The following is a 56,859-nucleotide window of genomic DNA, read 5'->3' as shown; positions in this document are numbered from 1 at the left end:
CGCCCTCGATGAGCTGCATGACCGCCGTCGTGTCGGCGTTGATGTAGTGCGCGCCCGTGGTGTGGAAGCAGGCGTTGCAGCTCGTGGAGACGTGGATCATCGCGGGGATGTCGAATTCCACCATCTTCTCGTAGATCGGGTACCAGTAGCGCGCGGTCAGCGGCGGGCTGCGCCAGTGGCCGCCGGACGGGTCGGGGTTCAGGTTGATGCCGACGAACCCGTATTCCCTGACGCACTTCTCGATCTCGGCGACGCAGGTCCGGGTGTCGACGCCCGGACTCTGCGGCAGCATGGCGGCGCCGGCGAAGTGGTCCGGGAAGAGCTGCGAGACGCGGTGGCACAGCTCGTTGCAGATCCCGGCCCACTCGGCGGAGACGGCGAAGTCGCCGATGTGGTGCGCCATGAAGCTGGCGCGCGGGCTGAAGATGGTGAGGTCGCTCCCGCGCTCGCGCATCTGCCGGAGCTGGTTCTGCTCGATCGACTCCCGCAGCTCGTCGTCGCCGATGCGCAGCTCCGAGGCGCGCGGCCTGGCCGACGGATCCGTGATGCCCGCGATCTGGCGCGCCCGCCAGTCCTCCAGGGCCTTGGGGGCCGTCGTGTAGTGGCCGTGGCAATCGATGATCATGGGCCGTGCTCTCCTCGGCTTCTTCCGGTCATGCCGGCGGCGATGCGTCCCGGTGCGCCGCCGCGATCCCCGGTCCGGCCGCTGCGGCGCGGCGGATCGGGCGGGCGGGGGATGGAGAGGTTCGTGGCGAACCTCAGGAGGCGATGCCGCTGCCGGCGAGGTCGTCCACGCCCGCGACCAGCTCGTCGCCGTGCCGGTCCGGCAGGGGCGGCGTGCCGTGGGTGTGGAAGCTCTCGATGGTCTTGAGGCCCCAGGCCTGGCCCTTCCGGCGCTCCGCCTCGGTCCAGACGATCGGCTGCCAGTCCGGCGCCAGCACCAGCCGCGCGCCGGCGTTGGCCACCTCGACGCGGTTGCCGCCGGGCTCGTAGACGTAGAGGAAGAAGGTCTGCTGCACCGCGTGCTTGTGCGGGCCGGTCTCGATGAAGACGCCGTTCTCCAGGAAGACGTCGGCCGCCTGCAGGATGGCCTCGCGGCTGTCGAGGGCGAAGGTGATGTGGTGGAAGCGGCCGCGCACGCCGTGCGCCTCGCGCGTGTAGGCGAAGTCGTAGCTCTTGTTGGTGCAGGTGAGCCACATGCCGGCCTCGGTGCCGTCGTCCAGCACGATCCGCTCGGTGTTGCGGAAGCCGAGGTAGCGCTCGAAGAACTCGCGGTTCTCGCGCACGTCGACGGCGAGGCAGTTGAAGTGGTCGAGCCGGCGGACGTTCACGCCGCGCCCCGGGAAGCGCTGCGCCTGGTTCTTCAGCGCCGGGCGCAGCGCCTCGGGCGCCCTGTACCACTCCGTCTCGTAGTAGAGCTCGATCAGGTGCCCGTCCGGGTCGCGGAAGCGGAAGCCGGGGCCGTGGCCGAATTCGCCCTCGTGCCAGCCTTCCGCCAGCCCGGACCGCTTCAGCGCCGCGACCCGGCGCTCCAGCGCCTGCGGGCTGCGTGCGCGGAAGGCGGCGTGGCCGAGGCCGGAGGTCTTCGCGGCGGTGAGCTGGAGCGAGTAGCACTCGTAGTCGTCCCAGCCGCGCAGGTAGACGCTGTCGCCCTTCCGGCCGCTCTCCGTCATGCCCATGACGTCGACGAAGAAGCGGAGCGATTCCTCCGGCCGCGGCGTCAGCACCTCGAGATGGCCGAGATGGGCCACGTCCATGATCGGTTCGTCGTGCATCTGTTTCCTCTCCTCGCCCGGAGGATGTCCTCCCGCCTGAAGGACGGCCGTCGCGCGGGGCGGCCCCGGGGCGCCGGGGAGCGGCGCCCGGGGCCGGCCGCCTGCCGCATGCCGGACCGGTCCATCGGCAGGAGGCGGGCGAAGATGCTCCCTCCCGGACGCCGAATTCTGTCGGGCGCGAGACTAGGCCGCTTCGTTCCGGGCATCCCCATTCAATTTTCCGCCCTGCTCATAACCGGGAGTTATATGCCCGCGGTCGGCGCCGGCCGCTCCGGCCTCTGCCCCCATGCCGCCTCCGCGCCGCCGGGCGAGTACGTTCCTGCCCGGAAATGCTCTAGCATCGCCCGATGCAGGCCCGGCTTCCCGCCGACGACGCGGCCGGGCCGGCCATCGCATCGTCGCATCCCGCGGGCCAGGACATGGAATCGGCGCGAACCCTCCTCCTTCCGGACGACTCCGGGGCCGGCCGCAACGCGGGAATCGCGCGCCGCGTGCATGCCGGGAGGAGCGCGGCGGCCCGGGTGGCCCCGGCGGCCATGATCGCCCGCCCCGGGCCCGCTCCCCGCGCCGGCGGCTGAACCCCGCCCCATGCGCAACCGTCGCTACCTGGATCAACGGTTGAAGCTGCACCATCTCCGGGTGGCCGAGGCGATCACGAACCAGCGCAGCCTGCTGAAGGCCGCCTCGGTGCTGGCCGTCAGCCAGCCCGCCCTGACCAAGACGCTGCAGGAGGTGGAGGAGATCCTCGGGCAGCGCCTGTTCGACCGGCTGCCGCGCGGCATGCGCCCCACCGAGGCGGGCGGCGTCTTCGTGCAGACCGCCCGCCGCATCCTCGCCGAGCTGCGCCGGCTCGACGACGAGCTGGAGCGGATCGCCGACCCGGCCGGCGGCGCGGTGGCGCTCGGTGCCCTCCCGGTCGCCGCGTCGGGCGTGCTGCCGGGTGCCCTGAGCCGGCTCAAGCGATCCCATGCCGGCATCCGGATCCAGCTTCAGCAGGGCCGCACCGAGGAGCTGCTGCCGCTGCTGGCCGCCGGGGACCTCGACCTGATCGTGGGCCGGCTCTACGAGCCGGCCCTGGCGGACGGCTTCCAGCGCGAGCCGCTATGGGAGGAGCCCATCTCCATCCTGGCCCACAGCGCGCATCCCATCTTCGGCCTCGACGCCGTGACCTTGGACGCGCTGCGCCGGTACGACCTCGTGCTGCCGACGGTCAGCCAGCGCGTCGGGCAGGAGATCGACTTCCTGCTCGACCTGCTCGGCCTGGAGCAGGCTTCCTCGCTGCGGGCCAGCTCCTACGGCTTCATCCGGGAGATGCTGCACGCGACCGACCTCATCTCGGTCATGCCGCGCCTGATGATGGCCGGCGACCTTCTGCGCGGCACGCTGCGCGTGGTGCCGCTGCCGGTGCCCGCGCCGCCCCGGCCGGCCGGGCTGATCCTGCCGCGGAAGCGGGCGCTGCCGCCGGCGGCCCAGGCCTTCGTCGAGGCGCTGCGCGCGCATGTGCGCGAGATCGGCGAGCGCGGCATCACCGCTATAACCGGCGATGATGGCAGGGCCGGAAAAAGCGATAGGACGCGGGAGGACGGCACGCCGTAGCTTCGCCACGGCCGGCGGCGGGAAGCCCCGGCGCGTGCCGCGCGGCGGCCGGTGCCGTCCGGGCGGGAATCGCCGTCGCGGATCGCCGGCAGCCGGCACCAAGGGAGGAATCGTCCATGCTCACCCGGCGCCATCTCGTCGCCACCCCGCTTGCCTGCGCCGCGTCCGCGCTGCTCCAGCCCCGCGCGCGGGCGCAGGAGGCGGAATGGCCGGGCCGGCCGGTCACCGTGATCGTCCCCTGGCCGCCGGGCGGGCCGACCGACGCCTTCGCGCGACTGATCTCGCAGCGGCTCTCGACCGATCTCGGCCGTTCCTTCGTGGTGGACAACCGCGGCGGCGCCAACGGCACGATCGGCATGACCGCCGCCGCGCGGATGCGGCCGGACGGCTACACGGTGGTGATCACCCCGAACAGCACCTACGCGATCGCGCCGCACCTCTACCAGCTCGGCTACGACAACGAGCGCGCCTTCGTCGGCGTCAGCCTGCTGGTCTCCAGCCCGCTCTTCATGCTGGTGCCGAAGGATTCGCCGGTGCGGTCGGTGGCCGAGTACGTCGCGCTGGCCAGGCGGCCGGGCGCGCGGCAGGACTACGCCAATGCCGGCGTCGGCGCCACCTCGCACCTCGCCACCGAGATGTTCCTGCAGATGGCGGGCATCCAGGTGAACGAGGTCGGCTACCGCGGCGGCGGGCCGGCGATCCAGGCGGTGCTGGCCGGCGAGGCGGGGATGTTCTTCATGCCGGCGGCGGCGGTGATGTCCTACATCCAGTCGGGCGACCTGCGCGCCCTGGCCGCGACGACGCGCGAGCGCAGCCCGCTGGCGCCGGCCGTGCCGACCTTCCAGGAACTCGGCTTCGACGGGTTCGAGGTGGTGGAGCATGTCGGCCTGCTCGCCCCGGCCGGCACGCCCGAGCCGATCCTGCGCCGGCTCAACGAGGCCGCCGCCGCCGCGCTGCGCGCCCCCGACATGCAGCCGCGGCTGCAGGCCATGGCGGTGACGCCGGAGGCGCGGCCGATGGCGGAATGGCCCGCCTACTTCCGCGCCGAGAACGACAAGTGGCGCGACTTCGTGAAGGCGCGCAACATCCGCGTGCAGTGAGGGGCGCCGCCGGCCCGGCCGGCTCCGACGCGGGCGGGATCAGTCGGCGCGGATGCCGGCGGCGCGGATCACCGCGCCCCAGCGCTCGCGGTCGGCGGCGATGGTGGCGCGGAAGGCGGCCTGGTCGCCGGCCAGCGATTCCATGCCGTTCTCGGCGAGGCGGCGCCGGAATTCCGGCTGCGCCGCCACCTGCTCCAGCGCCGCGACCCAGCGCTCGACCACCGGCGCAGGCAGCCCCGCCGGGCCGGAGAGGCCGAGCCAGCTCGTGACGGTGAAGTCGGGCAGCGTGTCGCGGATCAGCGGCGTCTCCGGGAAGAGCGGCGAGGCGCGGGCGCCGCCGAAGGCCAGCAGTCGCAGGCTGCCGTCGCGGATCTGGCCGATGAATTCGGGGAAGTTCCCGAACATCATGTCGATCCGCCCGGCGGCGATGTCGACGATGGCGTTCGCGCCGCCGCGATAGGGCACGTGCGTCATGCGCACACCGGCCAGCCGGGAGAACAGCTCGCCGGCCAGGTGCTGGCTCGTGCCGTTGCCGGTGGAGGCGTAGGTGAGCCGGTCCGGGTTGGCCTTCGCGTGCGCGATCAGCCCCGGCACGTCGCGGAACGGCGCGCGCGGCGTCACCACCAGCGCGTTGATGACGCCGGCGACGTTGGCGACGGGCGTCAGGTCCCGGTCCATGTCGATCGGCATGCGGTAGCCGGGAAGCTGCGGCAGCACCGCGTAGGCGCTCATCGCCGCGATGTAGAGCGCGTGGCCGTCGGGCGGCGACTGCGCCACCGCCTGGGCCGCGATCAGGCCGGAGGCGCCGGTGCGGTTCTCCACCACCACGGTCTGGCCGAGCGCCGCGCGCAGCGGCTCCGCCAGCAGCCGGGCGAGCAGGTCCACCGTGCCGCCGGGCGAGAAGCCGACGAGCAGGCGCACGTCGTGGTCCGGGAAGGCGGCGCGGGCGCGGCCGGGCCGCAGCGCCAGGGCGAGCAGGCCCGCGCAGGCGGCGCGTCGTCCGATGGTCGGCATGGGCTTCGACTCTCTCCGTTCGTGTTGCTGCCCGCATGGGCCTTCGGGGTGCTGCCTCGGACCTCGAATCGAGCGGGGCGGCCGAGGGGGCTTCGCTTCCTGGCGGTGGCGCAGGGGGCGCAGCCTACCCGCACTCGCGTTTCAGTCCGGCCGCACGTTCGCGCTGCGGATCAGCGCGCCCCAGCGTTCGCGCTCGGTGCGGATGAAGGCGCCGAAGGCTTCCGGCGTGCCCGGCGCCGCCTCCGCGCCCTCCGCCGCCAGCCGCGCCTTCAGCGCCTGGCCGTGCAGGATGCGGGTGCACTCGGCGTTCAGCCGGTCGACGATCGCGCGCGGCGTGCCGGCGGGGGCGACCACGCCGTACCACTGCACCGCCTCGAAGCCCGGCACGCCCTGCTCGGCGATGGTCGGGATGGCGGGCTCGGCGGCGAGGCGGCTCAGGCCGGAGACGCCGAGCGCCCTGACCTGCCCCGCGCGCACCGCCGGCAGGGCGGGCGGGCCGCCGGTCATGGTGAGGTCGATCTGCCCCGCGATCAGGTCCGTCATCATCGGCCCGGTGCCGCGATAGGGGATGTGCGTCAGGCTGATGCCGGTGGCGGCGGCGAAGGCGACCATGGCGATGTGCGCCGCGCTGCCGTTGCCGCCCGAGCCGTAGGTGAAGGCGCCCGGGTTGCGCTTCGCCAGCGCCACGAGGCCGGGGACGTCGTTCGCCTCCACCTTGCGCGGGTTCACCACCAGCACGTTCGGCACCACCGCCATCAGGATCACGGGCTGGAAGGAGGTGACCGTGTCGAAGGAGAGGCCGGGGTAGAGCGCCGGGTTCACGGCGAGCGTGCCGATATGGCCCATCAGCAGCGTGTTGCCGTCCGGCGCCGCGCGCGCCACCACCTCGGTGCCGACCGTGCCGCCGGCGCCCGAGCGGTTCTCGACGATGAACTGCTGGCCGAGCGATTCCGAGAGCTGCTGCGCCAGGGCGCGGGCCAGGATGTCGGTGGAGCCGCCGGGGGTGAAGGGGACGATCAGGCGCACCGGCCGGTCCGGCCAGTCGGCGGCGCGGGCCGCCCGGAGGCCGGGCGCGGCGAGCCCGGCGGCGGCGCCGAGCAGGAGGGTGCGGCGGCCCGGATGGGTGGACGGCCTGGCGTCGGCCGCTGCCGTCATCGGCATGGTTCTTCTCCTTGGACGCAACCTGGGGGACGCAACCTGGGGGACGCAACCTGGGGGACGCAGCCTGGGGGACGCAGCCTGGGGGACGCAGCCTGGGGGGCACGGCTTCGAGAAGGCGGCTTCGGGAAGGCGGACTGGGGCCGGGATTCCAGGAGCGCGGCGCCGGGGGCGTGACGTCCGGTGTGGCGCCGGCCCGCGCGCCTGCGGGCGCCCCCCGGAGGTCGGCCTCCGGGGAGGCTCAGCCTGCCCGGTTCGGCCCACCCAAATCAGCCTGCCCAGTAGAGCCGGTCGGGATTCCCGACCAGGATGCGCTGCCGCACCGCCGCGTCCGGCGCGGCCAGGGCGAGCAGGTCCACGAGGTCGCCGTCGTTGGGCATGTCGCCGCTGATGTTGGGGTGCGGGAAGTCGGTGCCCCAGAGGCAGCGGTCGGGCGCCGCCTCGATCAGCTGCGCGGCGAAGGGCACGGCGTCGTGGAAGGGCGCGCCGGCCGAGGAGACGCGCTCCGGGCCGCACACCTTCACCCAGGCCAGCTCGTTGCGCATCAGCTCCAGCAGGCGGCGGAAGGGCTCCTGCTCCAGCCCGTTCTTCGCCTGCACGCGGCCCATGTGGTCGATCACGAAGGGCACTCTGATGCGGCGGATGCGCTCGGCGTGCTCCAGGATGTCGCCGGCGTCGAGATGCAGCACCACGTGCCAGCCGAGCGGCTGGATGCGGTCGAGCACGCGGTCGAACACGTCGAGGTCGGGCGTGCCGCCGAGGTGCTTCACGAAGTTGAAGCGCACGCCGCGCACGCCGCCGCGGTCGAGTTCCTCCAGATCGGCGTCGGTGACGGTGCCGTCCACGATGGCGACGCCGCGATAGGCGCCCTCACTCGAAGCGATGGCGTCGAGCATCGCCGCGTTGTCGGTGCCGTGGCAGCTCGCCTGCACGATCACCGCGCGCTCGATGCCAAGGATGCGGTGGAGGCGGCGCAGATCCTCGACCGGCGCGTCGGGCGGGGTGTAGGAGCGGTCCGGCGCGTAGGGGAATCTGTCGGCCGGGCCGAAGACGTGGCAGTGCGCGTCGCAGGCGCCGGGGGGAAGCTTCGTGGCGGGTACCTTCGGGTTCGGGTCCGGCGCCTTGCAGCTCTTGATGCTCATTGCCTCTCGATCCTCGCCTGTTCGATCACGCGGGCCCATTTCGCCGCCTCGCGCTCCATGAGCTGGCCCAGCGCGGCCGGGGTGCCGCCATGCGCCTCGACGCCGGCATCGAGGAGCTGGCGGCGGATGCCGGCATCGGCCAGCACCTCGTTCAGCGCGCCGTTCAGCCGCGCGACGGCCGGCTCCGGCGTGCGGGCGGGCGCCACCAGGGCGTTCCAGGAGGTGACGTCGAAGTCGCGCAGGCCGGGGATGTCCGCCGCCTCGCGCAGCGTCGGCACCTCCGGCAGGTTGGCGGCGCGCGCGGCGGAGGTGACGGCGATGGCGCGCAGCGAGCCGTCCTTGAGCTGGCCCATCAGCGGCGCCACGATCTCGAACGCCACCGTCACGTCGCCGCGCAGCAGCCCGGTGAGCAGCGCCGGCGTGCCGGAGAAGGGCACGATGGTGGCATCCAGCCCGGTGGAGATGCGGAACAGCTCGGCGGCGAGGTTCTGCGTGCTGCCGACGCTGATCGTGCCGATGTTGGTGCCGGCCGGGTCGGCCTTCAGCTTGCGCAGCAGCGCGTCCACGTCGCGGATCGGGGAATTCGGTGCCACCAGCAGGGCGATGCTGAAGCTGCCCATCAGCCCGACCGGGGCGAAGTCCCGGATCGGGTCGAAGGGCAGGTGGCGGAAGAGCGACCGGCTGATCGCGTTGGCGTTGGTGGCGACCATCAGCGTGCTGCCGTCCGGCGCCGCGCCGAGCAGTGCCTGCCCCGCGACGATGCCGCCCGCGCCGGGGCGGTTGTCGATCACCACGGGCTGGCGCAGCTTCTCGGCCATCGCCTGCCCCACCGTGCGGGCGGTGAGGTCGGCGACGCCGCCGGCGGCGTTGGGGACGATGACGCGGATCGGCGCCGCGCCGCCGGTCTGCGCGGCGGCCGGGGCGATCCGGCCCGCCCACAGGCCCAGGGTCGTCGTGCCGAGGGTCGTGCCAAGGGTCGGGGCGACGAGGAGGCCGCCGAGCAATCGGCGGCGTGAGGCCGGCATGGATGCCCTCCGTTCCCGCGGCCTTGCCTGGCCGCTTCATGGGTTCACTTCGTGGGAGGCTGCGCCGGCTGGGCCGGTGCGCCTCGTCGTCGGGAAAGCGCCCGATACACACGGCGACGTCCGCCGTCCCGTCCGGCACTCTCCCCCGGCTTCCGCGCAACGGATCGTCGGGGCGTTGCGGCTTCCTTCGGGATCCCCTTTCCGCAGGACCGGCCGGGCGGTCCCGCCGCCGGCATGGGCCGAAAAGGGGAGGGCGGCTACGCCGCCCCGCCCTGGCGCATCGCGGCCGCGACCGAATCCAGCAGCGTGTCGAGATCCTCGGTGGCGAGGCCCGCCTTGCCGATGGCGCGGCCCTGCTTCCAGGCCCAGTCCTGGCGCTCAGCGATGGCGCTGGCGAGCAGCGGCGCGACGCCGGCCTCGTCCACCGTGCGCGCCACCTCGCGCATCTCCTCGGCGCGGCGCTTGCCGTGGATCAGCGCGCGGCTGATGACGTAGCGGGCGAGGCCGCGCCAGTCCTCGTGCGGCAGCGTGTCGGCGAGGGAGCGCAGCACCTCGTCCTCGACGCCGTAGTGGCGCGCGGCGAGCATGCACTCGGTGGTCAGCGCCTCCAGCCCCTTGACCATCACCGAGCGGCACATCTTCACCGAGGAGGCCTTGCCGATCGGGCCGGGAAAGGCGGTCAGCCGCATGTCGAAGGGCGCCATCAGCGCGATGAAGCCCGCCGCGTCCGGGCCGCCGAGCAGCATGGGCGAGCGCAGCCCCTTCGGCGGCACGCTGCTCATCACCGCCGCCTCGACGTAGCGGCCGCCGGCGGCGCCGACCGCCGCCGCCGCCTCCTGCTTGGTGCCGGGGGAGACGGAGTTCACGTCCACCACGAAGGGCGCGTGGCCGAGGCCGCCCGCCAGCGAGCGCGCCGCCGCCAGGGCCGAGCCGGCGGTGACGGCGACGAACACCACCTGCGCCGACGCGGCCGCCTCGGCGGCGCTGCCGGCGACCTGGGCGAGGCCCGAGGCGCCGGCACGCTCCCGCGCGGCCGGGTCGGTGTCGTAGGCGACGATGCGGCCGGCGCCGCCCTGCCGCAGGTCGCGGGCGAAGATGCCGCCCACCTCGCCGAAGCCGATCATCGCGAAGTCCGTCACCGGGCGTTCCTCCTGTCCTGTCCTGGCGCGATGCCGCCGGCCCTCTTCTCCCGCCGGCGTCTCCCGCTGGGCGGGCGCGCCGCGATCTCCGTGCCGCGTCGTCCCGTCCACGCGGCGCCCGACATCCATGCCGGATGCCTCCGGCGACCGGGCGCCCCGGATCGTGTGGTCCGATCGCGTGGTCCGGTCGCGACGGTCCGGGATCGGGGCTCCGGCGGTCGGGGCCGCGCGCTGCCGGCGACGATGCGGGGTCGGCAGGGCGCGGCGCCGGTACCCCCACTGCTACCCCGCCGGCCGCACGCCTGTCCCATAGCGATTTCCGAACCACCTATCATGCCGGGTTATAGCGGGCGTCGCCGCCGGGACGTCCCCTTGCCGCGTCCGCCCGGTGCCGGCCAGCCGGCGCGGCCCATCGGCGCCCGCCCGCCGCCGCGCGCCGTCGCCCGGCGGCACACGGGGGCTGCGGACGCATGCCCGGGCGCGATCCCAGGGATGCGTTCCCGGGGCATGTGCCGCCTCGCGCGGCCGCCCCGCGGAGTCGCAAGCGGGGCGACAATGGCGTAGACCGGGCCGCGATGCGCCGCCGATCCGTCCCCCGCTCCGCCACGCCCGACACGGCCGGGGATGCCGCCGCCCGCGCCCTGCTCGCGCGCGAAGGCCGCGCCGGACGCCGGCGGCAGGCCGCCCCGGTCCTGCTCGGCCTGGCCGCCGCGCTCTGCGGCATCGCCCAGGCCTGGCTGATCGCCCGGCTGCTGGCCGCCCTGCTCGCGCCGCTGCTCGGCAACCCGGCCGGCGCGGCGGGCTGGCCGGAGCTGCTCGGGGCGGCGCTGCTCGCGCTGCTGCAGGCCGGGCTCGGCGTCGCGCAGGACCGGGCGCAGCTCGCCGCCGGCATCGCCGCCCGCGCCCGCCTGCGCGGCGCGGTCTTCGCCCGGCTGCTCGCCGACGGGCCGGCCGACGAGCGCCCGGTGGGCGAGCGTGCCACCCTCGCCGTGGACCGGGTGGAGGCATTGGACGGCTACTTCGCCCGCTACCGCCCCGCCGCCGCCCTGGCGCTGCTGGTGCCCGCCCTGGTGGCCGCCGCCGCCGCGCTCGCCGACCCGGTGAGCGGCGCGGCCCTGGCCGTCGCCGGGCTGCTGGTGCCGGTGGCGCTGGCGCTGACCGGGATCGGCGCCGCCCAGGCCAGCGCGCGGCAGTTCGAGGCGCTGCAACGCCTCTCCGGCCGCTTCCTCGACCGCATGCGCGGCCTGCCGACCCTGGTGCTGTTCAACCGCCAGGAGGCGGAGGCCGGGTCGCTCGGCCGCGCCGCCACGGAGCTGCGGCTGCGCACCATGCGGGTGCTGCGCGTCGCCTTCCTCTCCGGCGTGGCGCAGGAGCTGCTGGCGGCGCTGGCGCTGGTCTGCCTCGCCATCCACCACGGCGCCGAGTTCCGTGCCGGCGGCGGCGACCTCGCGGCGGCGCTGTTCACCCTGCTGCTGGTGCCCGCCTTCTTCGCGCCGCTACGCGCCTTCTCGGCCGCCTACCAGGAGCGCCTCGCCGCGCGCGGCGCCGCCGCCGCCCTGGCGCCGCTGCTGGACGCCCCGGTCGAGGCGGGCGGGCTGGTGCTGGAGGAGGTGCCGCCGCGCGTCGTGCTCAGCGTGCAGGACGTGCATCTGCGCTACGACCCGGCCCGCCCGCCGGCGCTGGACGGCGTCTCCTTCCGGGTGATGCCGGGCGAGACGCTGGTGCTGGCCGGCCCCTCCGGCTCCGGCAAGACCAGCCTGCTGCGCGTGCTGCTCGGCTTCCGCCGCCCCGATTCGGGGCGGATCGCGATCAACGGCAAGGACGCCACGCTGCTCGCCCCGGCCGAGCTGCGCCGGCTGTCGAGCTATGTCGGCCAGCGCGCCCACCTGTTCCGCGACACGCTGCGCGCCAACATCCGCCTCGCCCGGCCGGAGGCGACCGACGCCGAGGTGGAGGCCGCCGCCGAGGCGGCGCGCGTGATGGAGTTCGCGGCGGCGCTGCCCGCCGGGCTGGACACGCTGGTGGGCGAGGGGGGCTACGGCCTTTCCGGCGGCCAGGCGCAGCGCGTGGCGATCGCCCGCGCCTTCCTGCGCGACGCGCCGCTGCTGCTGCTGGACGAGCCGACCGCGCATCTCGACCCGGGGACCGAGGCCGAGGTGCTGGAGAGCCTGCGCCGGCTCTGCCTCGGGCGCACCGCGATCGTGGCGACGCATTCGCGCGCGGCGCGGGCGACGCTGGGGCGGGTGCTGGAGCTGTCGGCCGGCCGGGTGGTGCCGGTGGCGCGGGCGGCGGGGTAGGGCGGGGTGCGGCCGGCGCGGGGCAGGGGCTTGCGCCCCTGCGTCAAGGAGGGCGCTGCCCTCCTTGGCATCCTCCCGCCAAGGGGCGAAGCCCCCTTGGATCCCCCTTTTCGGCAAGGATGGCCCGGCTGTCGAAACACCCGAGGCCCCAACGGAAAGAGGTCCAGGAGGGCTTCGCCCTCCTGGCGGATGGGTTCCAGGGAAGGCGGAGCCTTCCCTGTACGGAAGGGGTCCGGGGAAGGCGCAGCCTTCCCCGCCGGTCCTTTCCCCGGGAGCGATGACGGACATGGCTGACCCTTCCGGCCCCGCCGGCCTGCGGCCCCTGCTCGGCCGCGTCCTCGCCCTCTGGCGCCCGCGCGCTGGCTGGCTGTGGGCGGGCGGGCTGGTCGCCGTGGTGGCGGCGCTCTCCGGCGTGGCGCTGCTGGCGCTGGCCGGGCAGGGCGTGGCGGCGGTGGCGACGGATGACCGCGCCGCGCTGCTGGCCGGCACGGCGGCGCTGCTGCTGCTGCGCCCCCTGGCGCTGCTGCGCCCGCTGGCGCGCTACGCCGAGCGCCTGGTGACGCACGCCGCCACCTTCCGCGCCCTGGCCGATACGCGGCTCTGGTTCTTCCGCCGCCTCGCCGAGCGCCTGCCCGCCGGCATCGGCCTGCGCCGCTCCGGCGACCTGCTGGGGCGGCTGGTGACCGATGTCGAGTCGCTGGACGGGCTCTACCTGCGCGCCCTGGTGCCGGCGGCGGCGGCGCTGGCCGTGCTGCTGGCCGTGGCGCTGGCGCTCGGCGCGCTGTCGCCGCTGCTGGCGCTGCTGGTGGCGCTGCCGCTCGCCGTCGCCCTGCTGCTGCCGGTGCTGATCGCCCCGGGCGCGGTGCGCGCCGGCGACCGCGTGGCCGGGACGCAGGGCGAGTTGCGCGCGGCGGTGGTCGACCCGCTGCTCGGGCTGGAGGACACGCTGGCGGCCAATGCCGAGGGCCGCGCCGTGGCGCGCGTGGCGGCGGCCGGCGAGCGGCTGGCGCGGGCGCAGCGCCGACTCTCCCGCCGCGCCGCCTGGGGCGGGGCGGCCGGGCTGCTGCTGACGCAACTCGCCCTGCTCGGCGCGCTGGGTTGGGGGCTGCTGTGGGCGCCTGGGCACGGCGCGGCCGCCGAGGCGGGGGGCACCCATGCCGGGCTCGCCGCCGCCGTGCTGGCGCTGTTCCTGGCCGTCGCCGCCGCCGAGACCTTCGGCGGCCTGCCGCGTGCCGGCGCCGCGCTGGCCGCCGCCGCCGCCGGCGCCCGCCGCCTGTTCGAGGCGGCCGACTCCACGCCGCCGGTGGCCGAGCCCACCGAGCCGGCCGCCCTGCCGCCCGGCAACGCGCTGCGCCTGCGCGGCGTCCGCTTCGCCTGGCCTTCGGAACGGGGGCCGTCAGGATGGGGGCCATCGGAGGGGGAGGCGGCCGGGCGGGGCGCACCCGACCGGGCGCCGGTGCTGGACGGGCTCGACCTCGACCTGCCGGAGGGCGGGCGGGTCGCGCTGCTCGGTCCCTCGGGGGCCGGCAAGTCGAGCCTCGCCGCGCTGCTGCTGAAGCTGGCCGCGCCGCAGGGCGGCAGCATCACGCTGGGTGGGGTGGATCTGGCCGCGCTGCCGGCCGCGGCGGTGCGCCAGCGCATCGCCTGCCTGACCCAGGATGCCCGCCTGTTCGACGACACGATCGCCGCCAACCTGCGCCTCGCCGATCCCGACGCGGACGAGGCGGCGCTGTGGCGCGCGCTGGACCGGGCACGCATCGGCGACCTGGTGCGCGCCCTGCCTGAAGGGCTGGGGACGCGCTGCGGCGAGGCCGGCGCCCGCTTCTCGGGCGGGCAGGCCAGGCGGCTCGCCCTGGCCCGCACCCTGCTGTCGCCGGCACCGGTGCTGATCCTGGACGAGCCGGCCGCCGGCCTCGACGCGGACACGGAGCGCGCCTTCCTGGAGACGCTGGACGAGGCGACCTCCGGGCGCTCCGTGCTGCTGATCGTCCACCGGCTGGTCGGCGTGGAGCGGCCGACGCGCATCCTGCGGCTGATCGGCGGCCGGGCGATTCCGGCCGCGGGCTAGAGCATTTTCAAGCTGAGCGTCCTCGCTCAGCGGCTCGGAAAATGCGAAAAATCAAAAGGCTAGAGCCGTTCCGGCCTGATACGGTCAGGCTGGATCGGCTCTGGAGCGGATCGCCGGCGGGCGGACACGCCCGGCGGCGTGAATCCGCGCCGGGAACAACGAGCGACGGCGAACCGCGGTCCCGACCGGACTGCGGTTCGCTGCAGGACCGTTCCGGCCTGACGTTGTCAGCCTGGAACGGCGCCAGCCTTCTGGTTTTCCGCGGTTTCCGAGCCGCCGGGCGCGTGCGCCCGGCATGAAGATGGTCTGGTGGCGCATCTCCAAACCGGGTGGCGTGTATCCAACCCGGAACGAGGCCCGCGGCGGGCCGGTCGGCCGGCGCGGGGTCCCGCGGCGCCGCCGCCGTTGCGTGGCCGGATCGCCCGGGGCGACGCACCCGGATCGAATTCGTGTCGCCCGCGGCAGGGAAGCGCCCCCCGGCGGGTTGCCGCCATGCAATGGCCTATGGTAATCGGCGCCGCCGCCGGGAGTCCTGTGCTGACGGGAAAATCCGGCCGATACGCCGTGGCCGCGCCATGCCGGACGCCGGCCGCCCTGACCCTCTCAGACGGGATCGCCCGTGGCCGCCATCGAGCCGACCCTCGCCGCCGACCTTTCCGCAACCCGTCCCTCGGGCGCCGCCGAGCGATACGCCGCGGCGCTGCTCGCCCTGGCCGACGACCGCCGGCGCGCCAACCCCGACGCGCTCGACCTGATCGCCGCCGATGTCGAGGCGCTGGGCAGGCTGGCCTCGGGGGACGAGGCCTTCCGCGCCTTCATCGCCGATCCGCGCCTCGATGCCGCGGCGCAGCGCCGCGCCGCCTTCGCGGTGCTGGAGAAGGCCGGCATCCCGGCCGGCACGGCGGTGCACAACCTGGTCGGCGTGCTGGTGAACAACCGCCGCCTCGCCCTGCTGCCCGGCGTGGTGCGCGCCTTCGCCGCGCTGCTCGCCGCGCGGCGCGGCCAGCAGACGGCGGAGGTGACCACCGCCCACGGCCTCTCCGACACCCAGCGCGCGCAGATCACGGCGCGGCTGACCGAGGCCGGCTATTCCGGCGTGAAGCTGATCGAGCGCACCGATCCGTCCATCCTGGGCGGCCTCGTGGTGCGCATCGGCTCGCGCCTGTTCGACAGCTCGATAAAGTCAAAGCTGCAGCGACTGCAGTACGCCATGAAGGGGGCCGCCTGATATGGACATCCGTCCCGCCGAGATCTCGGAGATCCTCAAGCAGCAGATCGCCGGGTTCGACGCCGAAGCGAATGTCGCCGAGGTGGGCACCGTGCTGACCGTGGGCGACGGCATCGCCCGCGTCTACGGCCTGCAGAACGTCATGGCCGGCGAGCTGGTGAACTTCCCCGGCGCCGGCGTGAAGGGCATGGCGCTGAACCTCGAGACCGACAACGTCGGCGTGGTGATCTTCGGCTCCGACCAGGAGATCCGCGAGGGCGACACGGTCGAGCGCGGCCGCGAGATCGTGGACGTGCCGGTGGGCAAGGGCCTGCTCGGCCGCGTGGTGAACGCCCTCGGCGAGCCGATCGACGGCAAGGGCCCGATCGAGTACACCGAGCGCCGCCTCGTCGACGTGAAGGCGCCGGGCATCATCCCGCGCAAGTCCGTGCACGAGCCGATGCAGACCGGCATCAAGGCGATCGACGCGCTGATCCCGATCGGCCGCGGCCAGCGCGAGCTGATCATCGGCGACCGCCAGACCGGCAAGTCGGCGATCATCATCGACACCATCATCAACCAGAAGCCGATCAACGCCTCCGGCGACGAGAGCAAGAAGCTCTACTGCATCTACGTCGCGATCGGCCAGAAGCGCTCCACCGTGGCGCAGCTCGTGCGCACGCTCGAGGAGCAGGGCGCGATGGAGTACTCCATCGTCGTCGCCGCCACCGCCTCCGAGCCGGCGCCGCTCCAGTTCCTCGCCCCCTACACCGGCTGCGCCATGGGCGAGTACTTCCGCGACAACGGCATGCACGCGCTGATCGTGTACGACGACCTCTCCAAGCAGGCCGTCGCCTACCGCCAGATGTCGCTGCTGCTGCGCCGCCCGCCGGGCCGCGAGGCGTATCCGGGCGACGTGTTCTACCTGCACTCCCGCCTGCTGGAGCGCGCGGCGAAGATGGGCGAGGCCGCCGGCCTCGGCTCGCTGACCGCGCTGCCGGTGATCGAGACGCAGGCGGGCGACGTCTCGGCCTACATCCCGACCAACGTGATCTCGATCACGGACGGGCAGATCTTCCTCGAGACCGAGCTGTTCTTCCGCGGCATCCGCCCGGCGGTGAACGTCGGCCTCTCGGTCAGCCGCGTCGGCTCGGCGGCCCAGATCAAGGCGATGAAGCAGGTCGCCGGCAAGATCAAGCTGGAGCTGGCGCAGTACCGCGAGATGGCGGCCTTCGCGCAGTTCGCCTCCGACCTCGACGCCTCCACCCAGGCGCTGCTGGCGCGCGGCGCGCGGCTGACCGAGCTGCTGAAGCAGCCGCAGTACAACCCGGTGCCGGTCGAGGAGCAGGTGGTGGCGATCTTCGCCGGCACGCGCGGCTACCTCGACAAGCTGTCGCTCGCCCAGGTCGGTCCCTTCGAGAAGGGCGCGCTGACCGAGATGAAGGCGTCCGAGCCGGGCATCCTGGAGGCGATCCGCGCCGACCGCGAGATCAAGCCGGAGACGGAGAAGAAGCTGGTCGCCTTCCTCGACCGCTTCAGCAAGTCCTTCTCGGCCTGATCGCGGAGGCGGGAAACGCGGCATGGCCAACCTCAAGGAACTGCGCGGTCGCATCAACAGCGTGAAGTCCACGCGCAAGATCACGCAGGCCATGAAGATGGTCGCGGCGGCCAAGCTCCGCCGCGCCCAGGCGCAGGCCGAGGCCGCGCGGCCCTACGCCGAGCGGATGGAGCGCATGCTCGCCTCGCTCGGCCGCGCCGTCGCCGGCGCGCCGGACGCGCCGCGCATGCTGGTGGGCACCGGCAGGGAGGACGTCCACCTGCTGGTGGTCGTCACCGGCGACCGCGGCCTTGCCGGCGCCTTCAACAGCAACGTGGGCCGCTTCGCGCGCAACCACATCCGCATGCTGGAGGGCCAGGGCCGGACGGTGAAGCTGCTCACCGTCGGCCGCAAGGGCACCACCTATCTGCGCCGCGACTTCGGCGGCCGCCTCGTCGGCGAGATCTCGTATCTCGGCCGCAAGACCATCGGCTTCGACGCGGCCGAGGAGATCGCGCTCCGCATCACCGGGATGCTGGAGCGGGGCGAGTTCGACGTCTGCTCGCTGATCTACAACCGCTGGAAGAACGTGATCACCCAGACGCCCACCGAGCAGCGCCTGATCCCGGCGCCGATGCCGGAGGGCGAGTTGGCGGCCGAGGCCGCGACCTCGCCCGCCGGGGCGCCCGCGCTCTACAGCTACGAGCCGACCGAGGAGGAGATCCTCTCCGCGCTGCTGCCGCGCAACCTCGCGATCCAGATCTACCGCGCCCAGCTCGAGAGCGTGGCCGGCTTCTACGGGTCGCAGATGAACGCGATGGACAACGCCACCCGCAACGCGGGCGAGATGATCAACCGCCTCACGCTCAACTACAACCGCACGCGCCAGGCCAACATCACCAGCGAGCTGATCGAGATCATCTCGGGTGCCGAGGCCCTCTGATGCCGCCCGATCGTGGAGCGCCGCAGGCGCGGAACGTGAATCGGTCGGTCGGATAAAAGGAACGTACTCACCATGAAGAACAACGTCGGCAAGGTCACGCAGGTGCTGGGCGCGGTGGTGGACGTGCAGTTCCCCGACCAGCTTCCCTTCATCCTGAACGCGCTGACCACCAAGGTGGGCGACCGCACCCTGGTGCTGGAGGTCGCGCAGGAGCTGGGCGAGCGCACCGTGCGCTGCATCGCCATGGACACCACGGACGGCCTCGTCCGCGGCACCGAGGTGGTGGACACCGGCGCGGGCATCTCCGTCCCCGTCGGGCCCGGCACGCTGGGCCGCATCGTCAACGTCATCGGCGAGCCGATCGACGAGCGCGGCTCGGTCCCGGCCGAGAAGGCCATGCCGATCCACCGCGAGGCCCCGGCCTTCGACGAGCAGGCGACGGCGGCCGAGATCCTGGTCACGGGCATCAAGGTGATCGACCTGCTGGCCCCGTACCTGAAGGGCGGCAAGATCGGCCTGTTCGGCGGCGCCGGCGTCGGCAAGACCGTCACCATCCAGGAGCTCATCAACAACATCGCCAAGGGCCATGGCGGCGTGTCGGTCTTCGCGGGCGTCGGCGAGCGTACCCGCGAGGGCAACGACCTCTACCACGAGATGATCGACGCGGGCGTCATCAAGCTCGGCGAGAACACCACCGACGGCTCCAAGGTGGCGCTGGTCTACGGCCAGATGAACGAGCCGCCGGGCGCGCGCGCCCGCGTCGCGCTGTCCGGCCTGACCATGGCCGAGTACTTCCGCGACGAGCAGGGCCAGGACGTCCTGTTCTTCATCGACAACATCTTCCGCTTCACCCAGGCGGGCGCCGAGGTGTCGGCGCTGCTCGGCCGCATCCCCTCGGCGGTGGGCTACCAGCCGACGCTGGCCACCGACATGGGCCAGTTGCAGGAGCGCATCACCTCCACGAAGAAGGGCTCGATCACCTCGGTGCAGGCCATCTACGTGCCCGCCGACGACCTGACCGACCCCGCGCCCGCCACCTCCTTCGCCCACCTCGACGCGACGACGGTGCTGAACCGCTCCATCGCCGAGCTCGGCATCTTCCCGGCCGTGGACCCGCTCGACTCCACCTCCCGCGCGCTCGACCCGCGCGTGGTGGGCGAGGAGCACTACCGCGTCGCGCGCGAGGTGCAGCGGGTGCTCCAGACCTACAAGTCGCTGCAGGACATCATCGCCATCCTCGGGATGGACGAGCTGTCGGAGGAGGACAAGCTGATCGTCGCGCGCGCGCGCAAGATCCAGCGCTTCCTCTCGCAGCCCTTCCACGTCGCCGAGGTCTTCACCGGCACGCCGGGCGTCTTCTGCAAGCTCGAGGACACGATCCGCTCCTTCGCGGGCATCGTCTCCGGCGAGTACGACCACCTGCCCGAGGCCGCCTTCTACATGGTCGGCACCATCGAGGAGGCGGTGAAGAAGGCCGAAGGCCTGAAGCAGGCGGCCTGATCCCCAGGGAAGCATGACGATGGCGGACACGTTCCAGCTCGAACTCGTCTCGCCGGAGCGGCTGCTGCTCGCCCGCCCCGTCGAGATGGCGACCCTGCCGGCGGCCGAGGGCGAGATGGGCGTGCTGCCCGGCCACTCGCCGATGATCGTGGCGCTGCGCGGCGGCGTCATCACCGTGCGCGAGAACGGCGCCGAGACGGAGAGGCTCTTCGTCTTCGGCGGCTTCGCCGAGGTAACGCCCGAGCGCGTCACCGTGCTGGCCGACGAGGCGACCCCGGTCGCCCGCCTGTCCCGCGCCGAGGCGGAAGGCCGCGTCGCCGAGGCCGAGGCGGCCCTCGCCGGTCTCGCCGAGGCGACGCCGGAGCAGCGCGACCTGGCGATGCAGCGCCTGCTCTCGGCCCAGGCGATGGTCGCGGCCGCCCAGGCGGCCTGACCGGGCTGCCCGAGGCTTCGCGCCGGCGGACCGTACGGGCCGGCGGCGCCTCTCTCCCGGCCGCCGGTGATCCGGCCCGCCGGTTCCGCCTCGCGGCGTGACCGGCGGCGGGATGCCCCCTCGCGCCCGTCCCGCCGGGGCCCCGCCCTGCGGCCGCCCTTCTCCGGGGCGCGGTGTCACCGGACGGCAACACAAGCGTGGCAACCCGTGCGCCGAAGCCTCCGCGCCCGTGGCCTTGCCCTATATCCTATCCCTCCGCCCCGGCCCCTCCCGTGGCGCGCCCCGACGGGGTTGGCCGGCGGGGCCGACCGGACGGGACTGGCAGGAGCCGCATGAAGCACTGGCGCATCGATCAGGTCGGCTGGGACCGTTTCGACCCGTCGCTGGCCGAGCCCGGGATCGTGCCGCTGGTGAAGGCCGCGGCCATGGTCGAGAAGAACGGGCTCGACTACGCCGTCTACCTGAACCGGGTCTTCGGCGACGATCCCGACTTCCGCCAGGCCGCCGACAACTGGGCGGTCGAGGAGGTGCAGCACGGCGACGCGCTCGGCCGCTGGGCCATGCTGGCCGACCCGTCCTGGGACTTCGACACGGCCTTCGCCCGCTACCGCGCCGGCTACCAGATCAACCTCGACGCCGACGCCTCGATCCGCGGCAGCCGCACCGGCGAGCTGATCGCGCGCTGCATGGTGGAGACCGGCACCTCCTCCTACTACACCGCCCTCGGCGACGAGACGCGCGAGCCGGTGCTGCGCGAGATCTGCCGCCTGATCGCGGCCGACGAGTACCGCCACTTCAAGCTGTTCTACGACCACATGCGCCGCTACCTGGCGCGCGAGAACCTCTCCTTCCTCCGCCGCCTGCGCGTCGCCGCCGGCCGCATCGGCGAGACGGAGGACGACGAGCTGGCCTACGCCTTCCACTGCGGCAACGAGCCGGAAACCATCCCCTACGATCATGCGCGCTGCAGCGCCGGCTACATGGGCCGGGCGATGCAGGTCTACCGCTTCCGGCACATCGAGCGGAGCATGGGCATGGTCTTCAAGTCGATCGGGCTGACGCCGCGCGGCCGCCTCTCGGACCTCGCCGCGAAGGGCGCGTGGCGGCTGCTCTGCTGGCGGCGGGAGCGCTACCGGCAGGCGCTGGAGCGCGCCGCCAACGAGAACGCCCCCGGCGGCAGGGCGGCCGCGGCCTGAGCCGGCCCGTGCGACCGGCGGCGCCGCGCCCCTCGGCCGCCGGACGGCGGGCGCTGCTCGGAGCCGCCGGCGTGGCCCTGGCCGGGGTGGCGCGCGCCCCCGCCCACGCTCAGGAGAGTTCTGCCGCCCCGGCAGGCACGGGCGCGCCCGCGTCGCCGGATACCCCGCCGGCGCCCGCCCCGTCAGGGCTCACGCCGCCGGTGCCCACCCCGCCCGCGCCCACCCCTCCCGCGAACGGCGCGGCGGGCGCCGGCACGCCTGGCCTCGGCGTGCTGGGCCTCCGGCGCGGCGTCACCTTCGGCACCGCCGTGCAGGGCGGCTGGCTGGACACCGAGCCGGCCTACGCCGCCATGGTCGCGGCGGAAGCGGCGCTGCTGGTGCCGGAATGGGAGGGCAAGTGGTCCGCCCTGCAGCCGCAGGAGGGCCGCTTCGACTTCGCGCCGCTCGACAGGATCCTCCGCTTCGGCCTGCGGCATCGCAGGCAGGTGCGCGGCCACGCGCTGGTCTGGCACCAGGCCATGCCGGACTGGCTGCTCACCGCGCTGGCCGAGGGGCCGCAGCGCGCGCGCGCCGTGCTGGAGGCGCACATCGCCACCGTGCTCGACCGCACCCGCCGGCAGGTGCGCGACTGGGACGTGGTGAACGAGGTGGTCGCGGACGTCGCCGGCTCCGACACGCCGCAGGCCGGTCCCGGCGAGCTGCGCGACTCGCCCTGGCTGCGCGCGCTGGGGCCCGGCTACATCGACCTCGCCCTGCGCCTCGCCCGCGAGCGCGACGCGACGCTGCGCCTCGTGCTGAACGACTACGGCACCGAATCCGACGAGCCCTGGTCGCTGGAGAAGCGGCGGCGCCTGATGCGGCTGGTGCGCGGCCTGCTCGAACGCGGCGTGCCCCTGGATGCGGTCGGCATCCAGGGGCACCTTCAGATGAGCGAGCGTTTCAGCCCCGAAGGCTTCCGGGCCCATGTCGAGGAGCTGCGCAGCCTCGGCCTCGCCGTGCTGATCACCGAGCTCGACGTGCGCGAGGCGCCCCGGATCGCGCCCGACATCGCGCAGCGTGACGCGGCGGTGGCCGAGCGGGTGCAGTCCTTCGTCGCCGCCGGGCTGGCGGGCGGGGTGCGGACCGTCCTCACCTGGGGCCTGTCCGACCGGGAATCCTGGCTGCTGCGCGACCCCGACGTGGCCCGCCGGGACGGGGCGCAGCATCGCGGCCTGCCCTTCGACGAGGAGCGCCGGCGCCGGCCGATGTGGCAGGCCCTGGCCGACGCCTTCGCCACCCTGCCGGAGCGCTGAACGGGGCGCCGACGGGCTGACACGCCCGGCGGCGTGAATCCGCGCCGGGAACAACGAGCGACAGCGAACCGCCGTCCCAACCGGACTGCGGTTCGCTGTAAACGGGGCGCCGCCCCGGACCCCGCCAGGGAAGGCGCCGCCTTCCCTTGGAACCCATCCGCCAAGGGGCGAGGCCCCCTTGGATCCCCCTTGCGGGAAACGGGCGCGGGCGGCGCCCGGCGCGTCGGAAATGCGCCGGATCGAAAGACCGGAACGGCCCTGGAAAGTCCGGTCGATGGAATCGGCCGGCCGGATCAGCGCGCCGCGAAGCGGGCGAAGGCCGGCACCAGCGCCCGGTAGATCGCCAGCTTGAAGCCCACCGCCAGCGTCGGCAGCTCCTCCAGCCGCGCCCAGCGCCAGGCGTCGAATTCCGGGTGCGGGTCGGCATCCAGGCGGATGTCGCTGTCCTGCCCCGTGAAGCGCAGCGCGAACCAGCGCTGCCGCTGGCCGCGATACTTCCCGCCCAGCGCCTTGCCCAGCAGCTCCGGCGGCAGGTCGTAGCTCAGCCACTCGTCGTGCTCGGCGATGATCTCGGCCTTGTCGGTGCCGATCTCCTCGGCCAGCTCGCGCAGCACGGCCTGGCGCGGGTCCTCGCCCGGGTCCATGCCGCCCTGGGGAAGCTGCCAGCCCCCGGCCGGCCCCTCGGCGTTCGGGAAGTCGGCGCGGCGGGCGACGAAGACGAGGCCCCCGGCGTTGAACAGCACCGCGCCGACATTGGGGCGATAGGGAAGGTCGCTCATCGGGGCTCCGGGACAGGCGGCGGCGCCGTCGCGCCGGCCTCGGGTTGCGGGGGCGGCGCCACCGCGCGGCGGCGCCTCGGCGCGCCCGTTCTCCCGCATTTCCGGCGCCGAGTCGAACCGGCCCGCCACGCGCGGCGCGGTCCGCACTGGTCGGGCCTTGCGCCGGCCGGGCGGCGCCCCGGGACGGGCCGGCGGACGCCGCCTCGGGCGTCAGCCACCCCGGAAGAAGCGGTCCAGCCGCCCGCAGGCCTCCGCCAGCCGCTCCTCCGCCACGGCGAAGCAGAGCCGCAGGCAGCCCTCCCCGGCCGGCCCGAAGGCGACGCCCGGCGCCAGCCCCACCTTCGCCTCGCGCAGGATGCGCTTGGCGAGCGAGAGGCTGTCCCGCTCCCCGTCCACCGCCAGGAACAGGTACATGGCGCCACGCGGCACCGGCGCGTGCAGGCCCGGCACCCGGTTCAGCAGCCCGGCGGCGAGGTCGCGGCGCGCGCGCAGGGTCCCGGTGGTGGCGGTCACGAAGTCGTCGCCCTCGTCCAGCGCCGCCACGCCCGCGCGCTGCACGAAGGTGGGGGCGCAGGAGGTGTTGTATTCCGTGACCTTGTTGAAGGCCGGCATCAGCGTCGGCGGCAGCACCAGCCAGCCCAGGCGCCAGCCGGTCATCGCCCAGCTCTTGGAGAAGCTGTTGACCACCACCAGCCGGTCCTCGGGCGAGGCGATGTCGAGGAAGGAGGGGGCGCGCCCCGGCGCCGACCCGCCCGCGTCGTCGAAGCAAAGCCGCTCGTACACCTCGTCGGCCAGGATCCAGACGCCGAGCCGGCGGCAATGGTCGAGCACGGCGCGCTGCTCGTCGCGCGTCAGCGTCCAGCCCGTGGGATTGGCCGGCGAGTTCAGGATCACCAGCCGCGTGTCGGGCCGGATCGCCGCCAGCAGCTCGTCGAGGCCGATCTGCCACAGCCCGTTGGACAGGCGCAGCGGCACCGTCTCCACCGCGGCGCCGAGCAGGCGGGGAATCTCGGAGAGGTTGGGCCAGTGCGGCGTGGGCAGCAGCACGCGGTCGCCGGGATCGAGCAGCGCCTGGCAGGCCAGCATCAGCGCGTTCACGCCGGCGCTGGTGACGCAGATGCGCTCGACCGGGACGGTGCGGCCGGCGCGGGCGTTGTAGCGCGCGATCGCCTCGCGCAGCTCGCGCAGGCCGAGATTGGCGGCGTAGAAGGTCTCGCCCGCGTCCAGGGAGCGGTGTGCCGCCTCGGTGATGAAGCGGGGCGTGGCGACGTCGGCCTCGCCGAACCAGAGCGGGATGACGCCGGTGAGGTCGGGCAGGGACTCGGCCACCGCGCGGATGGCCGAGGCTTCGAGCGACGCGATGGCGGGGCGGGCGGTGGCGGGAAAAGCTGGCATGGTCGGGATCCGGGAAGTCCGGGGACTGCATGCGCCGGGCCGGGCGGGATGCCAAGGGTGGGGGCCGGGGGCCGCATCGGGGGCAGTGCCGCGCCCTGCGGCCGGGCGGCCTCCCGGGTGGCCTCCCCGGTGGCCTCCCAGATGGCCTCAGGGTGTCGTCGCGCCCACCTCGGGGGTGCCGAGATCGGCGACGCGGAAGTAGAGCGACAGCGACCCGGCCCCGGCGGCATTCAGGCGCAGCAGCGCCGTGTCGCCATGCACCCGCACCAGCTCCCATTGCAGCGCGGCGGGAACCGCGTGGCAGCCCATCCGGCGCAGGGAATCCCGCCAGCCCGCATCCTGCGGCTGGTGCAGGATGGTGCCGCTCTGCTGGCGCAGCGTGTCGGCGGCGGCGCAGCCCACCGCGTCGTTGCGGCGTACCCGCACCCGGCTGACGAATCGCCCGGGCAGTGTGGCGGGCGGGGGGGCGGCCGACGGCGGCGCCGTCGTTGCAGCGCCAGGGGCAGCGCCGGGGGTGGTGCCTGGGGCGGGGGTGGAATCGGGCGGCTCGGCGGTGGCGGGCGGCACGGCGACCGGGGCGGCGGCCGCCAGCTTCGCGGCCCCGGATGGCGGGGCCTGAGCGGGGATCGGTGGCGGCGGTGGCGTGGCCGGGGGCAGCGGCAGCGTGGCCGAGGGGGACGACAGCCGGTCCCGCCGGGCCTCCGCCTGGTCGGCCGGCCTCTGGGCCCGCCGGCGCGCGGGCTGGGTCCTGGCACGCTCGCCCTGGCGCGCGGCCACGGGCTGGCGGTCCGGCTTCGGCGGCGGCGCGGCGCAGGCGGCCATGGTCGGCATCAGGCTGGCCAGCAGGATCAGGCCGCACCAGGGCGGTGGCCGGGCGGACGGGGCCGGGACCGCGCCCGCGGCACCGCATGGGCGGGCCCGGAGGATCGACCGGGCGCGAACGGTCCGGAACATGCATCCCGCATTAGGACATCCTCGGCCGCGGCGGAATCGCCGCGCCGGGAGCGGAACGGACCGGCGCGGATGGCGGGCGGCGGCGGCGCTGCACGGTTTGCGGCCCGGGCGATCTGCCGTAAGCAGGGTGCGCGGGGCGGCGCCGGATGGCCGCCCCGCCCAGGACCGAGATACCATGACCGAGCCGAGCCAGTCCCACGCCGATCCAGCCCCGTCCGATCCCGCACCGGGCGGGGCGGTCGATCCCAAGCTCCTGGAGATCCTGGTATGCCCGGTCACCAAGGGGCCGCTGCGCTACGACGCCGCGCGCGGCGAGCTGGTGAGCGAGCAGGCCGGGCTCGCCTACCCGATCCGCGACGGCATCCCGATCATGCTGCCCGGCGAGGCGCGGCAGCTGCGCTAGCGCGCCGGCCCGTCGCCATGGCGGCCCCGGCACCGGTCGAGATACGCCTGCGCGAGGCGGGCCGCCTGCTCGACGTCTCGTTCCGCGACGGCGCCCGCTTCGCGCTGCCGGCCGAGTACCTGCGGGTGGAGAGTCCCTCGGCCGAGGTGCAGGGCCACGCGCCCGGGCAGCGCGTGCTGGTGCACGGGCGGCGCGAGGTCGGGATCATGCGCATCGAGCCGGTCGGCAACTACGCCGTCAGGCTGGTCTTCGACGACCTGCACGACACCGGCATCTACAGCTGGGACCTGCTCTACGCGCTGGGCGCGGAGCAGGCGTCGCGCTGGGCGGATTACGAGGCGGCGCTGGCGGCGCGCGGCCTGTCGCGCGACCCGCCGCGCCGGGGACGGTAGCGCGGGCGCCCGCGCGCCGCGCGGCGGCGCCGGGATTTCCATGACGCCGCCGGCGCGCCCCCCCGGGGCCGCGCCGCCCCGGCCTCCCGGTCGGCGGCCCGGGGCCTGCCCGTAAGGGCCGCGGGGCGGGGCGGCGGCGTCCTGGCCCTCGCGGCGCCGCCGCGCCAGGGAACTCCCGGCGCCGCCGCGCGGCGCGCGGGCGCCCGCGCGCCGCGCGGCGGCGCCGGGATTTCCATGGCGCCGACGGCGCCGGGATTTCCATGGCGCGGCGGCGCCGGGATTTCCATGACGCCGCCGGCGCGCCCCGCCGGGGCCGCGCCGCCCCGGCCTCCCGGTCGGCGGCCCGGAGCCTGCCCGAAAGGCCCGCGGGCCGGGCCGGCGGGTCCTTGCCGCGCCCGAGGGGAGGGGGAAGCGTCGGGACCCCGGCACGCTGCGCCGCATCGCGCCGGCGGCCACCCGACAGGCGTTCAGCCGAGCGGCATGCCGACGTAGTTCTGCGCCAGCACGGTGGCGGCCGGCAGCGAGGTGGTGATCAGCTCCAGCTCGGCGAGCTGGCGGCGATCGTCGAATTCGCTGGCGTCGGCGAAGCGGTGCAGCATCGAGGTCATCCACCAGGAGAAGTGCTGCGCGCGCCAGATCCGCCGCAGCGCCGCGGCGGGATAGCCGTCGAGCAGTTCCGGGGAGCCGGTGGCGTAGTGGCTGCCGATGGCGCGCGCGAGCAGGAACACGTCGTTCACCGCGAGGTTCAGCCCCTTGGCGCCGGTGGGCGGCACGATGTGCGCGGCATCGCCCGCGAGGAACAGCCGGCCGTGGCGCATCGTCTCGCAGACGAAGCTGCGCATCGGCACGATGCCCTTCTGGAAGATCGCGCCCTCGCGCAGGCGGAATCCCTGGCCCTCGGTGCGCGCCTGCAGCTCCTCCCAGATACGGTCGTCCGACCAGTTCTCCACGCTGTCGCTCGGATCGCACTGGAAGTACATGCGCTGCACCTCCGGCGAGCGCGTGCTGATCAGCGCGAAGCCGCGCTCGTGGCGGGCGTAGATCAGCTCGTCCGAGGAAGGCGGGGCCTTGGCGAGGATGCCGAACCAGCCGAAGGGATAGACGCGCAGGTACTCCCGGCGCGCCGCTTCCGGAATGGTGGCGCGGCCGATGCCGTGGAAGCCGTCGCAGCCGGCGACGAAGTCGCACTCCAGCGTCTCCGGCCTGCCGTCCGGGCCGGTGAGGCGGATCGCGGGGCGCTCGCCCGTGGCGTCCTCGATCGCCGTCGCCCGGTGCTCGAACAGGATCCGGCCGCCGTCGTTCAACCGGGCCTGGATCAGGTCCTTGAGCACCTCGTGCTGGGCGTAGACGGTGACGACCCGCCCCCCGGTCAGCTCGTAGAAATTGATGCGGTGGCCGCGCCCGCCGAAGCGGAGTTCGGTGCCGTGGTGCACGAAGCCCTCGCGCCGCAGCCGCTCGCCGATGCCGGTCTCGACCATCAGGTCCACCGTGCCCTGCTCCAGCACGCCGGCACGGATCGTCGCCTCGATCGACTCGCGCGAGCGGCTCTCGACGACGACGCTCTCGATGCCGCGCCGGTGCAGCAGGTGCGACAGCATCAGCCCGGCTGGACCCGCGCCGACGATTCCGACCGCTGTTCGCATCCGCATATCCCCCTCCCTGCCGCTCCGGGCACCGGGCGCCGGCATTCGTCCTCGGCGGCGTCATCCCGCCCGGTCGTCGCGGCGGCCCCGGTGACGGAACACTACAGCGAAGCCCGGCCCGTTTGGGACTGCGGTTCGCCAGAGCTCGCCGTCAGAACCCGTCGCCAGAGCCCGCGGCCTGCGGAACGACTCCTCCACGCCGCCGCGCCTGCCCGCCCGCCGTCGAGCCGGTCCGGCGCGGCCCGCGGTCATGCCCGGCGACGCGTCGCCCGCAGGAAGCCGCGGGCGACCTGCCCGCGATCCGCGGGCTGCGAGAATGCGGGGGCGGGCGGCGCGAACGGCCGGAAGCGCGGCGCGGCGAGCCGTGCGCCCGGCGCCGCGCGATGCGTCGCGGCGCCGGAATGCCTGATGCGATCAGGCGGGTTCGCGCCGGCGGTCGGATGCGTCGCCCATGCTGACGCAGAATGCCGCGCCCGGAAAGGCGCGGGGCATCGCCTGCCGACGCGATGTGTCGTAGCCTCGCGGAATTGTCGTCACCGGAGAGAACGCGACATCATGCGACACACTCTTGGAGCGGCCGCGCTGGCCGCCCTGCTGGGCGCGGCGTTGCCCGCTTCGGCGCAGCCGGCTTCCACCACCTCCGTTTCCACCACGGCCGATCTGGCGGCGGTCTGCCAGCCCGAGACCACGGGCGTGGAGCGCCTCGAGGCGATCGCCTACTGCCAGGGCTACCTGACCGCCGTGGGCCAGACGCACACCGCGCTGTATCTGAACAACCGCCGTCGCTCGCCGCTCTTCTGCGTGTCCGACCCGCCGCCGACCGTGGCGCAGTCGGGCATCGCCTTCGCCGCCTGGGCGAAGCAGAATCCGCAGTATGCGAACGAGCCCGCGGTGGACGGCCTGCTGCGCTGGGCCCAGGCCACCTATCCCTGCCCGGCGGCAGCGGCGCCGGCGCACCCGCGCTCGCGGCGCGGCCATTGAGGAGGGCCGAGGAGATGAAGAGCATCATGACGTTCCGCGCCGCCCGCTTCGCCCTGCCGATGCTCGCCGTGCTGTCGCTCGGCGCCTGCGAGGGCATGAGCGACTCGCAGCGCCGCATCGGCACCGGCGCCGCCGGCGGTGCCGCGATCGGCGGCATCGCGGGCTCCTTCAGCGGCAATGCCGGCTGGGGCGCGCTGATCGGCGCCGGCGCGGGTGCCGCGGGCGGCTACCTGTTCGACCAGTCGCAGCGCGCGCAGGACCGTGCCTTCCAGCAGGGCGTGCGCGAGGGCTACGTGCGCGGCCGCACCGGCATGTGAGCACGGCGCGGGGGCGTCGGTCCCCGCGTCCTCCAGAGGCGTCTTCCGGGGGGCGTCTCCCGGGAGACGCCCGCTCGGCCTTCCATCCCGATGGTCCGACCGTCGAGGCGCCGGACGAACGGGCCCGAGGCGCCGCTCCCGGCTTTCCCCGGGGGGGCGGATGGAGGGGATGGGTTCCGGGGCAGGCGGGGCCTGACCTGCCGGGGCCGCGCCCCGAATATCCTCACCCGCCGATCAGCATCGTCCCGATCAGCGCCAGCGCCACCAGCAGCAGCGCGATCCCCGCCGCCGTCCAGTCGCGCAGCACCGCCTCCACCCGTGCCAGCGGCCCGGCGAGGCAGGCGGCCCGGTCCCAGGCCCGCACGCCGAACACCACCACGTCGCCTTCCGGCACGGCCGGCAGCCGGTCCCGCACCCGGCGCAGCCCGAAATACAGCAGCAGGCCGAGCAGCGGCGGCCACGCTGCCTCCCACAGCGCAGCGGGGGTCAGCGCCAGCGTGGGATCGCCGGGAAAGAGCGGCCAGGGCAGCAGCAGCGCCGCGAGCAGCATGAGCAGCCAGGGCAGCACCATGCCCGCCGGGATTCCTGTGCCCGGCATCCCTGTACCCGGCATCCCTGGGGCCGGCGACCCCTGGGCGGGCACGCCCCTGCCTGTCGCGCCGCCCCGCGCCAGCCCGGCGAGCAGCGCCAGGAAGTGCAGCATCAGCAGCGTGGTGCCGGCGGCCGAGAGGCTGGCGAGCAGCTTCGCCACGCCGTCGCCCAGCACCGGCTTGGCCGCCAGCTTGGCCAGCGCCCCGCCCGTCATCGGCAGCCCGGCCATGCCGAGCGCCACCAGGGCCACCGGCAACCCCACGGACAGGAGCCCCGGCCAGCCGCGCCGCCCGGCCATCGCCATGGCGATGCCGACGGAAAGGAACAGCGCGCCCTTCGCCAGCAGGTGGTGCAGCCCGTAATAGGCCGCGACGTAGGCCGTTTCCGGCGCCGTGCCCGGCACCTCCGCCGCCATGCCGGCGCCGATCACCGCCGTCAGCACGCCCATCTGGCTGACGGTGGAGTAGGCCAGCACCGTCTTCGGGTTGCGCTGCGTGACGCCGAGCGCCACGCCGTAGAAGGCGGTGAGCAGGCCGAGCGCCAGCAGCGCCGTGCCCCAGCTGTCGCCCCAGCCGGCCGCCGCCGTGTCCAGCGGCAGGAAGCGCAGCAGGCCGATGATGCCGGCCTTGACGATCGCGCCGCTCAGCACCGCGGAGGCCGGCATCGGCGCCGCCGGGTGCGCCACCGGCAGCCAGACATGCAGCGGCACCAGCCCGGCCTTCAGCCCGAACCCGGCGACGAGCAGGCCGATGACGAGGCCGCGCCGGGGATAGTCCGGCAGCGCCGCGATCAGGTCGGCGATGGCGAGGCTCTTGCCCGGCGTGATCGCGGCCAGCAGCACGAAGCCGGCCAGCAGCGCCACCTCGCCCAGCACCGCCAGGGCGAGATAGATGTTGCCGGCGCGCCAGGCCTGCGGCGTGCGGTCGTGCATCACCAGCCCGTAGGCGGCGAGGCTGGCGAAGGAGAAGGCGACGTAGAAGCTTATGAGGTCGCCCGCGACGAAGACGCCGAGATTGCCGAACAGCGTCAGCAGCCACCACGCGGCGAAGGCGCGGTGGTGCGGCTTGCCGCGCAGATAGGCGGCGGCATAGGCGCCGGCCGCGCTCCACAGCAGCGCGGCGCCGCCGAGCAGCAGCGCGCCGGGCCGGTCCAGCGCCAACTGGATCCGCGCGGCGGCGGGGCCGAACAGCAGCGGCGGCGCGTCGGCGGCGAGCAGCGCGGCGGCCAGCGCCGGCAGCGGCGCCAGCACCAGCCAGCCGAGCGGGCGCGCGCGCGGCGCGGCGAGGCAGGCCAGCGCCATCCCGAGCGGGACGAGCAGCATCGGGACCAGCAGCGCGCCGCTCATCGGCGGGGCTTCCCGCCGGGCCTTCCGTTGGGCCTCACGGCACGCCCCCGGGCAGCCGCCCGATCTCCAGCAGGCCGAGGGAGCCGAGCGGCACGAAGCCCATCGCCACCGAGGCCAGCGCCAGCGCCAGCACCACCGCCTGCCGGCCGGGGCCGAGCCGCCGCGCCGTGCCCGCGCCGCCCGCCATGGCGCGGCTGAGCACGAGGAAGACGTAGCCGCCCGTCAGCAGCCCGCCCGCGAGCAGCACCAGCGCCCACCACCATTGCCCGCCGTTGATCGCGGCCAGCAGCAGCAGCCACTTCGCCGCGAAGCCGCCGCTGGGCGGCAGGCCCATCAGCGACAGGCCGCTCAGCCCGAAGGCCAGCACCGTGAACGGCACGGCGCGCGCGGCGGGTCCGAGGCGCGCCATCTCGTCATGGCCGAGCGATTCCGCGATCAGCCCGGCGGCCAGGAACATCGCCGCCTTGGCGAAGGCATGGGAGAGGAGCTGCAGCGCGGCGCCGAGCCAGGCATCGGTGCTGCCCGCCTGCACGTTGCCGACCAGCAGCGGGAAGACGAGGAACAGGTAGCCGATCTGCGCCACGGTGGAGTAGGCGACGAGCAGCTTCAGCCGCCGCTGCCGCAGCGCCAGCACGCTGCCGAACAGGATCGCCGCCGCGCCGAGCAGGCCGAGCAGTTGCGCGGCGGGCAGGCCGAGCAGCATCGGCATGGCGTCGAACCACAGCCGCACGATCAGGAAGATCGGCGCCTTGACCACCAGCGCGGAAAGCAGCGCGCTGGCCGCGGCCGGCGCGCCGGCATGGGCGGGCGGCAGCCACAGGTGCAGCGGGAACAGCGCCGCCTTGGCCAGCAGCCCGACCGTCATCAGCGCGGCGGCGCAGAGGCTGGCGGCGCTCGGATCGACCCGCATCCGCAGCAGCGCGATGTCGAGCGTGCCGTAGGCGCCGTAGAGCAGCGCCGTGCCGAGCAGGTAGAGCACCGAGCCGAGCAGCGCGAAGAGGAGGTAGCGCAGCGCCGCCTCGATCGTCTCGCGGCTGCCGGTCAGGCAGACCAGCGGCACGGCGGCGAAGGTCAGCAGTTCCAGCGCGACGTAGAGGTTGAACAGGTCCTGCCCCAGGAAGGCCGCGTTCAGCGAGCCCCAGAGTCCGACCAGCAGCAGCCAGAACACCGCCGGCGCGCGCCGCTCCGGACCGTCCGCCGGGCTGCGCAGGTCGGGCCAGGCGAAGGCGGCGACGGCGCAGCAGACCAGCGCGGTGGTGACGAGCAGCGCCGCCGAGAGCCCGTCCGCGCGCAGCCGCAGCCCAAGCGGCGGCGCCCAGCCGCCGATCACCTCCACCACCGCCGCGCGCGTGCCGAGCACGGTGCCGGCGATCGCCAGGGAGAGCGCGAGGCAGGCGGCGAGCAGCAGCGGCGCCAGCCGCTCCGCCCGCCGGCCGCCCAGCACCAGCATCGCCAGCACGCCGCAGAACGGCACCGCCAGTGCCAGCACGAGCAGGGGGCCGCCGGCGGTGCCGGCGGCGAGGGTCGCCGGGTCCGGCATCAGGCGGTGTCCGGAGCCGGGCGCTCGCCCCGGGGCGGGATGAGAGGCGGGATGGGAGGCGGGATGGGGCGCGCGCCGGGGGACAGGCCGCGCCGCATGCCCGGGTCGCCGGCGGGGACCGCCCCGGATGACGGGCCGGAAGGCGCGCCAGGGAGTGGGCCAGGGGAGGGGCCAGGGGAGGGGCCGGCGGCGTGGGGCGCGCCGGGGGTGGCGCCCGGCGCCGGGGCTCCGGCGGCCGGATCGGCCGGCTGGCGGTCGGCGGCGCCGGCGAGGCGCAGCAGCAGGGCGACGGCGAGCGCCGTGGCGGCGAAGGCGACGACGAGCCCCGTGATCACCATGGCCTGCGGCACCGGGTCGCCGCCGAACCCGGCCCCGGCGCCGCGCCGCGCCACCACGCCGAACACCAGGAAGATGCCGCCGCCGAGTAGGTTGAAGCCGAGGATGCGGCGCAGCGGCCGCGGATGCGTGATCACCTCGTGCAGGCCGATGCCCACCAGCGCCGCGCCGAGCAGGCCGAACAGCGTGGCGGCGTTCACCGCGCGCCCCGCGGCGGCTCGGCCGGCCCGGCGAGCAGGAGCGCGAGCAGCACGGCCAGCGACGGCGTCAGCGCGAATTCGATCAGCAGGATCAGCGGCTTGGCGACCGTCTCCGGGTAGGCGAGGAAGCTGCCCGCCAGGGCGTAGCCGGCCAGGCCGACGGCGAAGAACACGGCCGGCCCCGCCGCCAGCAGCCAGCGCAGCCCGCGGCTCCCGGTGCGCGGCAGCTCCACCAGCCCCGCCATGGCCGCCAGCAGCAGCATCGCCGCCAGCACCGTGCCGCCCTGGAAGGTGCCGCCCGGCGCCTCGGCGCCGACCCAGACCAGGTGGATGCCGAGCAGGATGCCGATCGGCGGCAACAGCCGCGCCAGCAGGACGAGCGACCCGTCCGGCGCCGCGCCGTGCCAGGGTCGCCCGGCCCAGGGTCGCCCGGCCCAGGGGCGGCCGCCCCAGGCGGCGTCCGGCGCCAGCGACCAGACGCCGACCAGCGCCAGCAGCAGCACCACCTTCTCCAGGAGCGTGTCCAGGGCGCGGTAGCCGATCAGCACCGCCGTCACCGGGTTGCCGAGGCCGAGCGCCGGCAGCCCCTCGGCGGCCGGCCGGGCGAGGCTCGGCGCCGGCGACGGCAGCAGCAGGATCGCCGCCATCAGCGCCAGCGAGACCGTGGCGCAGAGAATCCCGGCCACGGCGCGCCGGACCGGGCCGGGCGGCGGGGGCGCGCCCGGCGCCGGCCCGGCGGGCAGCCGGGCCACGGCGCCGAGCAGCAGCACGGCGGAGAGGGCGCCGATCGCCGCCTCGGTCAGCGCCACGTCCACCGCGCCGAGCCGCGTCCAGGCCAGCGCCAGCAGCAGGCCGTAGCCGAGGAAGGCCAGCAGCGCGCGGCGATCGTCCGCCGCCGCCACCGACCAGGCGGCGGCGCCCAGCGCCGCGCCGGCGAGGAGCAGGTCCAGCAATGCGCCGGTCATGGCGTGCCAGTCATGGGGTGCCGGTCATGGTTTGCCGGTCATGCGGCCGGTCCGGGCGGGCCCGCCGGCGGCGCGGCCGGGTGGGCGCCGGCCGGGTGGGCAGGGCGGGCGAGGCGGGCGAGGAGTTGCGAGCCCGTCGTGCCGGCCAGCAGCGCCAGGCCCCAGGCCAGCAGCAGCTTCAGCGCCGTCGTCGCCTCCGCCGCCTGCGCCAGCAGCCCCAGCACGACGAGGCCGAGGCCGAGGTTGTCGGCCTTGGTCAGCGCGTGCAGGCGCGTCGGCGTGTCGGGAAAGCGGATCAGGCCGAGCGTGCCGGCCAGGAAGAAGCCCAGCCCGGCGGACACGGCGAGGAGGGTGACGGTGTCGCGCAGCACGTTCAGCCTTCCCGCGCCGGCATCGCGCGGGCCGGGGCGCCCCCGTGCCCCATGGCGTCGCCCGGGCCGCTCCCCGGCGCGGCGTCCGGGACATCGCCGGCGGGGCGCTCCTGCTCGCCCAGCACGAAGGCGACGACGGCGAAGGCGGCGAGCAGCGCCAGCATCAGGGCGAGGTCCAGCAGGGCCGGCATGGCCTCCGAGGCGGCCAGCAGCAGCAGCGCGGCGATTGCGCCGGTGCCGAGGAGCTGCACGCCCATGATCCAGTCCGCCGCGGCGCCGGCGAGCATCACGCGCCACAGGCCGCAGAGCGTCATCAGCAGCACCAGGATCGCCGCGCCGCGCAGCAGGGTTTCCATGCTCGCTCCCGGTGCCCGGCCTCAGGGGCCGGTGGCGGCGGAGGGGAGGGGAGCCGGGGCGAGGAGGCGCCGGAACGCGGCCGCGTCCCGCGCCCAGGCGTCGAGCACCGGCTGGTCGAGGTCGAGCGCGTGCAGCAGCACGCCGCCATCCGCCGTGTCGCCGGCCGGCAGCGTGCCGGGGACGAGGCTCGCGGCGGCGCAGAAGGCCGCGCGCGCGTTGCCGGCGGGCAGCGCCAGGGGGGCCGCGACGAAGCCCGGCCGCAGCACCGGCCGCGGCGCGAGGGCGCGGCGCGCGACGTCGATGCCACCCAGGAGCGACTGCGCGAGCAGCCTCGGCGCATAGCCGATCAGCGCGAGCGGGCGCAGCCCGGGTCGTGACGGCGGCAGGAGCCGCAGGCTGCAGAGGGCGGCGGCCAGGACGGCCGGCAGGCCGACGAGAAGGCTGTCCGGCGCCGCGCCGGCCATCGCGACCCAGGCGACCAGCAACGGCGGCACGCGCCCGATCAGTGCGACGGACGCGCGGCGGCTCGGCACGTGGGTGGGTGATGTCGTCAAGGGGCGGGCTCCGTCGCGCTGCTAATAGGCCACGCGTCGGAGATGACGCAACGTGCCTGGTTGCAGGGGGCATCCTGCCGCTTCGGGCCGTGAGGCGCCGCTGCCGCACGGTCGGGCGACCGACCCGCGCATGCCCGGCGCCGGGTTCGTTCACCGGGCTGTCGGAACTCTTGTGTTTACAGAATCGTGAGCGAGGCGATATGGGTCCGCCGCGGCAGCACGGGCGTCACGTCGCGCCCGGACGTTGGCCGCGCGGAAGACGGGGCTGGAATGGCGTACCTGCGCGGGCAGCGTGTCGGGCACTCGGCCGGCGCGCAAGGCCGGCTTGTCGATCTCTCCCGGGCGCCGGCCGGTCTGGCATCGCGGCTCGGCCTGCCGCGCCGTGGCCTCGTGCGCGCCGGGCTGGCGCTGCTGGCCGGGTTGCTGCCGCTCGCGGCCTGCGGGCCGTCCGAGCCGCCGGCGCCCGAGCCGCCGCGGCCGGTGCGTGCCGTCACCGTGCAGGCGAGCGAGGGTGGCGAGACCATCACCCTGACCGGCCAGATCGAGGCGGTGGAGCAGGTCGCCCTGGCCTTCCGCGTCGGCGGCCGCATGGTCGAGCGGCTGGTGAACGTCGGCGACCAGGTACGCGCCGGGCAGGTGATCGCCCGGCTGGAGGACGACACGCCGCGCGACGCGCTGCGCGCCGCCCGCGCCGCCGTCGCGGCCTCGCGCGCCACGCTCATGCAGGCGCGCAACCACTACGACCGGCAGAACCAGCTGCTGCGCTCGGGCTTCACGACCCGCGCCAACTACGACGACGCGGTGCGCCGCCTGCAGGCGGCGCAGTCGCAGCTCGACGCCAACCTGGCGCAGCAGAGCACGGCCGAGACCAACCTGACCTACGCCACGCTGGTGGCGGATTCGGGCGGCGTCGTCACCGCGCGCGGCGCCGAGCCGGGCGAGGTGGTGACGCCGGGCCGCATGATCGTCGAGGTGGCGCGCGAGGGCGGCCGCGACGCGGTGTTCGACGTGCCTTCGCGGATCATGGAGAACACGCCGCCCGACCCCGAGGTGCGGGTGGCGCTGGCGGCCAACCCGGGCGTCACGGCGCTCGGGCGGGTGCGCGAGATCTCGCCGCAGGCCGATCCGGTGACGCGCACCTTCCGGGTGCGGGTCGGGCTGATCGCCCCGCCCGAGACGATGCGGCTCGGCTCCACGATCAACGGCACGATCCACCTGGGGGGGCTGGCCGGCATCGAGGTGCCGGCCACGGCGCTGACGCGCTCGGGCGACGGCCCCGCCGTCTGGGTGGTGGACCGCAACACCGGCACCGTCTCGCTGCGCCCCGTCGAGGTGGCGCGCTTCGACGCGGTGCGCGCCATCATCGGCGGCGGCCTGCAGCCGGGCGAGGCGGTGGTGACGGCGGGCGTGCAGACGCTGCGGCCGGGACAGAAGGTGCGGCTGCTGGACGGCGCGCCGGGCAGCACATCGTGAAGGGCTTCAACCTCTCGGCCTGGGCGCTCGGCAACCGGCCGATCGTCGTCTACCTGATGATCGTGGCGGTGCTGGCCGGCACCCTCTCCTTCCTGAAGCTCGGCCGCGCCGAGGACCCGGTCTTCACCATCCGCACCATGGTCGTGCAGGCCAACTGGCCCGGCGCCTCCATGGAGGACACGCTGAACCAGGTGACGGAGCGGCTGGAGCGGCGGTTGCAGGAGACGGAGGGGCTCGACCGGCTGCGCAGCTTCACGCGGCCGGGCGTCAGCCTGATCTTCATCGACCTGCTCGGCAGCACCTCCGGCTCGCGCGTCGACGACATCTGGTACCAGGTGCGCAAGAAGGTGGGCGACATGCGCCACACCCTGCCCGCCGGCGTGCAGGGGCCCTTCTTCAACGACGAGTTCGGCGACACCTTCGGCATCATCTACGGCTTCACCGCCGACGGCTTCACCCACCGCGAGTTGCGCGACTTCGTCGAGGACGCCCGCTCCCGCCTGCTGCAGGTGCCCGACGTCTCGCGCATCGAGATGATCGGCGCGCAGGACGAGCGGGTCTTCGTCGAGTTCTCGATGGAGCGCCTCGCCGGCCTCGGCATCGACCGCAACACGCTGATCGCGGCGCTGCAGGCGCAGAACATCGTGGCGCCGGCCGGCACCATCGAGGGCGGGTCGGAGCGGCTGCTGCTGCGCGTCAGCGGCCAGTTCGAATCCGAGGCGGACATCCGCGCCGTCAACTTCTCCGTGGGCGGGCGCATCCTCCAGCTCAGCGACATCGCGACCGTCACCCGCGGCTTCGCCGACCCGCCGCAGCCGATGTTCCGGGTGAACGGCCACGAGGCGATCGGCCTCGGCATCGCCATGCGCGACGGCGGCGACGTGCTCCAGCTCGGCCGCAACATCGACAGGGCGGTGCGCGACATCGTGGCCGACCTGCCGGTGGGCGTCTCCGCCCATGCCGTGGCCGAGCAACCGCGCACGGTGGAGCTGGCGATCAGCGACTTCATGACGTCGCTCTGGCAGGCCATCGCCATCATCCTGGTGACGAGCTTCATCGCCCTCGGCGTGCGGCCGGGCGCGATCGTGGCGCTGGCCATCCCGCTGACGCTGGCCATCGTCTTCCCGATCATGCAGGCGGTGAACATCGACCTGCAGCGCATCTCGCTCGGCGCCCTGATCATCGCCCTCGCCCTGATGGTGGACGACGCGATGACCACCGTGGACGCGATGATCAACCGCCTCGCCGCCGGCGACACCAAGGAGCAGGCGGGCACCTACGCCTATTCCAAGCTCGCCTTCTCGATGCTGGCCGGCACGCTGGTCACCATCGCGGGCTTCGTCCCCGTGGGCTTCGCGCAGAGCTCGGCCGGCGAGTACACCTTCTCGATCTTCGCCGTCGTCACCATCGCGCTGCTGGTCTCCTGGCTGGTGGCGGTGATCTTCGCCCCCCTGATCGGCGTGCTGATCCTCAAGGCGCCCAAGCCCGGCACCCCCCCGGCCGAGCCGGGGAAGCTGGTCCGCGCCTACCGCTCCTTCCTCTCCGGCGCGATCCGGCTGCGCTGGGTGACGCTCGCCGTGACCATCGGCCTGTTCGCCCTCTCGGTCGTCGGCATGCGCTTCGTCAGCAACCAGTTCTTCCCGGCCTCCGACCGCGACGAGCTGCTGATCGACCTCACCCTGCCGCAGAACGCCTCGATTCACGCCACCGACGCCACGATGGCGCGCCTGGAGCGCATCCTGGCGGACGATCCGGCGATCGCGCCCGACGTGGTGCAGTGGAGCAGCAACATCGGCCGCGGCGCGATCCGCTTCTACCTGCCGCTCGACGTGCAGCCGAGCAACGACTTCTTCGGCCAGATCGTGCTGATCTCGAAGGGCCTCGCGGTGCGCGACCGGCTGCAGGACCGGCTGGAGAAGGTGCTGGCCGAGCAGTTCCCGGAGGTGGTCAGCCGCGTCTACCCGCTGGAGCTGGGCCCGCCGGTGGGATGGCCCATCCAGTACCGGATCACCGGCCCCGACATCGCGACGATCCGCCGCATCGCGATGGATGTCGCCGGCGTCGTCGCCGCCGACCCGGACACGCGCCGCACCAGCTTCGACTGGATGGAGCCGGCGCGGCAGCTGCGCGTGCGGATCGACCAGGACGAGGCGCGCCGCCTCGGCCTCTCCTCGGCCGCCGTGGCGGGTGCGCTGAACGCCGCCATCTCCGGCGCCGCCGTGACCCAGATGCGCGACGACATCTACCTGATCAACGTCGTGGTGCGGGCGGTGGAGGCGGAGCGCATGTCGGTGGACACGCTGCGCACGCTGCAGATCCCGATCGCCGGCGGCCGCACCGTGCCGCTCAGCCAGTTCGCGAGCTTCGACTACGAGCAGGAATACCCGCTGATCCACCGCCGCAACCGGGTGCCGACGCTGACCGTGCAGGCCGACGTGCCGCGCGGCGTGCTGCCGGCCGAGGTGGTGGATCGCCTCGCCCCGGCGATCGCCGCGGCCGCCGCGAAGGTGCCCGCCGGCTACCGCGTCGAGACCGGCGGCATCGTCGAGGAGAGCGCCGAGTCCCAGGCCTCGGTGATGGCGGTGGTGCCGGCCATGCTGTTCATCATGGCGACGGTGCTGATCTTCCACCTCGGCAGCTTCGCGCGCCTGTTCATCGTCTTCAGCGTGGTGCCGCTCGGGCTGATCGGCGTGGTCACGGCGCTGCTGGTCTCGAACAGCCCGCTCGGCTTCGTCGCCATCCTCGGCGTGCTGTCGCTGATGGGCATGATCGCCAAGAACGCGGTGATCCTCATCACCCAGATCGAGGACGAGCGCGCCGAGGGGCATCCGGTGCGCGAGGCGGCGATCCGCGCCTGCTCCTCGCGCCTGCGCCCGATCCTGCTGACCGCGATGTCCACCGTGCTCGGCATGATCCCGATCACGCCGACCGTGTTCTGGGGGCCGATGGCCTTCGCCATCATGGGCGGGCTGATGGGCGCCACGCTGCTGACGCTGGTCTTCCTGCCGGTCCTCTACGTGACCTGGTTCGAGCGCCAGGAGAGGAAGGCGGCCGCCGCCGCCTGAGCGCGGGGCGGCGGGCCGCGTCCCGCCGCCGCCACGATGGAACGGAAGGCGCCTTGCCATGCCGGCCGGGCCATCCGGCGGGGTCATGCCGGCGGGCGTTGCGCGGCCTCGCGCGCCCGGCGGGCGCCAACAGCGACATCGGGGGGAGCGGCCGGCGCCGCCGTCGCGCCGCGTCCGCCGGACGCGGCCGCGCCGCCGTCGCCGGGCCGTGCCCCGGGCCGTGCCTCGTGCCGTGCCCCGGGCCGTGCCGCCGGCCGATGCGACATCATTTCTGGAGGATGCCATGAGCGACACCGACAACAAGCCCCAGGTCGCGCCAGCGCCCGACATCGCGGCACCGCCGGCCCCGTCCCCCGCTCCCGCCGTCGGGACGCGCGCGGCGCCGCTGCCGGTCGACCTCGGCCTGCAGGGCGGCGGCTCGCACGGCGCCTTCACCTGGGGCGTGCTGGACCGGCTGCTGGAGGAGGAGCGGCTCGAGATCGACGCGATCAGCGGCGCCTCCGCCGGCGCGATGAACGCCGCCGCCCTGGTGGCCGGCTACCAGGAGGGCGGCCGCGCCGGCGCCAAGGCGGCGCTGGAGCGCTTCTGGGGCACGGTCGGGCGCGCCGCGACCCTCAGTCCGCTGCGCCGCGGCCCGCTCGACATCCTGCTCGGCCGCTGGACGCTGGACAGCTCGCCGGCCTTCATCATCATGGACCTGATGGCGCGGGTGGTCTCGCCCTACGACTTCAACCTCACCGGCACCAATCCGCTGGAATCGGTGCTGGCCGAGACGATCGACTTCGACCGCCTCGCCCATGCCGAGCAGCGCCTCTACGTCACCGCCACCAACGTCCACACCGGCCGCGGCCGCGTCTTCCGCAACGCCGAGGTGACGCCGCACGTGCTGATGGCCTCGGCCTGCCTGCCGACGCTGTTCCAGGCGGTCGAGATCGACGGCGAGCACTACTGGGATGGCGGCTACGCGGGCAACCCGACCATCACCCCGCTGGTGCGCGACGGCGGCAGGGCCGACGACCTGATCCTGATCGCGATCAACCCCGTCGAGCGCCCCGGCACGCCGCGCACCGCGGCCGAGATCCAGAACCGGCTGAACGAGATCTCCTTCAACGCCGCGACCATCAAGGAGCTGCGCGGCATCGCCCTGCTCCAGCAGCTCCTCGCGACGCTCGACGTCAGGCCGGACCAGAAGCGCAGCGAGGCCGAGCGCTGGGCCAGCTTCCGGGTGCACATCGTCTCCAGCCCGATGATGATCGACCTCGGCCACTCCTCCAAGCTGAACGCCGAATGGGCCTTCCTGACCCATCTGCGCGACGAGGGGCGGCGCTGCGCCGAGGCATTCCTCGCCGAGAAGGGGGACGCGATCGGCACCCGTTCCACGGTCGACCTGGCCAAGCTGCTCGAAGGGGTGTGAGGCATGGGCCTGCTCGGAATCCTCGTCGGCCTCGGCCTGCTGATGGGCCTGGCCTACCGGGGCTGGAGCGTGCTGCTCCTCGCCCCGCTCGGCGCGCTGGTGGCCGCGGCCTTCGCGGGCGAGCCGCTGCTCGCCAACTGGACGCAGACCTTCATGAGCGCCGCGGGGGGCTTCATCGCGCAGTTCTTCCCGCTCTTCCTGCTCGGCGGCGTCTTCGGCAAGCTGATGGGCGACAGCGGCTCCATCACCGCCATCGCCGACTTCATGACCAGGAAGCTCGGCACGCAGCGCGCCATCCTCGCCGTGGTGCTGGCCGGCGCGCTGGTCACCTATGGCGGCGTCAACCTGTTCGTCGCCTTCTTCGTGCTCGGCCCGATGGCGCACGCCATGTTCCGCGCCGCCGACGTGCCCTACCGGCTGATGCCGGCCACCATCATGCTCGCCGCGTCGAGCTTCACCATGTCGGCCATGCCGGGCACGCCGGCGATCCAGAACGCGATCCCGATGCCCTTCTTCGGCACCTCGCCCTGGGCCGCGCCCGGCCTCGGCCTCATCGCCTCGGCGGTGATGGCCGGGCTCGGCATCTGGTGGCTCGAATTCCGCGCGGCGCAGGCCAGGCGCGCCGGCGAGGGCTACGGCACGCCGCCCGCCGACGTGCAGGGCATCGCCGACCAGGCGGCGGACGATCCGGTGATCCGCGAGCATTCCGCGGTCACGGGCGAGTTCGACACCGCCGAGCTGCACCACGGCCGCGGCGGCCAGCCGCAGCCTTCCTTCGCCGTGGCGGTGGCGCCGATCGCGGTGGTGCTGCTGGTCAACCTGCTGATGACCGGCGTGGTGCTGCCGAGCATGGACACCGCCTTCCTCAACGAGCCGCGCTGGGGCGAGACCAGCATCGCGGCCGTCGGCGGCGTCTGGTCCGTCGTGGTGGCGCTGTTCTTCTCCTGCCTCGTGCTGGTGGCGCTGAACTTCCAGCGCCTTCCCTCGCTGCGCGCGACGCTGGACGCCGGCGCCAATTCCGCCGTGCTGCCGGTGATCGGCGTCGGCAGCCTGGTCGGCTTCGGCGCGGTGGTCGCGGCGCTGCCGGCCTTCGCGGCGGTGCGCGACCAGGTGCTCGGCATCGGCGGCGGGCCGCTGGTCTCGCTCGCCGTCGCCACCAACGTGCTGGCGGCGCTGACCGGCTCCGCCTCGGGCGGCCTGACCATCGCGCTCGACACGCTGGGCGGCACCTACCTCCAGCTCGCCGCCGAGCACGGCATCGACCCCGCCCTGCTGCACCGCGTCGCGGTGATCGGCGCCGGCACGCTGGACGCGCTGCCGCACAACGGCGCGGTGGTGACGCTGCTCGCCGTCTGCGGCTCCGACCACAGGCGCAGCTACATGGACCTGTTCATGACCACCGTGGTCACGGCCCTCGTCGCGCTCGTCGTGGTGATCGTGCTCGGCTCGCTGCTCGGGACGTTCTGACGCGGCGGGGAGGGCTCCGCCCTCCCCGGACCCATCCCGGCAGGAGGGCGAGGCCCTCCTGCACCTCTGTTCGCTCTGGGCCTCGATGGCTGATGCCGTCGGGACCGCCCTTCCGAACGGGGTTTCCGAAGGGGCTTCGCCCTTTGGTGGAGGGGGTGCGGGGAGGGCAACGCCCTCCCCTGCGGTCAGCGTGCCGCGCCGTCGATCGTCGTCCCGATCCGCTCCAGCAGCTCGTCGAAGAACGGGTTCGACGACATGCGCAGCAGCGCGTCCAGGCTGATCGCCAGCGCCCCGCGCTCGCCACGCGGCGCCACCGTGCCGAAATGCACGCCGAAATCCTCGTCCGCCGGGTCCGGCTCCATCCCGTACAGCGAGTCCGACTGCGGGAACGGCATGGAGACGTGCGACTGCGAGAACACGTCGCGCGGATAGGTGGCGCGCAGCGGCGCCACGCGCGTGCCGCCGCCATTGGCCTCGGTCAGCCGTGCCTCGATGGCGTTGCCATCCGGCGAGGCGTTGGTGACGACGACGGTGCGGTAGCGTCGCGGGCCGGCCGGCAGCAGCCGGTCGAGCGCCGTCTCCGTGCCCGGCGTGAAGAGGGGGCCGAGGCTGGCATTGCGGTTGATGTCGAACAGCACCAGCTCGCTGCCGTTCGCCGGAAGCTGCCCGTAGAGCGTGTTGATCACGGCGGGCGTGCTGACGGTGAAGTCGAGCACCGACTGGAAGGTCAGCACCGGCGGCAGCCGGTCGAGCTGCCCGGCGCGGGCGCGCCGGTCGAGCTGCTCCTGCACCGCCCGGGTCAGCCGCCAGGACTGGCGCGCGCCGTTCACCGGGAAGGAGTTGTACTTGAACGGGTTGAACTCGGCGACGACGCCGAGCCAGGCCGCCTTGGCGAAGCGCGGCAGCAGCGCCGGCAGCCCCGCGAAGCCCGCGAAGCGCGCGAAGCCGGTGACGCCGATCATGGGCGAGAGCAGCACCACCTGGTCGGGCCGCACCACCGCCGGGTCGTCGAGCGAGTCGAGCGCCTGCTTCATCGCCAGCGCGCCGCCGTTGGAGAAGCCGACGACGTGGACCGGCCCGGACGGCACGCGCCGGCGCGCCTCGCGCATCGCCAGCCGCGTCGCCGCCGTCCAGTCCTCCCACACCACGTCGGTCAGCGCGCCGGGCACCGTGCCGTGCGCCGGCAGCCGGATGCCGATCGCGAGGTAGCCGTGGTCGCGGTAGTAGCGGGCGACGTGGCGCAGGCTGTAGGGCGCGTCGGTCAGCCCGTGCAGCAGCACCACCGCGCCGCGCGGCGTGCCCTCGGGCTCCAGCACGTAGCTGCGGTTCCAGTCGTGCCGGAAATGCCCGGGATAGACCGGGCTGCCCTCGAAGTAGCGGTTGAGCGGGATCCGGTCCCTGGGCGGCAGGCGCTCCGTCACCTCGGTGCGTACCGCCTCGGCGGCCCGTTCCTCGGCGCGCAGGTAGCCGGCCCAGTCGGTGCGGTCGAGCTCGGCGGCATGCAGCTCGGGCGGCACGTACAGGTGCCATGGCTCCAGCGGCGGCCCGCCCGAGACCAGCCAGACCCGCACAGCGAGCACCGCCAGCACGGCACCGAGCGCCACGAAAAGTAGCCTGCGCAGCAGGCGGCTCAGGAATCGCAACGGGATGTTCCTCGCGGGCAGGGCGCCCCGGCACTCGCCGGGGCGCCGACGCTCTTAGCCCCGATCGGCGCCGGCCGGAAACGGCGGGGGGCGCCGCCCCGGCGCCCAGCGCCCCCGGGCCGGGCCTGTTCTATTGACAGGTACCGGCACGAACCCGCAATGGGCCCTGGTTCGGAGTTCTGCGCACGATGCATGCTGATCAGGTTGGTCTCCGGGGGCGCCTGGGCGGCGACCCGGCGCTGCGCGCGATGGCCGGGCTCTGCGCCGCCGTGCTGGTCTTCGCCGCGCTGCGCGAGGCGTCCTCGGTCTTCGTGCCGGCCACCTTCGCGCTGTTCATCATCGCCGTGTTCTGGCCGGTGCAGCGCCTGCTGGAGAGTCGGCTGCCGAAGCTGCTGGCGCTGCTCGTCACCATCGTGATCGTGCTGGTCAGCGTGGTCGGGCTCGCCATGCTGGTCGCCTGGGGCTTCAGCCGCGTCGGGCAGTGGACCATCGTCAACGCCAGCCGCTTCCAGGACATCTACCTGCGCCAGACCGAATGGCTCGAAGGCCACGGCATCCCGGTCGCCGGCCTGTTCGCCGAGCACTTCGACATGCGCTGGGTGGTCTGGCTGGCGCAGAGCCTGACCGGACGGATGCAGGGGCTGCTCAGCTTCCTGACCGTCACCCTGGTCTTCACCATGCTCGGCATGCTGGAGGTGGAGGTGATCCGCCGCAAGCTCGTGCGCATGGGCCGCAACGGCGAGGGGACACGGCTGCTGCGGGCCTGCGAGCAGATCGGCAGCAAGCTCCAGACCTACATGCTGGTGCGCACGGTGATGAGCGCGGTGACGGGCCTCTCCATCTGGGCCTTCGCGCTCGCGGTGGGGCTGGAGCTGCCGGTCGAGTGGGGCATGATCGCCTTCGCCCTGAACTACATCCCCTTCCTCGGCCCGCTGACGGCGACGGTGTTCCCCACCCTGTTCGCCGGGCTGCAATTCGGCTCCTGGGAAGCGGCGCTGACCGTGTTCCTCTGCCTCAACGTCATCCAGTTCGTCTCGGGCAGCTACATCGAGCCGCGCCTCGCCGGCAAGGCGGTGTCGGTCTCGCCCTTCCTGGTGCTGTTCGCCGTGTTCTTCTGGTCCTTCCTGTGGGGCATCGCCGGCGCCTTCATCGGCATCCCCGTCACCATCGCCCTGCTCGTGGTCTGCGCGCAGTACGACAGCACGCGCTGGGTGGCCGCCCTGCTCTCCGGCCGCGACGACGCCGCGGCGTGAGCGCGGCGGCCCCGGCGCCGGGGGAGGCGTCCGGCCCGGCGCCCGTCCCCGGCGGGCCCGGCCGGGTGCTGCTGCTGCACGGCATCGCGCGGCGCGCCGCCTCGATGGCGCGGATGGAGCGGGCGCTGCGCGAGGCCGGCCACGCCACGCTGAACCTCGACTACGACGCGCGCCACGCGCCGCTGGAGACGCTGGCCGAGGACGTGGCGCGCCGGGCCGCCGCCTTCCTGCACGCCGGGGCGGGGCCGCTGCACGTCGTCGCGCATTCCATGGGCGGGCTGCTGGCGCGCGCCCTCATCACCCGCCGTCGCCCGGCCGGCCTCGGACGCGTGGTGATGCTGGGCACGCCGAACGGCGGCAGCGAGGTGGCCGACCTGCTCTGCCGCAACGCGCTCTACCGCCGCGTCTTCGGCCCCGCCGGGGCGCAGCTCGTCACCCGCCCCGACGAATCCCTGCGCGCGCTGCTGGGCCCGGTGGACTACGAGCTGGGCGTGATCGCGGGCGACCGCTCGCTGGACCCGCTCGCCTCCTGGCTGCTGCTGCCGGGCCCGGATGACGGGCGCGTCTGCGTGGAGCGCACCCGGGTGGCCGGCATGGCCGACCACATCGTCCTGCATGCCACCCATCCGCTGATGATGCGCAACGCCGAGGTGATCCGGCAGACGCTGCATTTCCTGCGTCACGGCCGCTTCGACCGCGCCGCGCGCTGAAGGCGCCCCGCCGCCGGCGCCGCGCGGGATGCCGGCCCCGCTTGCCTGGGCCCGCCGCCCGGCCCAGCCTGCGGGCCGCCAGGGGGAGGGCAGGGCGATGGACGGGAACGGGCCGGTGCTGACGCTGATGTGCGCGCTGGTGGTGCGCGGCGCCTTCGACCAGGCGATCCTGCCCGCCTTCGAGGCCGCGACCGGCTGCCGCTTCGCGATCGACTGGAGCCCGACCGCCGTCGTCATGGAGCGCATCGCCGCCGGCGCGCGCCCCGACCTGGTGCTGGTGACGGACGAGGCGGCGGCCCGGCTCGCGGCGCAGGGCCTCGTGGACCCGGCCGACCGGCGCGACGTGGTGGTCTCGCGCATCGGCCTCGCCGTGCGCGCCGGCGCGCCGCATCCCGACATCGCGACGCCCGAGGCCTGCATCCGCGCGCTGCTGGCGGCGCGCTCGGTCGCCTATTCCCGCACCGGCGCCAGCGGCATCCACTTCGCCGCCGTGATCCGGCAGCTCGGCATCGCCGAGGCGATCGACGCGCGCGCCACCGTCATCCCCGCCGGCTTCACGGCCGAGAGGCTGGCGAGCGGCGAGGCCGACCTCGCGGTGCAGCAGGTCAGCGAGCTGCGGGCGGTGCCGGGCGTCGAGATCGTGGGGCCGCTGCCGCCGCCGCTGGGCAAGGCTGCCACCTTCGCCGCGGCGATCATGCGCGCGGCGGCGGACCGGGCCCTGGCCGGGCGCTTCCTGGCGGCGTTGCAGGGACCGGAGGCCGAGGCCGCCTACCGCGCCAGTGGCCTGGACCCGGTGGGGGGCCGGGCGGCGGGCTGAGAGCCTGTTCGAGAGGCCTGCGGCGGAGGGATGGCGAGGGATTTTTCGTGCCGGGAAGGAGCCGGGAGGGAAGGGACGCCGGCGCGATGCGGGGCATCGTGCCGGATCCCCGACGCTCCCGGCGCGGAAAAGACCCGCCGGACCGACCCGCAGGCTTCTCGAACAGGTTCCGAGGCCCGCCCGCCACGCGGCCTTCCGCGCGGTGCCGGCCGGCGCGCGCCGCCACCGGGCCGTCCATGCAAGGCTCTCAGCCGGGCAGGGCGACGCGCCGCAGCAGCGCGCGGAAGGGGGGCAGGGCCGGGTTGCGGTTCTCCGGCCGCCAGATCGCGTGCAGCTCCGCCATCGCCCCCGGTGCCACGCGGATCGGCCGGAAGACGACGCTGCCGAAGCAGGCGTTGCGCGCCTCGGCCGGCACGATCGCGACGCCCATGCCGGTGCTGACCAGCGACAGGATGGACTGCGCATGGCTCATCGCCTGCACCACGCGCGGCCGCACCCCGGCGGCGCGGAAGGCGTCGGTCAGCAGGGCGTGCAGGTACGGGCCGTCGGGCGAGTACATGATGAAGGGCACGTCCTCCAGGTCGCGCAGCGCCAGCCGGCGGCGCGCCGCGAGCGGGTGCCCCTCCGGCAGAGCCAGCGCCAGCGGCTCGCGCATCACGCAGGCGGCGGCGCCGTCGAAGGGCCGCGTCAGCGGCCGCGCCAGCCCGAGGTCGATGCGCCCGAGCGCCAGCGCCTCCACCTGCGCCGCGCCCATCATCTCCTTCAGCGTCAGCGCGATGTCCGGCAGCTCCGCGCGCGCCCGGCTCACCAGGCGCGGCAGGAAGGCGTAGGCGGCGGCGCCGATCAGGCCGATCGTCAGCGCGCCGCCCGGCTTGGCCTGGGCGGCGCGGCGGGCCACCTGCGTGGCCGTCTCCCCCGCCGCCAGCAGGGCCCGCGCCTCGGGCAGGAAGGCCCGGCCGGCGGCGGTGAGCGCCACGCCCTGGCCGCCGCGATCGAGCAGCCGCACGCCCAGCTCCCGCTCCAGGAGCTGGAGCTGACGGCTGAGCGGCGGCTGCGTCATGTGCAGCCGCCGCGCGGCGCGGCCGAAGTGCAGCTCCTCGGCCAGGGTGGCGAAGGAGCGGAGATGGACGAGGTCGAGCATGCGGGGCGGCCGGAAAGGCGGGGCGGGGGCGGGCGGCGTTGCCGGCGATCCAGGATCGGCATCGCCTCGATGCGGAGATGATCTTAGACGCGCATCGGCCCGCCCGGTACAGTGCCGCCCCGGAAGGCGACGGCCCGCGCCGCGCGGCCCGGTCGGCACCGGCCGGCCGCCGTCGCGCGGCCCACGACGAAGGGGGATGCTACCATGCCGGGAACCGGCCGCGACAACATGCCGATGGGGCCGCTGGAAGGCCGCGCCAGGGCGCCCGCCCGCTCCGCCGCCCCCTCCGGCTCCCCCACTGGCGTCCTGGCGGGCCGCCGCGCGTGAACCAGCGCCGCCCCCCGCGCCCGGCGCTGCGGCTCGACCCGCGCGACAACGTCCTCGTCGCCCGCCACGACCTGACCGCCGGCAGCGCCATCCCGGCCGAGGGCATCACCCTGGCCGAAGCCGTGCCGGCGGCGCACAAGCTCGTCGCCCGCCCCGTCGCCGCCGGCGCGCCGGTGCTGCGCGGCGGCGTCGCCATCGGCCTCGCCGCCCGCGAGCTGGCGCCGGGCACGCTGCTCTGCCCCGGGGACCTGCTGCCCGCCGCGCCGCCGCCCGCCCGCGCCGCCGTGCCGCCGGCCCCGCTGCCCGCCGCCGGGCGCGCCACCTTCCAGGGCTTCGTGCGCGCCGATGGCCGCGTCGGCACGCGCAACACCATCGCCGTGATCGTGCTGGTGAACTGCGCCGCCACCGCCGCGCGCCAGGCCGCCGACTGGTTCGACGCGGAACGGCTCGCCGCCTTCCCCAACGTCGATGCCGTGGTGCCCTACATCCACGAGACGGGCTGCGGCATGGAGGCGACCGGCGAGCCGATGGACCTGCTCCGCCGCACCATCGCCGGCACCATCCGCCACCCCAACACCTTCGGCGCCGTGGTGCTGTCGCTGGGCTGCGAGCGCAACAACCTCCAGGCCTTCCTGGCGGCCGAGAAGCTCGCCGTCGGCGACCGCCTGCAGACGGTGACCATCCAGGAGGCGGGCGGCATCCGCGCCACGGTGGAGACGGCCCGCGCCATGGTCGCGGCGATGCTGCCGGCGGCCGACCGGGCGAGGCGCGAGACGGTGTCGGCCGAACACCTCGTGCTCGGGCTGCAGACCGCCGCGCCGGACGGCTTCACCGGGATCTCCGCCAACCCGGCGCTGGGGGCGGCGGTGGACCTGCTGCTGCGCCATGGCGGCACCGCGATCCTCTCCGAGACGCCGGACGCGTTGCTGGCCGGCCCCGCCCTGGCCGAGCGCGCCGCCACGCCCGAGGTGGCCGCCGCGCTCGCCGAACGCTTCGGCTGGTGGCGCGACGCCACGCGCGGCCGCGACACGCCGCTGGAGGGCCGGCTGGACCGGCGGCACGCGCGGGCCGGCCTCGCCAGCGTGCTGGAGAAGGCGCTGGACGGCATCGGCAAGGCCGGCACCGCCCCGCTCGCCGCCGCCTGCCGCTACGCCGAGCCGGTCACGGCGCGCGGCCTCGTCTTCATGGACACGCCCGACGACGATCCGGTCTCCGTCACCGGCCAGATCGCCGGCGGCGCCAACCTGATCGCCATGACCACCGGCCTCGGCACCGGCTTCGGCTCGCAGCCCGCGCCGACGGTGAAGATCGCCGCCAGCGGCGAGACCTTCGCGCGTCTCGCCGACGACATCGACCTCGATGCCGGCCCGGTGCTGGACGGCGCGCTTTCCGCCGAGGCGATGGGCGCGCGCATCTTCGAGGCCCTGCTGCGCCATGCCTCGGGCGAGCGCACGAAGGGCGAGGTCGAGGGCATGGGCGAGAACGAGTACGTGCCCTGGCCGATCGGCGTCACGGGCTGAGCGGGGAGGAACGCAGCATGCCAGAGGGCGCCATGCCGACGGGTTCCGCACCCGCAAGTGCGACGACGGCGGACGAACCCCGCAACCCCTTCATCCGGCTCGATGCGCGCGACAACGTGCTGGTGGCGCGCCTGCCCGTGCCCGCCGGCACCTCGGTGCCGTCGGAGAACACGGTGACGCGCGAGGACGTGCCGGCAGGCCACAAGATCGCCGCGCGCTGGATCGCCAAGGGCGAGAAGGTGCTGAAGTACAACACGGTGATCGGCTACGCCGCCGAGAACCTGCCGCCCGGCACCTGGATGCACAGCCACAACATCCTGTTCGACGCGGTGGAGAAGGACTACGCCTTCGGGCGCGACTACGTGCCGACCGAGTACGTGCCGGCGGCGCAGCGCGCCACCTTCCAGGGCATCGTGCGGGCGGATGGCCGCGTCGGCACGCGCAACTATGTCGGCGTGTTCGTGCTGGGTAATGCCGGCGGCACGGCGGCGCGCCGGATCGCCGGCTGGTTCACGACGGAGCGGCTGGCCGATTTCCCCATGGTGGACGGGGTGGTGCCCTACGTGCACGGCCAGGGCGACGCGGTGGAGCGTTCCGGCGAGCCGCTGGCGCTGCTGCACCGCACCCTGGCCGGCACCATCCGCCACGCCAACACCGCCGCCGCGCTGGTGATCGCCGCCGGCTCCGAGGTGGACAACCTGCACGGCTTCCTGCGCGCGCAGGGCATCGAGCCCGGCCCGACCCTGCGCACGCTGGTGATCGGCGAGACGGGCGGCGTGCGCCGCGCCGTCGAGGCCGGCACGGCCCTGGTGCGGGAGATGCTGCCGGCCGCGAACGACGTCCGCCGCCGGCCCGTCTCCGTCGAGCACCTGACCATCGGCATGCAGTGCGGCGGCTCGGACGGCTTCTCGGGACTCTCGGCCAACCCGGCGCTCGGCGCCGCGATGGACATCCTGATCCGCCACGGCGGCACCGCCATCCTCTCCGAGACCGGCGAGATCTTCGGCGCCGAGCACACGCTGACGCAGCGCGCCGTGACACCCGAGGTGGGGCGCAAGCTCGTGGAGCGGATGGAGTGGTGGCTGCGCTACGCCGACGGCCGCGACACCCAGATCAACGGCCGCGTCTCCCCCGGCAACAACGCGGGCGGCCTCGCCAACATCCTGGAGAAGTCGCTCGGCGGCTCCAAGAAGGGCGGCAATTCGCCGCTGATGGAGGTCTACCGCTACGCCGAGCAGGTGACGACGCACGGCCTCGTCTTCATGGACACGCCCGGCTACGACCCGGTCTCTGCGACCGGCCAGATCGCGGGCGGGGCCAACATGATCATGTTTACCACCGGGCGCGGCTCCTGCTTCGGCTCGGTGCCGGCGCCGACCATCAAGCTCGCCTCCAACACCCCGATGTACGAGCGCATGAAGAGCGACATGGACATCAATTGCGGCGTCATCATCGACGGCGAGAGCACCGTGGCCGCGATGGGCGAGCGAATCTTCGCGCAGCTCCTCCGCCACGCCTCGGGCGAGCGCACGAGGAGCGAGCTCGCCGGCATGGGCCGCGACGAATTCGTCCCCTGGCCGATCGGGGTGCTGGCATGAGCGCCGCGTCGGAGCCGGCGGCGCGCCACGACCGCGACGCGCTGGTCCGCTTCGCCGCCGCCCTCTTCGCCGCCGCCGGCATGGAGGCCGGGAAGGCCGCCACCGTCGCCGACATCCTGGTCGAGGCCGACATGATGGGCCACGACACGCACGGCCTCGGCCTCGCCGCGCGCTACCTCGACGAGATCGCCGCCGGCCACCTCGCCACCACGGGCGAGCCCGGCGTGGTCTCGGACCGCGGCGCCTGCGTCGCCTGGGACGGGCGGCGCCTGCCCGGCCCCTGGCTGGTGACGAAGGCGATCGACCTCGCGCTGGAACGCGTCGGGCAGTACGGCATGGTGGCCGTCGCCATCGGCAACGCGCACCACATGGCCTGCCTCGCCGCCTATCCGCGCCGCGTCGCCGAGCGCGGGCTGGTGCTGACCATGGCGACCTCGGCGCCCGGCGTCGCCACGGTGGCGCCCTTCGGCGGCACGCGCGGCGCCCTCTCGCCCGCCCCCATCGCGGCCGGCTTCCCGACCGGCGGTACCCCGGGGGGAGACCCCGTGCTGATCGACATCAGCGGCTCCATCACCACCAACAACATGGCGGCGCGCCTGGCGCGCGAGGGGAGGCGCTACGACCGGCCCTGGCTGATGGATGCCGAGGGCAACGCCACCGACGACCCCAACGTGCTGACGCAGGGCGGCACGGTGCTGCCGGCCGGCGGGCTGGACCACGGCCAGAAGGGCTATGGCTGGGGCCTGCTCTCCGAGGCGCTGAGCCAGGGGATGTCCGGCCTCGGCCGCGCCGAGAAGCCGGCGGGCATGACCAATGCCGCCTTCATCCAGGTGTTCGATCCCGCCGCCTTCGGCGGGCTCGACGCCTTCACGCGCCAGACCGCGACCATCACCGCGAACTGCCTCGCCAGCCCGCCGCGCGCCGGTGGCGGCAAGGTGAGGCTGCCGGGGCAGAGCGGGCTGCGCAAGCGGGAGCAGGCGCTGCGCGAGGGCGTGGCGCTGCGCGCGGGCATCCTCGACTCGCTGCGGCCCTGGGCGGAGAAGCTCGGCGTCCCCATGCCCTGACGCGGGCGGCCGGACCGGGCGGCCGGACCGGCCGGCCCGCCCCCCTGCCCGCCCTGCGGAAAGGGGGTCTCGAAGGGGGCTTCGCCCCTTCGCGGGGTCCGGGGCAGCGCCCCGTGCGGGCCGGCGAACGCCGCCGTCGGCATGTGCCGCGGCGCCCGCCGGGGCGCGGGGGCCGGGTCGGCGAAGGCCGCCGGGATCAGGCCGCGTCGCCGGTATCGGCCACCAGTCCCGCCGCCGCGATCCCCGCCAGCGCCGCCTCCTCGTCCTTCGCCGAGAGGTCGCCGCTGATGCCGACCGCGCCCAGCAGCGCGCCCGCCGCGTCGCGGATCAGCACGCCGCCCTGCACCGGCACCGCCTTGCCGCCGGTTAGGTCCGAGAGCGCGTTCATGAACGGCCCCATCGCCTGGGCACGGCGCGCCATCTCGCGCCCGCCGAAGCCCATGGCGAGGCAGCCGAACGCCTTGCCGGTGGCGATCTCGGGCCGCAGCAGGCTGGCGCCGTCCTCGCGCTTGGCCGCGATCAGGTGGCCGCCCGCGTCGAGCACCACCACGGTCAGGGGGTTGAGCTTCAGCTCGTGCCCCTTGGCCAGCGAGGCGTCGACGATGGTGGCGGCCTGGGCGAGGGTGAGGCTCATGGCGGGACGCTCCGGAGAGGGATGGGCCGAACGGGGCCGGTCGGAAGGTCGGCCGGAATCGGCGGGGCGCGCAGGAAGCCGCGTTTCCGCCCGCGCGGCAAGCCGGCCCGGCCGGGCGCGCCAAGTCAGTGCGCCAGTCAGCGCACCGGTCAGCGCGCCGGCGCGGTGCTGAAGCGTTCCTCGGTGCCGTCGGCGTTGAAGAAGCGGTTGGGCTCCAGGAAGAAGCACAGGATCAGCGCGCCGTCCGGCGAGCGGGCGACGTGCCGGCTGCCGGCCGGGCGGGCGGCGAAGTCGCCGGCGAGCAACGCGCCCTCCTCGTCCACCAGGCTCCCCTCCAGCATGTAGGTCTGCTCGATCCGCACATGCTCGTGGTCGGGCAGCACCGCGCCCGGCTCCCAGCGGAACAGCGCCGTGAACAGGCCGGAATCCGCGTCCCTGTAGAGTAGCTTGATCGCGATGCCCGGGAAGCGCGTCGGCTGCCATTCCATCGCCGACGGCCGCGTGACGTGCGACAGGCTGGAGGCGGCGGCCGGGATCATGTCGTCGGGCACGGGCAGGCTCCTCGCGGCGGGTGGCGCCGCAGCGTTCCAGATCGCCCGGGCCGGGCCAAGCGCGATTCAGCCATCCGCCGCGTCCCCGAGCGATTCCCACAGCGCCTCGGCGGCGCGGCCCTGCGGGCCGGGGGCGCGGAACAGCCGGATCCCGACGGCGAGGTCGCTCCCCGGCGGCCCGGCGCGGACGAGGCGGCCGGACGCCAGGTCCTCGCCGGCCACGGTCAGCGGCAGCCAGGCGATGCCGTGGCCTTCCCGCGCCAGGGTCAGCAGCGCGGCGGCGAGGTGCGAGGTGAGGCGCGGCGCCGTTCCGCCGCGCCGCGCGTCCCCCCGGCACGCCGCCAGGATGCGGCCGAGGCCGGAGGCCGGGCTGTAGGCGAGGCGCGGCGCCGCCGCGTCGTCCAGCCGCCAGGCCGGCCCGCCGCCCGCCGCCGGCGCGCAGGCCGCGACCAGCGTGTCGGTGCCCACCGCGCGGCTCGGGAAGCGGGCGGGGTCGAGCGGGTTCGGGGCGTCGGGGTGGTGGTGGCAGAGCAGGAAGTGCGCCTCGCCGCCCAGCATCAGCGCCTCGCACGCCTCCAGGCTGTCGGAGACGAGGTTCACCGTGCCGAGCGCCTCGAGGCGTGCCTGGCGCCGGATCCAGCCGGGGAAGAAGGTGAAGGAGAGGGCGTGCGTGGCGGCGATGGCGAGCGTCGCGGTGCCGCGCTCGCCCAGCGCCCGCGTGTCCTGCCGCGCCCGGTGCAGCCGCGCCAGCAGGTCCTCGGCGAGCGGGCGCAGATGCGCGCCGGCCTCGGTCAGCTCGGCGCCCTGCGCGCCGCGCCGGAACAGCGGCGTGCCGATCCAGTCCTCCAGCGCGCGGATGCGCCGGCTGAAGGCGGGCTGGGTGACGTTGCGGCTGTCCGCCGCGCGCGAGAAGTTCCGCTGCGCCGCCAGGGCCAGGAAGTCGCCGAGCCAGTCGAGTTCCACGACGATGCCGATCCGGCATGGGGGGCGACGATCTTGGCATTGGCCCCGGGGCGGCGCCAGACGTAGGGAACGGGCGTGGCGCGCCGCCGGCGGGCCCGGCCGCTCCCGCGGGGAAGCGCCGGCGCCGTGGCGGGAACGCCCGACGGCAACAGGCCGTCCCCGGGATGCCGACGGCGCCGGGGCCGGCAGCAGGGGAGGATGCGATGCGCATCGTCGACGTCCGCGAGATCACGCAGCCGATCGCCTCGCCGATCCGCAACGCCTACATCGACTTCACGAAGATGACGACGAGCCTGGTCGCCGTCGTGACCGACGTGGTGCGCGACGGGCGGCGCGTGGTGGGCTACGGCTTCAACTCGAACGGCCGCTACGGCCAGGGCGGGCTGATCCGCGAGCGCTTCCGCGGCCGCATCCTGGAAGCCGATCCGCGCTCGCTGCTCGACGGGACCGGGGAGAACCTCGACCCGCACCGGATCTGGGCGGCGATGATGGCCAACGAGAAGCCGGGCGGCCACGGCGAGCGCTCGGTCGCGGTCGGCACGCTCGACATGGCGATCTGGGACGCGACGGCGAAGATCGCTGGCCAGCCGCTGTTCCGCCTGCTGGCCGAGCAGGAGGGGCGCGAGGCGGATCCGCGCGTCTTCGTCTACGCCGCCGGCGGCTACTACTATCCGGGCAAGGACGACACGGCGCTGCGCGCCGAGATGCGCTCCTACCTCGACCGCGGCTACAACGTGGTGAAGATGAAGATCGGCGGCGCCAGCCTCGCCGAGGACCGGCGGCGCATCGAGGCGGTGCTGGCCGAGATCGGCGCCGACGCCCGCCTCGCCGTGGACGCGAACGGCCGCTTCGACCTCGAGACCGCCATCGCCTACGCCAAGGCGCTGCGCGAGTACCCGCTGTTCTGGTACGAGGAGGCGGGCGACCCGCTCGACTACGCGCTGCAGGCGGCGCTGGCGGAATTCTACCCGGGCCCGATGGCGACCGGCGAGAACCTGTTCTCGCACCAGGACGCGCGCAACCTGCTGCGCTACGGCGGCATGCGGCCGGACCGCGACTGGCTGCAATTCGACTGCGCCCTCTCCTACGGGCTGGTCGAGTACCTGCGCACGCTGGAGGCGCTGCACCAGGCCGGCTGGTCGCCGCGCCGCTGCATCCCGCATGGCGGGCACCAGATGTCGCTCAACATCGCGGCCGGGCTCGGCCTCGGCGGCAACGAGAGCTACCCGGACCTGTTCCAGCCCTATGGCGGCTTCCCGGACAGCGTGCGCGTCGAGGACGGGCACATCGTGATGCCGGAGCTGCCGGGCATCGGCTTCGAGGGCAAGTCGGACCTGATCCGGGTGATGCGCGAGCTGGCGGAATAGAGCATTTTCAAGCTGAGCGTCCTCGCTCAGCGGCTCGGAAAATGCGAAAAATCAAAAGGCTGGAGCCGTTCCAGCCTGATACAGTCAGGCTGGATCGGCTCTAGAGCGGATCGCCGGCGGGCGGACACGCCCGGCGGCGTGAATCCACGCCGAGAACAACAAGCGACAGCGAACCGCAGTCCCAACCGGACTGCGGTTCGCCGTAGCGGATCCCCAGGCCGGGCGTATTCGGCCGGCGCCTCGGAAAATGCGCCGGATCGAAGGCAGGAGCCGTTCCGGCCCGATACGGTCAGGCCGGAACGGCTCC

The 56,859-nt window shown here is 74.6% G+C and carries 49 protein-coding genes (1 of these 49 only partly in view); 26 read left to right on the top strand and 23 right to left on the bottom strand.

From position 1 onward, the window contains the following. Together M0638_RS18000 and M0638_RS17995 are read right to left on the bottom strand one after the other, a co-directional pair. Positions 1-625 carry the 5' portion of an amidohydrolase family protein gene (locus M0638_RS18000; RefSeq protein ID WP_248668386.1) on the bottom strand. 404 nt of this gene lie to the left of the window's left edge, so 625 of the gene's 1,029 nt are visible here — the first part of the coding sequence; its start codon is at positions 623-625; its stop codon lies beyond the left edge, outside the window. A gap of 133 nt (positions 626-758) precedes the next feature. Beyond that, positions 759-1,775, bottom strand: a complete 1,017-nt coding sequence (locus M0638_RS17995) for a catechol 2,3-dioxygenase (RefSeq protein WP_248668385.1) — start codon at positions 1,773-1,775, stop codon at positions 759-761. A 588-nt stretch (positions 1,776-2,363) separates the two neighbouring features. On the opposite strand from M0638_RS17995, the gene M0638_RS17990 reads away from it, so the two are divergent. Both M0638_RS17990 and M0638_RS17985 read left to right on the top strand, forming a co-directional pair. Then, positions 2,364-3,371: a LysR family transcriptional regulator gene (locus M0638_RS17990; protein WP_248668384.1), complete on the top strand. Its 1,008-nt coding sequence runs from the start codon at positions 2,364-2,366 to the stop codon at positions 3,369-3,371. Positions 3,372-3,487: 116 nt separating this feature from the next. Then, positions 3,488-4,471 carry a Bug family tripartite tricarboxylate transporter substrate binding protein gene (locus tag M0638_RS17985; RefSeq protein WP_248668383.1) on the top strand — a complete coding sequence of 328 codons (984 nt, stop codon included), beginning with the start codon at positions 3,488-3,490 and terminating at the stop codon, positions 4,469-4,471. Positions 4,472-4,510: 39 nt separating this feature from the next. Here M0638_RS17985 and M0638_RS17980 read toward each other — a convergent pair whose 3' ends face one another. The 5 genes from M0638_RS17980 to M0638_RS17960 form a co-directional block, all read right to left on the bottom strand. Beyond that, positions 4,511-5,485: a Bug family tripartite tricarboxylate transporter substrate binding protein gene (locus M0638_RS17980; protein ID WP_248668382.1), complete on the bottom strand. Its 975-nt coding sequence runs from the start codon at positions 5,483-5,485 to the stop codon at positions 4,511-4,513. Between the two features lie 141 nt (positions 5,486-5,626). Next, positions 5,627-6,646: a Bug family tripartite tricarboxylate transporter substrate binding protein gene (locus M0638_RS17975; protein WP_248668381.1), complete on the bottom strand. Its 1,020-nt coding sequence runs from the start codon at positions 6,644-6,646 to the stop codon at positions 5,627-5,629. A 266-nt stretch (positions 6,647-6,912) separates the two neighbouring features. Further along, the gene (locus tag M0638_RS17970) at positions 6,913-7,785 is read right to left on the bottom strand and encodes an amidohydrolase family protein (protein ID WP_248668380.1); all 873 of its coding nucleotides are present in this window, start codon (positions 7,783-7,785) and stop codon (positions 6,913-6,915) included. Further along, complete coding sequence (locus tag M0638_RS17965; protein ID WP_248668379.1) at positions 7,782-8,810, bottom strand: Bug family tripartite tricarboxylate transporter substrate binding protein; 1,029 nt, start codon at positions 8,808-8,810, stop codon at positions 7,782-7,784. Before M0638_RS17965 ends, M0638_RS17970 begins: the two co-directional genes overlap by 4 nt. A gap of 257 nt (positions 8,811-9,067) precedes the next feature. Then, complete coding sequence (locus tag M0638_RS17960) at positions 9,068-9,949, bottom strand: prephenate dehydrogenase/arogenate dehydrogenase family protein (protein WP_248668378.1); 882 nt, start codon at positions 9,947-9,949, stop codon at positions 9,068-9,070. A gap of 575 nt (positions 9,950-10,524) precedes the next feature. On the opposite strand from M0638_RS17960, the gene cydD reads away from it, so the two are divergent. The 9 genes from cydD to M0638_RS17915 all read left to right on the top strand — a co-directional run bounded on the left by cydD (position 10,525) and on the right by M0638_RS17915 (position 22,422). After that, positions 10,525-12,246: a thiol reductant ABC exporter subunit CydD gene (gene cydD, locus M0638_RS17955; RefSeq protein WP_248668377.1), complete on the top strand. Its 1,722-nt coding sequence runs from the start codon at positions 10,525-10,527 to the stop codon at positions 12,244-12,246. A gap of 286 nt (positions 12,247-12,532) precedes the next feature. Beyond that, positions 12,533-14,314 carry an amino acid ABC transporter ATP-binding/permease protein gene (locus M0638_RS17950; protein WP_248668376.1) on the top strand — a complete coding sequence of 594 codons (1,782 nt, stop codon included), beginning with the start codon at positions 12,533-12,535 and terminating at the stop codon, positions 14,312-14,314. 619 nt (positions 14,315-14,933) lie between these two features. After that, positions 14,934-15,542, top strand: a complete 609-nt coding sequence (gene atpH, locus M0638_RS17945) for an ATP synthase F1 subunit delta (RefSeq protein WP_248668375.1) — start codon at positions 14,934-14,936, stop codon at positions 15,540-15,542. A gap of 1 nt (position 15,543) precedes the next feature. Continuing rightward, entirely contained in the window at positions 15,544-17,079 is a 1,536-nt protein-coding gene (gene atpA / locus M0638_RS17940; protein WP_248668374.1) for a F0F1 ATP synthase subunit alpha, read from the top strand. A 22-nt stretch (positions 17,080-17,101) separates the two neighbouring features. Beyond that, positions 17,102-18,001, top strand: coding sequence for a F0F1 ATP synthase subunit gamma (locus M0638_RS17935; protein ID WP_248668373.1), 900 nt, complete (start codon positions 17,102-17,104; stop codon positions 17,999-18,001). Positions 18,002-18,073: 72 nt separating this feature from the next. After that, positions 18,074-19,501 (top strand): F0F1 ATP synthase subunit beta, encoded by a 1,428-nt coding sequence (gene atpD, locus M0638_RS17930; protein WP_248668372.1) that lies wholly within the window; start codon positions 18,074-18,076, stop codon positions 19,499-19,501. 19 nt (positions 19,502-19,520) lie between these two features. Then, entirely contained in the window at positions 19,521-19,934 is a 414-nt protein-coding gene (gene atpC, locus M0638_RS17925; protein WP_248668371.1) for an ATP synthase F1 subunit epsilon, read from the top strand. Between the two features lie 332 nt (positions 19,935-20,266). Further along, positions 20,267-21,130, top strand: coding sequence for a ferritin-like domain-containing protein (locus tag M0638_RS17920; protein WP_248668370.1), 864 nt, complete (start codon positions 20,267-20,269; stop codon positions 21,128-21,130). 200 nt (positions 21,131-21,330) lie between these two features. After that, a complete protein-coding gene (locus M0638_RS17915; RefSeq protein ID WP_248668369.1) occupies positions 21,331-22,422 on the top strand; it encodes an endo-1,4-beta-xylanase in 1,092 nt (363 codons plus the stop codon). 293 nt (positions 22,423-22,715) lie between these two features. On the opposite strand, the gene M0638_RS17910 is transcribed toward M0638_RS17915, so the two are convergent. The 3 genes from M0638_RS17910 to M0638_RS17900 form a co-directional block, all read right to left on the bottom strand. Then, the gene (locus M0638_RS17910; protein WP_248668368.1) at positions 22,716-23,201 is read right to left on the bottom strand and encodes an RNA pyrophosphohydrolase; all 486 of its coding nucleotides are present in this window, start codon (positions 23,199-23,201) and stop codon (positions 22,716-22,718) included. Positions 23,202-23,411: 210 nt separating this feature from the next. Beyond that, positions 23,412-24,596 (bottom strand): pyridoxal phosphate-dependent aminotransferase, encoded by a 1,185-nt coding sequence (locus M0638_RS17905; RefSeq protein ID WP_248668367.1) that lies wholly within the window; start codon positions 24,594-24,596, stop codon positions 23,412-23,414. Positions 24,597-24,743: 147 nt separating this feature from the next. After that, complete coding sequence (locus M0638_RS17900) at positions 24,744-25,022, bottom strand: hypothetical protein (RefSeq protein ID WP_248668426.1); 279 nt, start codon at positions 25,020-25,022, stop codon at positions 24,744-24,746. 703 nt (positions 25,023-25,725) lie between these two features. On the opposite strand from M0638_RS17900, the gene M0638_RS17890 reads away from it, so the two are divergent. After that, entirely contained in the window at positions 25,726-25,953 is a 228-nt protein-coding gene (locus tag M0638_RS17890) for a Trm112 family protein (protein WP_248668366.1), read from the top strand. 17 nt (positions 25,954-25,970) lie between these two features. Beyond that, positions 25,971-26,345, top strand: a complete 375-nt coding sequence (locus M0638_RS17885; protein ID WP_248668365.1) for a gamma-butyrobetaine hydroxylase-like domain-containing protein — start codon at positions 25,971-25,973, stop codon at positions 26,343-26,345. Between the two features lie 467 nt (positions 26,346-26,812). On the opposite strand, the gene M0638_RS17880 is transcribed toward M0638_RS17885, so the two are convergent. Continuing rightward, complete coding sequence (locus tag M0638_RS17880; RefSeq protein ID WP_345893045.1) at positions 26,813-27,988, bottom strand: 4-hydroxybenzoate 3-monooxygenase; 1,176 nt, start codon at positions 27,986-27,988, stop codon at positions 26,813-26,815. Positions 27,989-28,543: 555 nt separating this feature from the next. Between M0638_RS17880 and M0638_RS17875 the strand changes: the two genes are divergently transcribed. Next, positions 28,544-28,969, top strand: a complete 426-nt coding sequence (locus tag M0638_RS17875) for a Rap1a/Tai family immunity protein (RefSeq protein WP_248668363.1) — start codon at positions 28,544-28,546, stop codon at positions 28,967-28,969. Between the two features lie 14 nt (positions 28,970-28,983). Further along, positions 28,984-29,286 (top strand): glycine zipper domain-containing protein, encoded by a 303-nt coding sequence (locus M0638_RS17870; protein WP_248668362.1) that lies wholly within the window; start codon positions 28,984-28,986, stop codon positions 29,284-29,286. A 223-nt stretch (positions 29,287-29,509) separates the two neighbouring features. Here the strand turns inward: M0638_RS17870 and M0638_RS17865 are convergent, their stop codons facing one another. From M0638_RS17865 to M0638_RS17835, 7 genes are read right to left on the bottom strand one after another with little or no spacing between them, the layout of a single operon-like run. Continuing rightward, a complete protein-coding gene (locus M0638_RS17865) occupies positions 29,510-31,222 on the bottom strand; it encodes a complex I subunit 5 family protein (protein WP_248668361.1) in 1,713 nt (570 codons plus the stop codon). A gap of 34 nt (positions 31,223-31,256) precedes the next feature. Further along, the gene (locus tag M0638_RS17860) at positions 31,257-32,762 is read right to left on the bottom strand and encodes a complex I subunit 5 family protein (RefSeq protein WP_248668360.1); all 1,506 of its coding nucleotides are present in this window, start codon (positions 32,760-32,762) and stop codon (positions 31,257-31,259) included. Continuing rightward, positions 32,762-33,298 carry an NADH-quinone oxidoreductase subunit K gene (locus tag M0638_RS17855; RefSeq protein ID WP_248668359.1) on the bottom strand — a complete coding sequence of 179 codons (537 nt, stop codon included), beginning with the start codon at positions 33,296-33,298 and terminating at the stop codon, positions 32,762-32,764. Before M0638_RS17855 ends, M0638_RS17860 begins: the two co-directional genes overlap by 1 nt. Next, on the bottom strand, positions 33,295-34,263 hold the full coding sequence (locus M0638_RS17850) for an MnhB domain-containing protein (RefSeq protein WP_248668358.1): 969 nt from the start codon (positions 34,261-34,263) through the stop codon (positions 33,295-33,297). Before M0638_RS17850 ends, M0638_RS17855 begins: the two co-directional genes overlap by 4 nt. Before the next feature lie 38 nt (positions 34,264-34,301). Then, on the bottom strand, positions 34,302-34,634 hold the full coding sequence (locus tag M0638_RS17845) for a monovalent cation/H(+) antiporter subunit G (RefSeq protein WP_248668357.1): 333 nt from the start codon (positions 34,632-34,634) through the stop codon (positions 34,302-34,304). Positions 34,635-34,636: 2 nt separating this feature from the next. Then, a complete protein-coding gene (locus M0638_RS17840; protein ID WP_248668356.1) occupies positions 34,637-34,990 on the bottom strand; it encodes a monovalent cation/H+ antiporter complex subunit F in 354 nt (117 codons plus the stop codon). Between the two features lie 21 nt (positions 34,991-35,011). Continuing rightward, on the bottom strand, positions 35,012-35,545 hold the full coding sequence (locus M0638_RS17835) for a Na+/H+ antiporter subunit E (RefSeq protein WP_248668355.1): 534 nt from the start codon (positions 35,543-35,545) through the stop codon (positions 35,012-35,014). A gap of 270 nt (positions 35,546-35,815) precedes the next feature. On the opposite strand from M0638_RS17835, the gene M0638_RS17830 reads away from it, so the two are divergent. The 4 genes from M0638_RS17830 to M0638_RS17815 all read left to right on the top strand — a co-directional run bounded on the left by M0638_RS17830 (position 35,816) and on the right by M0638_RS17815 (position 42,964). Next, the gene (locus tag M0638_RS17830) at positions 35,816-37,018 is read left to right on the top strand and encodes an efflux RND transporter periplasmic adaptor subunit (protein ID WP_248668424.1); all 1,203 of its coding nucleotides are present in this window, start codon (positions 35,816-35,818) and stop codon (positions 37,016-37,018) included. Further along, complete coding sequence (locus tag M0638_RS17825) at positions 37,015-40,083, top strand: efflux RND transporter permease subunit (protein ID WP_345893044.1); 3,069 nt, start codon at positions 37,015-37,017, stop codon at positions 40,081-40,083. The genes M0638_RS17830 and M0638_RS17825 overlap by 4 nt, the downstream gene beginning before the upstream one ends. Before the next feature lie 283 nt (positions 40,084-40,366). Further along, positions 40,367-41,497 (top strand): patatin-like phospholipase family protein, encoded by a 1,131-nt coding sequence (locus M0638_RS17820; RefSeq protein ID WP_248668354.1) that lies wholly within the window; start codon positions 40,367-40,369, stop codon positions 41,495-41,497. A 3-nt stretch (positions 41,498-41,500) separates the two neighbouring features. Further along, a complete protein-coding gene (locus M0638_RS17815; RefSeq protein WP_248668353.1) occupies positions 41,501-42,964 on the top strand; it encodes a GntP family permease in 1,464 nt (487 codons plus the stop codon). A gap of 185 nt (positions 42,965-43,149) precedes the next feature. On the opposite strand, the gene M0638_RS17810 is transcribed toward M0638_RS17815, so the two are convergent. Next, positions 43,150-44,607 carry an alpha/beta hydrolase gene (locus tag M0638_RS17810; protein WP_248668352.1) on the bottom strand — a complete coding sequence of 486 codons (1,458 nt, stop codon included), beginning with the start codon at positions 44,605-44,607 and terminating at the stop codon, positions 43,150-43,152. A 188-nt stretch (positions 44,608-44,795) separates the two neighbouring features. Between M0638_RS17810 and M0638_RS17805 the strand changes: the two genes are divergently transcribed. The 3 genes from M0638_RS17805 to M0638_RS17795 all read left to right on the top strand — a co-directional run bounded on the left by M0638_RS17805 (position 44,796) and on the right by M0638_RS17795 (position 47,387). Continuing rightward, positions 44,796-45,860, top strand: a complete 1,065-nt coding sequence (locus tag M0638_RS17805) for an AI-2E family transporter (RefSeq protein WP_248668351.1) — start codon at positions 44,796-44,798, stop codon at positions 45,858-45,860. Then, a complete protein-coding gene (locus M0638_RS17800; RefSeq protein ID WP_248668350.1) occupies positions 45,857-46,570 on the top strand; it encodes an alpha/beta hydrolase in 714 nt (237 codons plus the stop codon). Before M0638_RS17805 ends, M0638_RS17800 begins: the two co-directional genes overlap by 4 nt. Before the next feature lie 97 nt (positions 46,571-46,667). After that, the gene (locus tag M0638_RS17795; protein ID WP_248668349.1) at positions 46,668-47,387 is read left to right on the top strand and encodes a substrate-binding domain-containing protein; all 720 of its coding nucleotides are present in this window, start codon (positions 46,668-46,670) and stop codon (positions 47,385-47,387) included. Positions 47,388-47,634: 247 nt separating this feature from the next. Here M0638_RS17795 and M0638_RS17790 read toward each other — a convergent pair whose 3' ends face one another. Beyond that, positions 47,635-48,528 carry a LysR family transcriptional regulator gene (locus tag M0638_RS17790; protein WP_248668348.1) on the bottom strand — a complete coding sequence of 298 codons (894 nt, stop codon included), beginning with the start codon at positions 48,526-48,528 and terminating at the stop codon, positions 47,635-47,637. A gap of 323 nt (positions 48,529-48,851) precedes the next feature. Here M0638_RS17790 and M0638_RS17785 point away from each other — a divergent pair, with 323 nt between their 5' ends. From M0638_RS17785 to M0638_RS17775, 3 genes are read left to right on the top strand one after another with little or no spacing between them, the layout of a single operon-like run. Beyond that, the gene (locus M0638_RS17785; protein WP_248668347.1) at positions 48,852-50,375 is read left to right on the top strand and encodes a UxaA family hydrolase; all 1,524 of its coding nucleotides are present in this window, start codon (positions 48,852-48,854) and stop codon (positions 50,373-50,375) included. Between the two features lie 17 nt (positions 50,376-50,392). Further along, positions 50,393-51,973 carry an altronate dehydratase family protein gene (locus M0638_RS17780; RefSeq protein WP_345893043.1) on the top strand — a complete coding sequence of 527 codons (1,581 nt, stop codon included), beginning with the start codon at positions 50,393-50,395 and terminating at the stop codon, positions 51,971-51,973. Next, entirely contained in the window at positions 51,970-53,037 is a 1,068-nt protein-coding gene (locus tag M0638_RS17775) for an Ldh family oxidoreductase (protein WP_248668346.1), read from the top strand. Before M0638_RS17780 ends, M0638_RS17775 begins: the two co-directional genes overlap by 4 nt. 196 nt (positions 53,038-53,233) lie before the next feature. Here M0638_RS17775 and M0638_RS17770 read toward each other — a convergent pair whose 3' ends face one another. From M0638_RS17770 to M0638_RS17760, 3 genes are all read right to left on the bottom strand, one after another. Further along, entirely contained in the window at positions 53,234-53,671 is a 438-nt protein-coding gene (locus M0638_RS17770; RefSeq protein ID WP_248668345.1) for a GlcG/HbpS family heme-binding protein, read from the bottom strand. Between the two features lie 149 nt (positions 53,672-53,820). Then, a complete protein-coding gene (locus M0638_RS17765; protein ID WP_248668344.1) occupies positions 53,821-54,222 on the bottom strand; it encodes a cupin domain-containing protein in 402 nt (133 codons plus the stop codon). Between the two features lie 66 nt (positions 54,223-54,288). Beyond that, a complete protein-coding gene (locus M0638_RS17760) occupies positions 54,289-55,185 on the bottom strand; it encodes a LysR family transcriptional regulator (RefSeq protein WP_248668343.1) in 897 nt (298 codons plus the stop codon). A 203-nt stretch (positions 55,186-55,388) separates the two neighbouring features. Between M0638_RS17760 and M0638_RS17755 the strand changes: the two genes are divergently transcribed. Then, positions 55,389-56,552 (top strand): mandelate racemase/muconate lactonizing enzyme family protein, encoded by a 1,164-nt coding sequence (locus M0638_RS17755; protein WP_248668342.1) that lies wholly within the window; start codon positions 55,389-55,391, stop codon positions 56,550-56,552. Positions 56,553-56,859: the final 307 nt, after the last annotated feature.

Source organism: Roseomonas acroporae (assembly GCF_023223525.1).
Classification (GTDB): Bacteria; Pseudomonadota; Alphaproteobacteria; order Acetobacterales; family Acetobacteraceae; genus Roseomonas_E; species Roseomonas_E acroporae.
This window is presented reverse-complemented; position numbering and strand designations above follow the sequence as displayed.

Coding starts and splice junctions, on each gene's coding strand:
- M0638_RS17995 (WP_248668385.1), bottom strand. CDS start 1,775: ATGCACGACGAACCGATCATGGACGTGGCCCATCTCGGCCATCTCGAG.
- M0638_RS17990 (WP_248668384.1), top strand. CDS start 2,364: ATGCGCAACCGTCGCTACCTGGATCAACGGTTGAAGCTGCACCATCTC.
- M0638_RS17985 (WP_248668383.1), top strand. CDS start 3,488: ATGCTCACCCGGCGCCATCTCGTCGCCACCCCGCTTGCCTGCGCCGCG.
- M0638_RS17980 (WP_248668382.1), bottom strand. CDS start 5,485: ATGCCGACCATCGGACGACGCGCCGCCTGCGCGGGCCTGCTCGCCCTG.
- M0638_RS17975 (WP_248668381.1), bottom strand. CDS start 6,646: ATGCCGATGACGGCAGCGGCCGACGCCAGGCCGTCCACCCATCCGGGC.
- M0638_RS17970 (WP_248668380.1), bottom strand. CDS start 7,785: ATGAGCATCAAGAGCTGCAAGGCGCCGGACCCGAACCCGAAGGTACCC.
- M0638_RS17965 (WP_248668379.1), bottom strand. CDS start 8,810: ATGCCGGCCTCACGCCGCCGATTGCTCGGCGGCCTCCTCGTCGCCCCG.
- cydD (WP_248668377.1), top strand. CDS start 10,525: ATGCGCCGCCGATCCGTCCCCCGCTCCGCCACGCCCGACACGGCCGGG.
- M0638_RS17950 (WP_248668376.1), top strand. CDS start 12,533: ATGGCTGACCCTTCCGGCCCCGCCGGCCTGCGGCCCCTGCTCGGCCGC.
- atpA (WP_248668374.1), top strand. CDS start 15,544: ATGGACATCCGTCCCGCCGAGATCTCGGAGATCCTCAAGCAGCAGATC.
- M0638_RS17935 (WP_248668373.1), top strand. CDS start 17,102: ATGGCCAACCTCAAGGAACTGCGCGGTCGCATCAACAGCGTGAAGTCC.
- atpD (WP_248668372.1), top strand. CDS start 18,074: ATGAAGAACAACGTCGGCAAGGTCACGCAGGTGCTGGGCGCGGTGGTG.
- atpC (WP_248668371.1), top strand. CDS start 19,521: ATGGCGGACACGTTCCAGCTCGAACTCGTCTCGCCGGAGCGGCTGCTG.
- M0638_RS17920 (WP_248668370.1), top strand. CDS start 20,267: ATGAAGCACTGGCGCATCGATCAGGTCGGCTGGGACCGTTTCGACCCG.
- M0638_RS17910 (WP_248668368.1), bottom strand. CDS start 23,201: ATGAGCGACCTTCCCTATCGCCCCAATGTCGGCGCGGTGCTGTTCAAC.
- M0638_RS17905 (WP_248668367.1), bottom strand. CDS start 24,596: ATGCCAGCTTTTCCCGCCACCGCCCGCCCCGCCATCGCGTCGCTCGAA.
- M0638_RS17890 (WP_248668366.1), top strand. CDS start 25,726: ATGACCGAGCCGAGCCAGTCCCACGCCGATCCAGCCCCGTCCGATCCC.
- M0638_RS17885 (WP_248668365.1), top strand. CDS start 25,971: ATGGCGGCCCCGGCACCGGTCGAGATACGCCTGCGCGAGGCGGGCCGC.
- M0638_RS17880 (WP_345893045.1), bottom strand. CDS start 27,988: ATGCGAACAGCGGTCGGAATCGTCGGCGCGGGTCCAGCCGGGCTGATG.
- M0638_RS17875 (WP_248668363.1), top strand. CDS start 28,544: ATGCGACACACTCTTGGAGCGGCCGCGCTGGCCGCCCTGCTGGGCGCG.
- M0638_RS17870 (WP_248668362.1), top strand. CDS start 28,984: ATGAAGAGCATCATGACGTTCCGCGCCGCCCGCTTCGCCCTGCCGATG.
- M0638_RS17865 (WP_248668361.1), bottom strand. CDS start 31,222: ATGAGCGGCGCGCTGCTGGTCCCGATGCTGCTCGTCCCGCTCGGGATG.
- M0638_RS17860 (WP_248668360.1), bottom strand. CDS start 32,762: ATGCCGGACCCGGCGACCCTCGCCGCCGGCACCGCCGGCGGCCCCCTG.
- M0638_RS17850 (WP_248668358.1), bottom strand. CDS start 34,263: ATGACCGGCGCATTGCTGGACCTGCTCCTCGCCGGCGCGGCGCTGGGC.
- M0638_RS17840 (WP_248668356.1), bottom strand. CDS start 34,990: ATGGAAACCCTGCTGCGCGGCGCGGCGATCCTGGTGCTGCTGATGACG.
- M0638_RS17830 (WP_248668424.1), top strand. CDS start 35,816: ATGGCGTACCTGCGCGGGCAGCGTGTCGGGCACTCGGCCGGCGCGCAA.
- M0638_RS17820 (WP_248668354.1), top strand. CDS start 40,367: ATGAGCGACACCGACAACAAGCCCCAGGTCGCGCCAGCGCCCGACATC.
- M0638_RS17815 (WP_248668353.1), top strand. CDS start 41,501: ATGGGCCTGCTCGGAATCCTCGTCGGCCTCGGCCTGCTGATGGGCCTG.
- M0638_RS17805 (WP_248668351.1), top strand. CDS start 44,796: ATGCATGCTGATCAGGTTGGTCTCCGGGGGCGCCTGGGCGGCGACCCG.
- M0638_RS17795 (WP_248668349.1), top strand. CDS start 46,668: ATGGACGGGAACGGGCCGGTGCTGACGCTGATGTGCGCGCTGGTGGTG.
- M0638_RS17790 (WP_248668348.1), bottom strand. CDS start 48,528: ATGCTCGACCTCGTCCATCTCCGCTCCTTCGCCACCCTGGCCGAGGAG.
- M0638_RS17780 (WP_345893043.1), top strand. CDS start 50,393: ATGCCAGAGGGCGCCATGCCGACGGGTTCCGCACCCGCAAGTGCGACG.
- M0638_RS17775 (WP_248668346.1), top strand. CDS start 51,970: ATGAGCGCCGCGTCGGAGCCGGCGGCGCGCCACGACCGCGACGCGCTG.
- M0638_RS17770 (WP_248668345.1), bottom strand. CDS start 53,671: ATGAGCCTCACCCTCGCCCAGGCCGCCACCATCGTCGACGCCTCGCTG.
- M0638_RS17755 (WP_248668342.1), top strand. CDS start 55,389: ATGCGCATCGTCGACGTCCGCGAGATCACGCAGCCGATCGCCTCGCCG.